We start from the raw sequence: 57671 nt of genomic DNA, 5'->3' as shown, positions 1-57671 counted from the left end.
AGAAATTGTAGGTGGTCAGGTAAAGAATGTCGCCATAGATGGTTGGTGAACTACAGCAGTTGTAAAGTATCTTGCTCTGGTTCCATACCAGTTCTCCGGTATTTGCATCAACACAGTAGACGTTACCACCATCGGCCTGGCCATATACCCAGGACGTAAAGTAAACCCTTCCATTATCGTATGCCGGAGTTGCCTGTGCATTTCCTTCTGCACTGAAGTTCCATACAAGTTCTCCAGTAGTTTCATCGAAACAGTAATAATTACCATCCCACTCTCCTTCGAATCTCTTTCCGTCTGCCACTGTTGTACCGCTATTGACCGACTCTGGTAGCCCACACCACACATTTCCATCGTTGTATGCAGGAGATGCTATGGAGTTATATTTTGTACTTCCGTTGCTGTGGTTTGCCAGGAACTCACCTGTATACTGGTCCAGTGATCTCACATACTTTCCACAATTCACGTAGATCTTATTGTCGGCGATCACCGGAGATGATCCTTTAACGGCTCCGATATCCTCACTTGCCCACAGGATATTGTTCGTGTCCGGAGCATCTGATGGAGAATATCCGGTATTCCTGGTGTCCTTGTGGAAATGCTCCCATCCCGGGGGGATCGTTTCCTGAATGCAGTAGAGGTATCCAGCATCTGTACCGAAGTAGATCTTCCCATCGGAGATAGCTGCACCCTGCAGGATGTATCCGTCATCTTCAGGGGGATTATATTCCCATGCGAGGGTCCCGTCCTCTTCAAGGCAATAAAGGGATCCATCACTTTCTGCACCTGTGAAGTAAATGTACTCGTTGTCATTCTCAACGGCAAGGACCGGTGATGACTTAACTCCTGCATCTACGAAATAGGACCAGAGTATGTCTCCATTCGATTCGTCCATGCATGTGAGGTGTCCCGTGTACCCATGCTCTCCCTGTCCAACGTAGATTTTTCCATCATGGACCACAGGAGTTGATGTGCTGAACCCGTTTTGTGTGCACCATCCGCCGTCGAGGAATTTCCCTTCCTTAAAGCCGATCTTCCACACATATCCCTGTTCCTGTCCCCTCTCTGAGGTAGTATATATGTAAGCGTCCTGATATGTGACGGATGAGCGGAACATTCCCGGATCTTCCTTTGGGAATGCTATCTCTTCGGAACTGAGGTCGATCTCATCTGCAGGGGTTCCTGTTTCCCTGTTGAGGCTCAAAAGTTTTCCTTCGTGTGTGGAATATACTATATGTTCTCCTATGACGGAAGCACCATTCCAGATGAACCCTGCTGAGTTTTCATTAGGATATTTCCACATTAGCTGTCCGCTGTCATCGAAGCAGTAGTAGTATTTAGTACCCGGTCCACCTTTCAATCCCTCTCCGATGTATATCCTGTGATCGAAGTATGTTATGGGACATTCAAAATTGCTTTCTGTAACATGTTCACTCCACAGTTCTTCCCCGCTTGCAGCATCGAATGCAAAGATGTCACCGCTGTTGCTGGCAACAAAGAGCTTTCCGTCACCATATGCAGGTGTAGATGACTGGAGAGCCTTTCCTCCCGGTGTTTTATTTCTCCAGACAAGTTCACCGTTATGCTTGTTAAATGCCCAGACCGAACCATTCGTTGTGTAGGTGTACACAAGGTCGCCTGCGATCACTGGTGGGACATTGATACCATTGGTTCCCTGTGCAGAGGTGTGTTGATACCAGAGCATTTCAGGTTCAGCTTTCAACGCAGGTCCTGGTTGCAATGCTGTATTCTTCCAGTCTGACTGGAATTGTTCCCAGTTGGATGCTGTTGCAACTGTGGCCATTGAAGTTAATAATATGAGACCTAATAAGACAATAAAAATGCGTGATTTTTTGATTTTGTACATTTGACATTCATCCTTCTTATTTTCGAAAGACTTGATCCTCCAGTTACTATGCCTGAGTTCAAGATGAATTTAGTTTGCAGCTCAATTCAGATAATGAATAATTCCGATAAAAACGGATCATCTAATAATTTAAAAATAAAAAGCAGATGGCATTATGCCATCTGATGGAATGATGGGTCCTATCATTGACCATTTTTCCTTATGCAAAATACCGATAGCAACAATCCGACAACCATGAAGATAGCTCCAAATCCGGGACTGTCTTTGGATCTGTCTGCTTCTTCATCAGCTGCTGTATCATCTGCAGTATTTGCTTCTTCCTGTATCTCTTCCGTGCTAACTTCATTTTCAACTGCGTTCTCTGCAACCTGGACCTTTTCACCGATAATTGCAAATGGTGAGAATCCAGGGGTTTCTGCACTGAAGTAGAAGTGATCCTGATCTTCCTTTCCTGCGATCTCCACTGTGTTCAGGGAATTCCATTTGTCATCGTGGTACCTGTTCAGAGCGATGGAAGACCTGTCAATGTTGTTCTCATTGACCCAGGATTTGTCTACCTTGAACTCAACATTCACATTCTCTATGTTCTCAGCTGTTGCAAAACCGGCCTTTCCGACCCATATGTTCATGTTCTGGTAAACTTCACCCTGGGCAGGGGTTGCATAAGAAGATGTAGACTTAAGCATCTCGACAATGGCAGTCTTATATCCTGCATTTATCTTAGGATCAAATGATATTGTAGTGATGCAGTTCTCCGGGTCATTGAACTCATAATTGACCCTGTTACCAGCGGTCACGATCTTCTGCATAGTATTTTCCAGCACGATGTTTTCAGGTGCTTCTCCGGTGGATCCGGCGGAAGCTCCGGTTCCTCCGGATGAGGATCCATCCGTACCTTCAGCGGTTTTCTCCTTATTTGTCATTCCGAAAAGGTAATTTGAATCGGTTCCGTAGTACACCCAACCGTCGGATATCGCGACACCTGCAAGGGACCAAGCCGTTTTATCTGAATCTCCATAAGACCACTGTTTCTCAGGATTGGTATTGTCTGCATAGTCCTTTACGCAGTAGACCTTACCTTTTTCAGCATTCGTAGTGAAATATATATATATCTCACCGTCTCCTGCATCATAATGGTCTGATATGGATGGAGATGATTTCACTTCACCGTTTGCTGAATAGTCCCAGACCTTTGAAAGATCAGATGCTTTCAGACAGGCTAAACCATTGATATTTCCTACGTATATTCTTCCTTTATATATAGCAGGAGTTGATGTGGTATAACCTATGCTTGTACTTTCTTTGTCAGATGTGTCAAACATACCGGTATTCGTATCAAATCCAATTGCGTAGCAATGTCCACTTTTAGAAGTAAAATATACTCTGTTGTCATTATAGAGGATAGATGATCTTATCTCATTCACATCAAATCCAAATACTGAGGAAATGTCGATCTCATCGATAGTATCTCCTGTATTTTTGTTAACGGAGACCAGATTCGAGCCGTCATCTCCATAAATCAGATAATCTTCTTTTATTGCAGCGCCTGCCCAGTAATATCCGGTATTGGTGGTAGATGGACGGCTCCATATAAGATTTCCATCGTCATCATAGCAATAGTAAGTTCCATCACTTGAAGTTGAACCAGCACCACTTACAGAACAGTCTCCAAAATAAATTTTCTTGTTGTAGTACTTAACAGGTGTATTTAATTGCTTATCTGAAACCTTTACGTTCCATTCTTCATCACCATCGTCAGCATCGAATGCGTAGATGTATCCATTCATTGTAGGTACAAATATCATGCCATTTCCATATGCCAGGTTTGAAACCAGAAAACCGCTGCCACTGGATGTGCTTTCCCATTCAGTTTCGCCGGTTTCTTTATCGATTGCGAATACCGTGTTATCTGCAGTAGCTACATACACAAGTTCATCCACAACAATTGGTGTGCAATCTATGCCTGAAGGTAACTGTTTTTCCCATGACATATAGTCTTCATCCCATGGGGCAGAGATAGGTGATTGGTCTCCTGTAACTCCTGAATTGACCTCGTCCATCTGGAACTGGTACCAGTTGGATGCTGCACATGCCATCGATGGAAGAATCAGTATGAAAATCAGTATGCTTGAAAGAATTCTGATCTTTCTTTTATTACTTTTATCCATTTAATTTCCCTCTTTTCATTTTTCAAGAAATTTCAATAATCCTGAACAGGATTTGTCGGAAGAAATCTCTCCCGACTCCCTGATCATCGATTTATGCCGGATCACATCCTCCTTCTCATAATGAAAACTGCGGATAGCAATAGTCCAGATACTGCAAATGCTGCTTCAAATCCCGGGGTGGAATTTTGATCTTCGGTCTCAACATTTGATTCAGTGACCGGCTCTGCTGGCTGTGGCTCAGCTTTGGTTTCTTCTTCAACAGCCGGAGTGTCATCTACAACTGGTGTTTCTTCAGGAGTGGCCGGTTCTTCTTTATCGGCAAGGGTCACAATAGTAGCATGACCTATTCCGCCACTGCTACTTTTACTATTACTGATGGTTTCAATTGCTACAGTTATATTCAGAACTCTGGTTGCTTCTCCAAGAAGCGGTTCAAATGTGTTTGCATCATTTGGACAGTACCAGAATGTTATTTTGTCCCCATTACTCACTGAGTTCTGACCTATTCCGTTTGGAGCTTTCACACCGTTGATAAATATGGCCCATCCTTTGGATTTACCTGCATCCCATGGTTCATTATCGATTCCATTGATACCATCAATCCAGAAACCAGATGATGAATACCATCTATCTGATATATTGTAGCTGATGCCTTCCGTTTCGTTTACAAATAAGAGTGCACCTAGATCTGTGAAGTTATATGTTGAATAATTTGCAGACTGGTTGTCAGTAGGTGTGAAGTTTGTGTATCCTGATGGCAGTTCAATTTCACCATCCCATTCAACTATTGGTGCCTTCAAGGTTATATTCAGAACTCTGGTTGCTTCTCCAAGAAGCGGTTCAAATGTGTTTGCATCATTTGGACAGTACCAGAATGTTATTTTGTCCCCATTACTCACTGAGTTTTGACCTATTCCGTTTGGAGCTTTCACACCGTTGATAAATATGCCCCATCCTTTGGATTTACCTGCATCCCATGGTTCATTATCGATTCCATTGATACCATCAATCCAGAAACCAGATGATGAATACCATCTATCTGATATATTGTAGCTGATGCCTTCCGTTTCGTTTATAAATAAGAGTGCACCTAGATCTGTGAAGTTATATGTTGAATAATTTGCAGACTGGTTGTCAGTAGGTGTGAAGTTCACATATCCCGATGGTAGCTCTATCTCTCCTGCCCATTCCACGACTGCTGATTTCAATGTTATGTTCATGACATAGGTGGCTTTTGTAATATCATGCTCAAATGTAGTAGTGTTTGTTGGAGCGTACCAGAATGTAATTTTATCCCCGTTACTTACTGAGTTCCCACCTATTCCCTTGGATGCTGCTACATCATTGATATAAATATACCATGTACTGGAGTTTTCTGTTCCCCATATTTCGTTGCTTGTTCCATTGAGTGCATTAATCCAGTAAGTACCCGGTGAACCTGTTATGTCGTAGTTGATTCCTTCCGTTTCATTTACAAATAAGAGTGCACCTAGATCTGTAAAGTTATATGTTGAATAATTTGCAGATTGGTTATCAGTAGGTGTGAAGTTCACATATCCTGATGGTAGCTCAATTTCCTCATCCCAGATGACTGTAGCCTCCGCTCCAGCCATCGATGGCATCAAAAATACTGCACTCAAAAGTGCGATCATTCCTATTATCCAAAATCTCTTTATCATACCATATTTTCCCAATTTCTCTTTTTACAGTTAGGAATTCATAATTCCAACTTCGATTGGAAATTGTGAGCGTGGTGTATGCTTTTATGGTATATAATATTCAGTATTTAGCACACATTTATTATCTATAAAAATAACAAAAAGGACAATTTACACAACATAGTTTAAAATACTATAAGACATTAATACATTTTTATATAATGTAGTTGATCGTATGGTCAACGAGTTGAATAGAAACATAAACAACAAAGGTTCCACTGATCATGCAAATAATCCTCATCCTCGGCCTTGCCTTCTTTGCAATAATGACACTTTACAATCTGAGAAAAGCAATCAGAGAGAAGACAAGCTACCTTCCGGCGATCTTCGGTTTCCTCATGTTCACCTCAACCCTGCTGATTCTGCTTGGGCAGGCCCTGATCGGTGGTTTTGGATTTCTCATTATTTTGCTTCTGGCACTGTTCTATTCTAAAACGATCTCAGAAATGAGGATGAGACAATTCATGAAGGGGATGGAGGGCATAGATCCTACCTCTTCTCCTGCACTAAAGGATATCTTGAATCTACGGTTCTGGGGCATTTACTCACTGAAAAAGGGTCCGCGAAAGGCAGCCATCGGTTTTTCCCTGCTACAGACCTGCTTTGTCATCTTCATGCTTGTAGCTATGAGTTTGTTCCTGGATAATTTTATGAAAATAACATTTCTGGCGCCTTTTGCTATTGTCATGTTCCTGGCCGGATGGCGTGAGTATGAATCGGTATTCATGAAGTATTCTGAACAGCAGGCAACGAAAAGTTTAACAGGGCAGCAAGAATCCTGATCCGGACTTTCCGGTCACTTTGGCCACTTAGCCCACTTTGCTCACTTTTTCCATTCTCATTTTGTTCTTGTTTTCCGTTTTTTACTTGTTCACTGCTGTCTTAACTGTCCCTGGCATTCCAGCTGGTACAAATATTCATATATAAGATAGATAACATCAGGAATACAATATTTACAAAAACGTACCTTTAACCGGTATTACTAAAGAGGATTCATATGAGCGAATTACTGATCTATTACAACGGTGAGTTTGTCACAAAGGAAAATGCAACGGTTTCTATCTATGACCACGGTTTCCTGTATGGTGACGGTGTCTTTGAGGGAATCAGGGCATACAATGGTCGTGTCTTCAAGCTTCAGGAGCATGTTGACAGGTTGTATGATTCTGCAAAGGCAATTGCTCTTGAGGTCCCTATCTCTAAGGAAGAGATGAGCGAGGCTATCCTTGAGACACTGAGGAAGAACAACCTCAGGGATGCATACATCCGTCCTATCGTTTCACGTGGTGTTGGTGACCTTGGTCTTGATCCACGCAAGTGCCCAAAGCCAAGCATCTACATCGTTTCACAGGAATGGGGTGCAATGTATGGCGATCTCTATGAGGTCGGTCTCAAAGCAATCACAGTCGGTATCAGGCGTAATGCACCGGATGCACTGTCCCCTAACATCAAGTCACTGAACTACCTCAACAACATCCTCGCAAAGATCGAGGCAAACGAGAAGGGCGGCGATGAGGCTATCTTCCTTGACCAGAACGGTTTCATTTCTGAGGGTTCCGGAGACAACATCTTCGTTATCAAGAACGGCAAGGTCTACACTCCGCCAACCATCAACAACCTTAAGGGTATCACAAGGGCTACTGCCATTGAGCTTCTCGAGGAGCGTGGCTATGAGGTCATTGTCGGAAACCTCGGTCTTTTCGACATGTACACCGCAGATGAGATCTTCGTCACAGGTACCGCAGCAGAGGCTGCACCTATCACAAAGCTTGACGGAAGGCCTATTGGAGATGGTTCAGTCGGTCCTATAACCAAGGCAGCAGTCGCTGCATTCGAGGAAGTCACCGGCAGCACAGGTACTCCGATCTACGAATGATCTTTTCGATCATTCTTTTTTCTTTCCTAATCTAACCGATCTGTCCGATCGGATCAATCTAATAAATCTGATCAATCTGACCAACAATGCCACGGAAAATATTGCATGACCTGTTGTCCATTGAGGATGCCAGGAAACTTTTTGAAGGGATCGATGTCCGAACCCATGTAAGGCCGATAGAAATTGAGAGATCAACTGGCCGTGTTCTTGCAGAGGATATCGTTTCAGCTACCGCTGTCCCGAATTTTCCTAAAGCCCTGAAAGACGGGTATGCTGTGCGTTCAGAGGACGTGCTTTCAGCAATTGAAAAGCCGGTGTCCCTGAAGTTGTTGGGATTCTCGCCGGTGGGTCAGCTTCCTAAATATCGCGTAGGTGAGATGGAGGCTGTGGAGGTAGCAACAGGTGGTCCTATCCCGGAAGGTGCGGATGCCGTTGTCATGGTGGAGGACACCGAACTTCAGGAAGGCAATGTTCTCATCAAGGTGGCAGTAAGTGCAGATGAGAATCTGATCCATGCAGGTTTCGATATCCATGAGGACGAACTTGTGCTACGCAAAGGTTCCAGGATCTGGGTACGTGAGGTCGGTGTGCTTGCGGCGATCGGTATGAGAAATGTGGATGTCAGGTCTATGAAGGTGGGAATAATTTCCACCGGGAACGAGCTGACGGTTCCGGGAGAACCACTTGGTCCCGGCAAGATCTACGATTGTAATTCATATTCACTCTATGCAAGTATTACGGACTGCGGTGCGGATGCTGTTCCCTATGGCATCGTGAGGGATGATCGGGAAGCTTTCAGCGGGGCCGTGGACAGGGCAATTGCTGAGTGTGACCTGGTGCTGACATCAGGCAGTACGTCTGCTGGACCGGACGATTTCATGTTCAACATCATTGAGGAGAAGGGTAAGGTTCTGGCTCATGGTCTCAGTTTCAAGCCGGGGAAGCCTGTGGTTGCGGGTATTATCAATGAGATCCCCATCGTGGCACTTCCGGGTAATCCTACGTCCTCGCTCATGGTATTCTACGAGTTCCTGCTGCCGCTTATCAGGAGATGCCTGGGAGCCCCGGCGCCTGTGAGACAGGTGGTACCTGGAGTCCTTGAGGAAGATGTCAATTCCGGAAGCCGGCATGAGCTCCATGCTGTCCGGCTGGAAGGGAATAAGGTGTTCTCTGCCAGCAAGACCTCGGCCTCCATCACAACTCTTGCAGCTGCGGACGGCTTCATTGAGATCCCTGCGGAGGTGCCGATGGTGAGCAAAGGGGCAGGTGTTGAAGTTGTCCTTTTTGAGGATGTGTGCAGGTAATTTCCAGCCCTGCAAGGAAAATCTTTTTTATATTGAAGTTATGGTAGGGTGCAGATGAGTTTACACGAAGATATCCAGGCAGTCGAGGACGAGATCCGTAAGACTCCCTATAACAAGGCAACATCCCATCATATTGGTAAGTTGAAGGCCAAACTTGCACGCCTGAGGGAAGACGTGCAGAAGAGAGCTTCTGCCAAATCCGGTGGTGAGGGCTATTCTGTAAGGAAGTCAGGCGATGCTACTGTTGCACTTGTGGGATTCCCTTCCGTGGGTAAGTCCACGCTCCTGAACAAGCTGACCGGTGCTAATTCCGAGGTCGGTGCGTATGAGTTCACGACTCTTGATGTGATACCTGGTGTTCTGGAGTATAAGGGTGCGACCATCCAGATTCTGGATGTGCCGGGCCTGGTCAGAGGTGCAGCCAGCGGTCGTGGCCGTGGTAAGGAGGTCATCTCTGTTGTGAGGAACTCCAATCTTGTGCTTTTCCTGCTGGATGTGTTCCAGACCGAGCATCATAAGGTGCTGATGCAGGAGCTTTACGATGCCGGTATCCGCATCAATATGTCAGAACCTGATGTTACCATCAAGAGGATGGATAGGGGTGGCGTGATCATCAGTGCGACCATGGAGCTTGAGATGTCCGACGACCTTATCAAGGCGATATTGGGCGAGTACAAGATACACAATGCACATGTGCTTCTCAGGGATAATATCAACATGGACCAGCTTATCGATGGCGTGATGGCCAACAGGGTGTACATACCTGCTGTGATTGTCATCAACAAGGTGGACATGGCCGATGAAGAGATCCTTGAGTTCTGCAAGGCAAAGTTCCCTGATGCGACATTCATTTCCGCCAATGAGGAGAAGAACCTTGAAGCCGTCAAGGAACTGATCTACGAAACCCTGGATTTCATCAGGGTATACCTGAAACCACAGGGTGGCCCCGCAGACATGGACGAGCCGATGATCGTGACCAACGGTGTGACCGTGGGTGATATATGTGACCGCCTGCACCGTGATTTCCGTGATAAGTTCAGGTATTCCCAGATATGGGGCCCTTCAGCCAAACACCCCGGCCAGCGAGCCGGTCTTGATCACAGGCTGCAGGATGGCGATGTGCTGACCCTCATTATTCAGAAATAATTAAAATTTTGCACAACAAATAAGTATTATTGTGCAATATGCAGCATGTGAAGTCCCGTAGGGTAGTGGTCAATCCTTCAGGCCTTTGGAGCCTGGGACTCCGGTTCGAATCCGGGCGGGACTATCTGCTTATTTTTAACATTCCTATTGTTTTACTATTTTCTTTTCTAGCAAATCTATATATTTAACCCGGGAGACTTTAATTGAAGAGAGATCTCGATCTGGTGTGCTGGTGGTAAATTATGGAACAATATTTTGAAACGATATTCAATTCCGTTAATGATGGAATTCTTATCCATACTTTTGATGGCCGTTTTCTGGAAGTGAACCGCATCATGTGCAATGATCTGGGATATCAGAAAGATGAATTACTGCAGATGACGGCAATGGATATCACTCCCCCGGAACTCAGAAAGATCACAGGCAAGCAAATTGCTGAAAAAATGGAGCAGGGTGGCGGATTTGTCGAGACCGTGACCATCTGTAAGGATGGTACCCCTGTACCAGTTGAACTGAATGTCCGCCCCATCGAATACAAAGGAACTCCTGCAGTCCTGGCCGTTGCCAGGAATATAACCGAGCGCAAGATCGCAGAAAGGAAACTGAGAGAAAGTGAGGAAAAGTTCAAAACCGTTTTTGAGAGTGCCAATGATGGGATCTATGTAACTGCTCTTGATGGTCGTTTACTGGAAGTTAACAAAATTGCATGCAAGCAACTGGGGTATACCCGGAGTGAACTTCTTCAGATGAGGCCACAAGATATAGATTTTTTTGCTGATGCAAAAGAGGTAGGGAACATTATCGATCAGCTTCTTCAGGATGGACACAACCTTTTTGAGTCAATTCTTGTCCGAAAGGACGGGTCGACATTCCCTGTAGAGGTTAGTATCCAGCTGATCGATTATATGGGAGAAAAGGCAATACTGGGTGTTTCAAGGGACATGACCGAACACAAGCAGGCAAATGAGGCAATGCTCAATGCCAAAATTGCTGCTGAAGATGCCAGCCGGGCCAAATCGAAGTTCCTCACAAATGTAAGTCACGAGCTGAGAGCTCCTCTTAATTCTATCATCGGATTCTCGGAAGTGCTTTGCAGCGAAGATGCCGGGAGCCTGAACGATCTCCAGAAACGCTATGTTTCCAATGTTCATAAAAGCGGCAAGCATCTTCTGGAACTGATCAACGAAATTCTTGACCTGTCAAAGGTCGAAGCTGGAAAGATGGAATTGAATCCGGAAAAGGTTGGTGTTTATAGTATCATCAATGAGATTAAGGAATCAATGATGCCTCTTGCAACAGAGAAGGGCATTGAACTGGAGTATGACATAGGTCCTGAAAATACCTTCATAGTAGCAGATGCCTTGAAATTAAGACAGATCATCTACAACCTTGTGAGCAATGCGATCAAGTTCACTGAAAGGGGCGGATCAGTGACAATAGAAACACTATCTTCTGATGATCAAATCTCCGTTCTTGTGAAAGATACCGGTATCGGGATATCATCCGGAGACCAGACGAAAATTTTCCAGCCGTTCGTCCAGATCGATCCTTCGAATGAAAAGAAATATAGTGGGACCGGTCTCGGTCTAAGCCTTGTCAGGAGCTTTGTGGAAATGCATGGCGGCGAGGTATGGGTTGAAAGTGAGGTTGGGAATGGAAGTACATTTGGTTTCAGTATACCAACAGATCAGTAAACATGCTGAATTTCAATCCTGAAACCCATGTGCATCGTTCTCTACTTTTTTTGGATTCCCCTCTCTTAAGTGGTGGCCACGAAATCAATAATACGTCTTATATATTTTTAATTCCAATTATCTTTTTATGAAATGGGGATCTTGGGGAGAAGGGGACCTTTGGAAACTATTCATGATAGTTTGCTATACCATTGTCGTCTTTTCAATCGTAATTATTGTTGCACTGGTATATGTTGCGACAGATCTACCTCTGTCGTATCTGCTGATAATGATCACAGCGCTTTGTGTTTATTTGCCCATTTTCTCTATCCTGGGGTACCAGTCGGTGAAGCATAAGACAAAGCAGTTGTCAGAGAAACTCCTGATAAAGGAAAATGCTGTCGAGACATCCATCAATGCAATCAGTTTTGCAGATCTCAATGCCAATCTGACCTATGTAAATCCTGCATTTCTGAAGTTGTGGGGATATGATGATGAAACCCAGGTTCAGGGAAGATCGATTTTAAAATTCTGGAAGAGGAATGGCCGGGCCGAAAAGATCCTGGGCAAGTTGCTCTCTGAAAAAAGATGGGAGGGGGAAGTGGTAGGTGTAAAGAAGGATGGGACGGAATTCCCGTTACTCCTGTCGGCAAACATGGTACTGAACAAAAATGGTGAACCTCTCGGTATAATGGGCTCGGCTGTGGACATCACAGAGTTCAAAAAAGCGGAAAAAGCTATGATAGACGGAAAATTCGCTGCTGAAGCTGCCAACAAGGCAAAAACCGAGTTGTTGAGAAATGTAAGCCATGAGCTCAGGACACCTTTGAATTCGATCATAGGTTTTTCGAACGTTCTGGTTGATGAGGATCTGACTGAGAAACAGATGAAATATGCAAATACCGTTTTGAAGAACGGCAAGCAATTGCTGGGTATCTTCAACAATGTATTGAGCATTTCCAATGTTGAGCTTATGAAAATGAACCTTGAGATCCAGTCATTCAGTGTGCCGGATGTTGTTAAAGACGTTGAGACATCACTGATTCCCTTCTCTGCATCCAAGGACATCGATCTGACATTTGATATCGATGCAAATCTGGGAATTGTAAATGCAGACAAGGAGAAGATCAGGCAGACTTTGTATAACCTTACTGAGAATGCCATTAAGTTCACACCGGCAAAGGGTTCTGTGTCAGTAACAGCAAAAAGGGCCGATGAGTTCATGGAAATATCCATCAGAGATACAGGCATTGGTATTTCTCTGGAAGAACAAAAGAGGCTTTTCATACCCTTTATGCAACTTGATGGCTCGATCACCCGAAAATACGGTGGTGTGGGCCTCGGGCTTGCTATCGCAAAGAACTTCGTGGAAACGCATGGCGGTGAGATCTGGGTTGAGAGTGAGGTTGGGAATGGAAGCACATTCGGGTTTACTATTCCAACAGATTCCATGGATCCGGACTTATAATATATCATTATATTACTTGCCGGGTTAATTTTCTTTTTTATTTCCCATACTTCACCCTGTTTTCTTTTTTAAATAAAAAAATTAGGAAAATGAATTAATAGTTGTACACAGTTATTATTTTCACATCATTCATCAATGATCTGTTAATTCAGTGTACATGATTGGTGGACAGTTATTGACTTAATATTTGAGGTCTGGATCAACATGAAATTTACCATATCTGTTACGATCATCCTTTTTGTTTTACTGGTTATGTTCTCCGGATGCACAGAAAATAACAATGTCGATTCTCTCATTGAGGATCTTGGTAATGAGAATGAGAGTATCAGCTCCGGTGCAATGGATGAGCTTGTGGATATGGGGGATGAAAAGACAATCGGATCACTTGTGCAGGTAGTGCTAAATGAAAGCATGTCCATCGAAATGCGAAAGAATGCTATCCTAGCCCTTGGCAAGATCGGCGATGAAAGTGCAACCGACCTGCTTCTGGAGATCTCTATAAATGAATCCGAAAATAAACACCTTCGGATGGCTTCGATCCTTGCTCTCGGGGATACCGGGGACGAAGAGGCACTCGAGTCTCTCAGGGGATTGAGGTATGGTGATGACGGACTTATCCTGTATCATGCGGCATACGTTCTCGCGCCGTTGAATGGGACCTACGAAGTATACGGGACCTATGGTGAGCTTCCGTACCCGCTGACAGAGGAACAGAGGTCTTACCGGAACAACGTTGGTGAGATCGTTTCCGGTGTAAATTACAGTAAATTCCCGGCGATAGATGATAATTCGTCCAGGGGTGTCGGATATGTTCCAAAGACCGGTTACATAGAGGTAATGACCGATGTCGATCCTGGAACTTCGTCCATGGATGAGATGTATCGGATAATCAGTATTGAGGCGGAGAAAAGAGGTGTTTACCAGGTGCCTGTGAGGTTTGTCTATGGCACATTTTCTTTTGCATGAGCATTGTTTCGATTATAAACTTATTTTTGAAAAGACCTGTAGATGGTCGTAACTCTCTTTAATATTTAAAAATAACAATATACTATGACCTCTGCTTCAAATCCTCTCAATCCTGTCCTTTCATACAAGCAATTTCTGCAAACGAATATCTTCTCAACGATCCTCATATTCTTTATTTTCATATGCATGATCCCAACAGCTATTGCTGCGGATTCGCCGGAAGCTTTGTACGGGTTTGAACTCGCTTCCGAAACAGCCTATCCCCTCCACGATGCTAATGGTGAACTGATAGGCGAAGAGGTTGTATTTGCTTATGGGGAACAATCAGGATATGGATATGAAATAGCCATGTCAAATCTATTTACAGAGGCGCAGGCAGGCAGCTATTTCCAGTTGCGTCAGGCGGAGCTGATCGAGGGAGTTGAATCAGGGTTTTATGGGCCGGATGTGATGGCTGCAGAGAGCGGAATGCAGTTTGACAGGATCGCTTATGATGCTGAAATTAATAACATCAAGTTCCAGTTGATCGTTTTCAAATACCAGGACTTTGTCATATCAATTGTTGATCATTCGAATTACGGAATTGCATCCATTCTTGAGCAGCATTCAAAGGTTTATGTTGATGAAACCTATATCTCGGCTCCGAAGGTCAGTATAACAGAGGTTGTCGGGATCGTTGAATCCCTGGAGGGACGGGTGGAAGTACTGCATCCCTGGTCTGATCAGTGGCAGAAGATCAATGAAAAGAACGGTATTCATGAAGGGGATCAAGTAAGGACATTAAGGGGAGCGAAGGCAACTCTGAAATTCGATGATGGCAGGTCCCGTGTCAGGCTGGAAGAAAGGTCTTTTATCGAGATCTCCACTCAGGTTGAAGAAGAGACTGATGAAAACATCAGGGTTATCAAACTATTTTTCGGCGGGGTCTGGACGAGAGTTCAGAAACTGGCCGGGATTTACCTGTTCGTCACGACTCCTACAGCTGTGACAGGAGTAAAGGGGACTGAGTATGCGGTTTTCCATGATCCTGACCTGTCAACCGATAGAATCTATGTTCAGGATGGGATCGTTGAGGTGACAACAGTTAATGAGATAATTGATCTCTATGAGGGTGAGAAGATCACTGTTCAGGAAGGGTATGCCGGATCTGTTCTGACGCTTGGGGATGAAGAATGGGATGATCTGATGGAGGACTTTGGCGGTGAATACCCGGAAGATGATTCTGCTATGGAAAGTGAGAGTTATCCATTTGCCGAAAGTGAGGAAAGCAGTAATTCGGTGAATGGGTTGACCGCATTGGCATGTCTTGCAATGATTGTGATTGCTGCAGTGGCTTTTCGCCCGAAGGCAAAATGACCTTCATTGAACAGAAATAATCAGAAAAATGCAATATGTAAAAATAGAATTTGAAAGAAAGAAATCTTCTTCCTTTCTTTTTTTTATGAATTGTTACAGGAAGTTCCTCTTCTGCAACAGTTCCGTTCTCATTCCTGGCTTTCCGGCCTGATCCTCCTTGCTTCCAGCAGGTAGATAACTCCGATCATTGTAAATCCTACTGTTGTCAAAAGCAAGGCTACTCCCTTATGAGAACTTATACTCCTCCCGAAAAGAGAGTTCAAATTGTATATCAGCAACAAAGAAATTGCCGCTAACGAAATTATTAACATTTTCACTTTTTTATTGTGTTTCAGGACCACCACTTCCTAACTTTGGATATTCTTTTCCATTGTTGTTTCGTATAAATCAACTAGGTTTTATTTAAACCTGTTGCCATGTATGTCACATGAATTTATTAGAAAACAGCATATGGAGAGATTTTTGCATTAATACAAAAATAGATTCATCAATGGATTTGTTTGTTCATTGGGTGGTGGTGGTTGATTAGAAAATGTGAGGTCGTGTTCTTAAGTCTCCTCTGGAGAGGCACTCCGATATTTTTAAAAAGGTTTATAAATTATTTCAGTTATCATATTTTCTGGGATGTACAAAACAAATGAAACACTATGAAGTAGTTGCAGCGATAATTATTGATGATGATAAAGTTCTATGTGTTCAAAGAGATCATGGAAAATACGATTATATTTCTTTAAAATATGAGTTCCCAGGCGGGAAAATAGAATCTGGTGAATCTAAAGAACAAGCTTTAGAACGCGAGTTATTAGAAGAACTCGATCTTGGCATAAAGATTGAGAGGGAGTTTCTCACTGTAAGTCATCACTATCCCGATTTCAGTGTCACAATGCACAGTTTCATTTGTAGTGCTTTAAATCCAGAATTCAATTTGAAAGAACACATTGCCTTCAAGTGGTTAAATCCAGAAAATTTATCAACTTTGGATTGGGCTGAAGCAGATCTTCCTATTGTTTCAAAATTAATGAAGGAATGTTAATATGGATAATTTTCCCGTTCATTTGTTAGATAGTTTGAAAACTGGCTTTATTGATCAGTCCTTAACTTCAAAAAAGGAGTATCTACCAGAGTTACTAGTAAATGATACTGATAATGGGAAGAAAGTCCTAGCGACCATATGTAGGGAACTAAAGAATTGTGATGAATTTTGGTTTTCAGTAGCATTTGCAACAAAAAGCGGTGTAGCTAGTTTAATTAATTCATTCGAAGAACTAGCAAATTCTGAAAAATATGGGAAAATATTGGTTTCCCAATATCAATATTTCACTCAGCCAGAAGCACTGAGGTCTCTATCAAAGCTTAATAACATTGAATTAAAAATTGCAGTAGGTTGTGATTTCCACGCGAAAGGATATCTATTCAAAAAAAACAATCGATTCAACTTGATTATTGGGAGTAGCAATCTTACAGCTAATGCATTATGTTCAAACAAAGAATGGAACTTAAAAATTTCAGCGACCTGTGATTCAAAACTGATCGCTGATTCAATTAATGAATTCAAAAGTGAGTTTGAAAATGCTATCTCTGTGGATGATGATTTTATCGATTCTTATGCATTAGATTACAATTTGAAAAAGAAGCTCATTTCAAGATCAAGAATGGATATTGAATCTCATCACTCTGATTCAATAACTCCCAATGCAATGCAAAAAGAAGCATTAGCAAACCTGAAAGATTTAAGGTCAAATAATAAAGACAAAGCTCTGCTAATTTCTGCAACTGGTACGGGGAAAACGTATCTTTCTGCGTTTGATGTGAAAGAATACAATCCTGAGAAGTTTTTATTTGTTGTACATCGTAGAAACATTGCAGAAAATGCTATGAAAAGTTTCAAAAAGATTTTTGGTGACAGCCGGAGCATGGGTATTTATTCTGGAAACGAAAGAGAAATCGATGCTGATTTTATATTCTCAACAATTCAAACCATCTCCAGAGATGAACATTTAAACCAATTTGCTGAAAACCATTTTGATTATATTGTAATAGATGAAACCCATCGAGCAGGGGCTGAAACTTACCAAAAGATCCTCAATCATTTTAAGCCAAAATTTTTGTTGGGTATGACTGCTACGCCTGAAAGGACTGACGGGTTTGACATCTTTTCTCAATTTGAACACAATATTGCATACGAAATACGTTTGCATAGAGCTTTAGAAGAAAAGATGTTATCAACATTCCATTATTTTGGCGTGACTGATATTATGGTGGATGGGCAACTTTTGGACGAAAATGCATCTTTCTCTTTATTAACAGCAAAAGAACGTGTGGATCGGATAATCGAAAAAGCTGAATTTTATGGGTGTGACAATGGTTGTGTGAGGGGGCTTGTCTTTTGTAGCAGTGTAAATGAGAGTCAGGGGCTGTCTGATGCATTTAATGAATGGGGATACAAAACGGTTTCATTATCTGGCAAAAACACTGAGGACGAAAGAATTGATGCAATAAACAGATTAGAAAGCTATGATCTTTCTGAAAAACTGGATTACATCTTTACTGTTGATATCTTCAATGAGGGTGTGGATATTCCAAAAGTAAATCAAATAATCATGTTAAGACCCACTGTATCAGCCATAATCTTTGTACAGCAATTGGGAAGGGGGTTGCGTAAAGCTAACGACAAAGAATTCCTCACTGTGATTGATTTCATAGGCAATTACAGTAATAATTACTTAGTTCCAATTGCATTGTATGGTGATACCTCCTACAACAAGGACACATTGCGTAAATTGATGTTAAGCGGAAGCAGTTTAATTCCAGGTGCTTCAACTATTAATTTTGACAAAATTACACATGAAAGGATTTTTGAAGCAATCGATAAAGCGAATTTACATCTCAAAAAAGACCTTGTAAAAGATTATGAGCTCTTAAAATTCAAGGTTGGCAGAATTCCTATGATGATGGACTTTGTAGAACATGGTTCTAGAGATCCTCAATTATATGTAAACTACTCAAAATCCTATTTTAACTTCGTTTCAGGTCAAGAAGAATCTTTACAGAACAATCTATCCGAAAAGGAAATCAAGCTCCTCGAATTATTCTCCAATGAAATTGCAAATACAAAAAGGGTCGAGGAAGTGCTTATTCTTAAGAAACTGATTGCTGGAGATATTTTGCTAAAGGAAGAATTAAAGAAAACCGTTTCTGATAAATATGGTATTTCACTTCCCGATGAAACAATAGAATCATGTATCAAAAATATTAATTTTGAATTTGTAACTGAAAATTATAAAAGAAAGCTGGTGAGTGTAAGTGAAATCTATGATTTAAGCATCGTTTCTTATGTAAATGAAATTATCTCATTTACCGAGGATTTTGCAAAACAACTAAAAAATGAGACTTTCCTACAGTTCCTAAATGATATGCTGGACTATTCCGAAGCGATTTATGATCGGAATTTTGACAAAGATAAGTATGTTGATGGCTTCATTTTGTATCAGAAATATTCTAGAAAAGATGTTTTTAGAATTCTGAATTGGGAGCAAAATCCATTAGCACAGAATGTTGGAGGTTATCTTATCAGTCTTCAAAAGACAAATTGTCCAATATTCGTAAACTATCACAAGGAAGAGCATATTTCGAGCACTACTAAATATGAAGAAGGTTTTGTCAATAATTCTGAATTTGAATGGATGTCTAAATCCAGAAGAAAATTGGATAGCAAAGATGTTGCTACCATCAGAAATTACAGAAATGGTCTTCGTCTACCTTTATTCATCAAAAAAAGCAATGGGGAAAGTAATGATTTCTACTATATGGGTGATGTGAAACCCATTGATGATAGCTTTGAAGAAGCTACTTTGGTTGATGACAACAACAAAAATGTTTCAGTTGTGAAAGTAAGGTATCGGATGAATCATCCTGTTGAAGACTCTATTTATGAATATATTACAGCACCAAGCAGTTAATGGGGATTCTAAATTATTTTTGCATTCCTGACTCCCATTACCAATAGCTACCTGCTCACTTTCCCTCCCCGCTACCACTTCTTCACTTCACTCACTTAGGCCCAGTATAATACTCCTGCTCCTTCGCCAACTTGTGATATGTCTTCGTGGTGCGAATGAATACGCACAGGTTCCTGTCGCTGTTCTGCTTGCATGTTTCCATTGGCTTTTCGGTTTCTTCTATCATTTCGTTATCTCCTGCAGTTTTCTGGTGATTGGGTACCGGGCAGTTTTCAGTTAGCTCCGATCCTGTGTGGGTGGATCTTAGGAGGATCTGCCCGGTGACCTGAGCGTAAGTTAAACTGTAGGATTATTTAACGCTATCCTTTTGGATATTATATATTATTTTTATGAATAACAATATGGGTTATTCAGTACTTTTAAAATTGTGGACGAAAAGCTGAAAGCACATGTGCATAAAGGAAAATAATCAGAAGAACACTGGAAGAAAATAATTTCCTGAATAGGCCATGCCTTCAAAAAATAGCGTACTTTCAGGGATGGCGGAGCAATGTAGTTAAATGATCAAAATGGGGGAGCACAAAAATGAGGATTAGCTCCTCACTCCATCACAAGAAGTTCTGCCATCTCTTCCAGGTCATCGCCGGCTCCCGGAACGTGCACTATTGAATGCATGGATCCTCCGTTGTCTCCTTCAAAGCGGGGGATGATGTGGACGTGGACATGTGGAACTGCCTGCCCGGCGGCGGGCTTGTTGTTCAGGCCGATGTTCGAGCCGTCCGCGGATACGGCATCTTCAACCAGTCTTGCGATCATCCTTACGGTGGCAAAAAGTGCAGCTGCTTCCTCGGCAGGCATCTCGGTGAAGTTCTCGTAGTGTGTCTTGGGGACAACCACCGTGTGTCCTTTTGAGCAGGGGTTTATGTCAAGAAAAGCATAGGCCGTTTCATCTTCGTAGACCTTGTATGACGGGATATCTCCCTTTATTATGTTACAGAACAGGCATTCCATATTTTGACTCCTCAACCTTATTTCACTCTTCAATTATATATAGGATTCTACGGAAGCCAAATTGTTAGAATGTCTTCCCAGTCCTCAAAAATGAGGATTAACACCTCTTGCGCAGGGCAACAAGTGCTATTGCCAGCAGGGCAGCCGGGAGGGTAAATGCGGGGGTCTGTTTGGTGTCGCTCTCCGGGTGGTCTGTTGGTGTAGGTTCGGGGGCTTCGTAGTATTCGGTGGAGATGTAGGGGAGGACTGCTGTGAATGTACTACTCACAATTGGTTCTGGAGTACTTGGGTCTAATATCTCATAATGCAGGTCAATGGGCATTGTTCCATCTGCCCACTTTTCAGTAGGTGCAATTTTCCACTCATAAATTTGAGTTGAATCTGCTTCAAGGGTTGTTAGACCTGTATATTCTCCCATTTTGCTAGTCGGTCCCTCCAAAATAACAAAATCATCATCTCCTAATTCTGTTAATACAACGTTAACAAAACTTTTTTGATAAACCGTTAATTCAAATTTGAGTGTAAAAGGCTCACCAATTTTTAGAACTGGCTTTGCAGCATCTAAGTCTAATTTGTCTCCATTGTAGTACACTTCATATGTGTATACTTCTCCATAAGGGTTGTATGCCAATGCACTTGTTGAAAATGAGAGTATTAGCAATAGTATCATTAGGATGGTTTTTATCATCTTTAGTTCTCCAATTCGCTAATTAATTGAGAATATCCTGTTGAGGTCTCAGTTCTACCATCGATTTTGTCACCGACACCCTTTGGGCTGGATCCAACTATGGTGGCAGCATATCCTTTAAAGTTGAATATAATAGGGGTATTTCGGCCCATTTGAATAAACTGTTCATTTGAGTTTCTTTTGAATGGGTGATACACACTTTCTTCCTTTCTCACATACACCTGCCCCTCATGCCCCACATAAGTATTCAGAATAACCTCATTGTCGTTATCACTCACCCTGAAATACTCATACTTCCCGATCACATCGTACGTCCAGACATTCACAGTGAACATCCAGTGCGGGGGGAGCACCGGCAATCCCATTGGGACATGCTTCATCGTCCTTTCCAGGCGTTTGTTGACCTTTTCTGCGACGTCCTCGCTGAGCTGGCTGGTGGCATCGTCTGTCAGCTTCTGAAGTTCGCTGTTGACAGCCTCAAAGGAGGCGTCGATCATGGCGCTGTTGTCAATGATCACGACGCTGATACCGTTGGCGATGCCTATTCTGACATCGGTGTCCAGACGGTTGAGGACTGCATCCATCTCATCGCCGGTGAGGTTGGGATTGTTCATTATGACCTCGGCTCTCAGTTTTTGGGAGATCCCGGCTGAGAGGGTGCCGTCGGCGGACTGGTTGATTATCCGGGAGTCGGAAAGGCTGTAGAGGTGGGTTTGTGAGATGGAGGTCACTTCGGTCTCAGTGATCCATAGGGAGACCACCGGGTCGGCTTGGATCTCTTCTGCGATCATTGTGGGGATGTCCTCTCTCATCTGGTTGCTGTAGGTGGTGGTCAGGCCGGTGACCTGCTGGTCCAGTGCGGTGGTGTCAAGGGGGAGTGCCTGCTGGTCCAGTGCGGTGGTGTCAAGGGGGAGTGCCTGCTGGCTCAGGTTCTGCTCCAGTAATTTGACTTCTTTGCTGAGGTCCTCGATGCTACTGCTCACCATCTGTGCGGTAGCTTCCTTTACCGGGGAGCTGGTCTGGTCCAGCAGGCCTGCGATGTCATCTGCGATCCCGGTGGAGAATACGCAGGTGTTCTTCACTCCCAGGGGGTAGATGGTCATGCCCTTGGGGTCCTTCAGTTCGTATTGTCCCTGCAGGTCGAAATCCGGGTCATGGTAGAGGTAATAGGGGTACTGGTCCACCACCAGCGTCATGCTTTCGGTCCAGTTGTATTTGCTCTCCGGCATGCCTGTGATGGTCATGGTATCGATGATTCCCATCTCGGTTCCCAGTGCGGTGCCGGCCATGCTCAAAGCAGGGTTGTTGAAAAGTGAGAGTGAGCCGGATGTCACGCTGTCCAGTGCTCCGGTGTCAAGTCCCAAGATGTCCACGTTCGCCTCGGTGAGCTTCTCCAGCAGGTAATCATTGAGGTCACTGTTCAGCTTCCGGTTCTGCGATTCGATCTCCTCCGTCAGCTTCAGGTAAGCCTCATTTTTAGCAATATAGTGGGCTGCATCGCTGTTGGTGTACATCTCGCCGTTCGTCAGGTACTGCTGTCTGTTCACGTAATAATCCATGTCCTCGTAAAGGTCGTCTGTCAGCTCCTTTGCAGCCTCGTACCTGAGCATAGTGGGATCTGCACCCGGGTTGTTCATCAGGGACACGTTCACAGCCGGGTCATAAGCTTCGATGGAACCGACCATCTCCAGCAGTTCATTAGCCATCATCTTGTGGAGCCACCCGGGGATATCACATTCCACCTTCCGTTCCTGGAGGTAGAAGTCATTTGGGAACAGCATGTAACGGGTCTCGATCTCGTGGATATCGACGTAAAGTTCTCTGTATTTGTCAGCGGCATCACTGCAGGCAGGATCCTGACGATAAATCCCGTCGATCTCAATGGTGGTGTCGTGGTATTCCTTGGTCACCGGGTCGGCGTAGGAGGTGAGTCCTTCGTAGGTGCCTGTGGGCGGGCGCTGGTGGTAGAGTATGCTAAGGTTTTCGGTCTCGGTCTCAAGATGGGATGTCGAACGGGTCTCAGTGGTAGTATAATATTCTGTCTTCGATCCTGTGCCGCTTGATGAGTAATGTGTGTATTGCGGAATCCTTCCACCGCTCTCAGTTGTCTGATATCCCGTAATTACCTTCCACTTGTAGGTATAGTAATATTTGTAGTAGATCTTCCATCTGGAAGTGACCTTATAGTTGATATTGTATGTCACGTCCCAATCGAAAACATGGTCTTCACGCTCAAGGTATCCGTCGGTGCGGACAATTCCGGTCATATTGTCGTTCTCCCTGTGGCGGAACACCGGCGTGATCGTTACCTGTGCATCCACCGATTGAAGGGATACAGTGGCACCAGTTACCTTCCACCCGGTGAGACTTCCTCTGGGCGGGTCGATCTTCGGTTTGACCGTCCTGTCGTATGACCGGCTCCATGCTTCATCCCACAGATATGATGGTTCGATGGCCCCGGTGTGCTCTCCGTCGAGATCATACGATGCCTTCCAGGAAACGGTGTGATAACTATAGGACGTTGAATCCACACTTCCGGTGGTATCGGTGGACAGCGGAACAGTATCATTGAAACCATCCCTTACGACCTGCGCCTGCACTCCGGCAGAATATACCTCCCGGGCAACATCATGCACAAGGTCATGCTCCCCCGTCCAGATGTGGTCATTGAATACCCAGCCGTCCACCAGGCTCGGGATATAATCCGATGCTGCTACCCGTATCGTTGAATGTTCATCCACCTGCTCGAAGGTCGTACCTGTGGCTGCCATGGACTCGCCAATCCCTTCCCTGATCTCCACGCTGAAGGAACCGTTCTGAGCAAGATCATCATAGACGGATGTAAGGTTTACAGAGCTGTTGGAGCCATTAGATCCATTAATCTCATACTCGTCAGCTGTCCCGTGAACGTCCTCGTAGAACACTTTGCCATTGTAGTATGTGGTATACATCAGAGCCCACGGGTCCACAGAGTCGAACGTGCGCTTCTGGGAATAGGCGGTTCCTGCATTCACAGCAGATGCCAGTGCCGGGTTGGTGATAATGTTCAGCGGACCGTTGGCATAATGTTGCCAGGGTCCGTAGGTGAACGACCGTATGTTCATGGCACCGAGGACGATATTCGATGTCTCGGCACTGTTCAGTGATCGCTCATATTCCGTGGTAAGCTCTTCCAGCAACGGTTCCCTTGATGTCACAAGCGTGGAGATGTCCATGCTGCGATCGAAGGACTCACCGGTCTCAAGGTCAACGAGGGTGTAGTTCAGGTTCCGGATGGTGAATGTGTAGTAGATGGGATATGTCCGGTTGTCATCGTTTATCTGCCTTTCAAGTGTCCCGTTGATCTCTTCGATGAGTATCCGGTATGGCTCGATGTCCGGCTCCACGTTGATTGCATACCTGTCATAGACATAATTGTTGTACTGGTAGTTCCCTGTGATCAGCTCGTTGAAATGGTTTGCCGATATATCCTTCACAGGGTTCATGGCTACGCTGAACCAGTCAGTGGCCTTCACACTGCCTCCGCAGTCAAGTTCGATGGTACCGTAGCCAGGTTCCATTTCTTGGGGCAGCAGGAAGTTCTCCTCGAACGACACCGTTTTCCAGAAGCTCACTGCTTCCCCGTAGTCCACGGAATCAATTGTCTGACCGTTGCTGTCCTTTATCCTCAGTATGATGCTCTGGTTCTTCCAGATCGAAGAGATGCTGTACCATACATCCGATGGCAGGTCGATCCTGATGTACAATGCATCTCCGGGCTCAAGGTCATGCGTTCGGGCATTGACCATGAAATCATCTTCCGAGGTCGTGCCTCCGGAAGAGTTCACAGGCTGGATGATGGGGTGCTCACCTTTCCATTTCAGAGCTTCCATCCCTGCATAATTGAGACACCTTGACAGGTCCGCAGAAGCAAAACCGATGGCAACCTTTTCAGGGTCCGTCTTCTCGGTGGTATATATCGTCTGTGCGATCTCATAGTCCATCTGCAAAAAGTAGGCTGAGGTAAGCACGGCTCCAAGTATCACAAAGATGCCGATGACCGAGAAAGGGATGTAGGCATCGTTGCTGCTGACGAGTGCTCTCACTTTTACCAGTGGGTTGCTATAATTATGTGCGGATAGCTTCGTTTTTCTTTCCTGTGGAGTTCGCGGGACTCTCACAGATTCGTTTTTCATGGTTCCACCTGCCAGCTGTCTCCCTTTCGTTAGGGAGGACAGGTTGTTCTGGCAAGTCTTCCGGCTAATGGTTTATATAAATATTTAATAGCAGCAACCTTATTATTTCAGAAGTTAAAAATTACAAAAAGAAGCATTAAGGTATCTCATTCAATGCCCATCTCTTTCCTGATATCAGAGGATGAGATGCCGTTGTCCTCATACTCTTCCAGTGACACCACTTCACAGAGGTCGGAGATCTCCGGCTCGATATTCAGCTGCACAGCCTTTCTCCTGAACACCAGGAAATGGATGTTCTTTTCCCTAAACTCTGCCAGCATGTTCCTCATGTCGTCCTCGTTGCGGTAGTATCTCACCTTGAACAGGCGGATGGCGGTATCAGCACCAATGATGAACGTGGCGTTCTCAAAGACCTTCGCTTTCTGGATGAAAAGCGGGGCTACAGTGAGGTAAATATTTCCCAGAAAATCCCTGTCCCTGTATTCCTTAAGTGAGTCCAGCCTTTCCTGAAGCGATATGAAATCTATTGGTGGCTTGTCCACATTTGTGATGGATATCTCAAAATGGACATTTTTCCCCAGTTTACGGGATGCCTGCTCGGCCATTAAGATGTGATTACGGTGGCAGGGATTAAAAGACCCTGAAAAGATAATCTCAGGTTTCTCGTCAGATGCCTTCTCATTGAGGTTCAGCATGACAACATCCGGCTTGAGATCCGGGCGTTTCATGATGCTGTCCGGGCGGGCAAGCATATGGGCGATATCTCTGGAAACACTTGCTTCCCTTTCTTCAATACCTTCATCCCCGGACAATAGTCGGTCAAGAAGCATTTCTCCGTCCCAGCCGCATTCCTTAGCTATGGAATCGATTATCATGCAGGCTGCGATGTGCTCTTCTTCCTGTCTGGAGCGCCCTTTTGTGATTTTGAGAGTCTTTTCCACTGTCCTGTCAAAGGACTGGATGCCAACATATATCTCATGTTCACGGCCTTCACGCTCCCCACTTCCGGTTGTCAGTTTGCAGGAAGCTGCCACTCCTATTAAGTCTCTGTTATTGGCCGTTTCATCATTCTCGGTAAGTGATAATGCACGTCGGTATGTTGCCATTGCCATAGCCCTGACGGTAGCTGGTGATGCGTATTTCTTGGGCTTCCTTCCAATAAGGTCGTCAAGAGCTCCAGAATTGTACGGAACGATGGCTTCAAGGACCGTCGAGGAACCTCCACCGTATCTCAGGAGCTGTCCGATAGCTTCAGCTCCTCCTCCTGTAATTGCAAGGACGAGTTTGCAGGGATGTTCATGGATACGCATGACTATCTCATACAGAAGTTCTTCATTTTCATTACCTGAAAAACGTTCCTCTCTTTTCTTCATCAGGCAGGAATCTGTATCGAAAACCACATAAAGTTTTTGATGAGCAAAGTGCGATTCCGATCACTTCATCAGGAAAATGTCATTCAAAAAAGGTTATTTTCGATGTTCCCAAGTATCTAAAAATGCTTGATAGTGCCCTTTTTATTGTTAGGGCTCATGAGGAATATCATGGAGAAATATAATATTTTTAACCAGATTCCTGCCGATCTGAGCAGTGAAGTGTTCGAACCTTTGGTGGATAAACAAGGGCTATTGATCGAGCGTATCATATCTAAGAAACATGTTACTCCGGAGGGGCAATGGTATGATCAGGAACGAAGCGAATGGGTCATGGTGTTGCAGGGGGAGGCGAAGTTGATGTTCGAAGATTCAGAGGTTGTACACCTCGCTCCCGGCGATCATATCAATATCTACGCCCACTGCAAACACAGGGTCATCTGGACCAGCGAGACTACCGAAACCATCTGGCTGGCAGTACATTATTGAGCTGGATCAGCTCTCAGTCCCTTCTTATCCTCACATATATGCTGTCGGCAATTTCCCTGTCAACTGCATATCTTGTATGGTTCAGGTCGAAGACATAGGAAGGGTATGACTGCACAAGTTTTACCGGAATTCCTGGCAGAACTCCCATTGCCAGCATCTTCTGCATCTTTTCTTCTTCGCGCATATTGAAATAAGCAATTTTCCCGCTCTGTCCGTTCTTCAGGGCTGAAAGTGAGGCAACCACATGCTCCAGTTCCTCCTTTGCCTTTATACAGCACTCACCTTCAGGTATTGGTCTTCCGTGAGGGCATGTGCGTGGGTGTCCAAGCAGGATACATACGTTCTCATCGATACCGTGGTACAGGATATGCTCGAAATCACACGCAGAGCTGTGGATATACTTTTCTTTGGTGTTCAGGACATCCGCAAGAAGTCTCTCTGCAAGACGATGCCTTCTGACAACGGTCCTTCCGTTTGCAGCTCCTTCCTCTGTAAGACTGACATCTGAACCGGAGAGTGTGATGTTCTCGATCTCAAGCAGTTCCTGTATCTCGGGTGAATTCTCTTCCACCTCGAGGGATTCCAGGCTCACTGGATCTGTCCCCTTCTCGTTCGTGCAGACCCACATCCTTTCCAGGATCTCTTCCGCATTCTCACTTATCTTCATTTGAATATCCCTCTGATGATCTTTTCAAGTTTTGTTTCCCGTGGTATCTCATACCCGCAGTTTGGGCACCGCTGCATATTGCATGAACTGAAATTCCCGCAGCCTGTACACTTTGATTTGTCAGGCTGATCGAACTCATGGCTGCAAAGGGGGCACTTCATAGTACCACTCCGAATGTTGTAAGGACATAGTTAACGATATATCCCACAGCGAATGCACTCGGGAAAATGAATGCAGCCATGACAAAGGCTATCTTTAATCCTCTTTCCTTCACGGTTACCATGAACTGTGCTATACATGGCATGAACAGTGTCAGTGTGATGGCAGCGACAACGAGGTTGATGTCGGTGAGCATCCCTGCATTGTACATATCGAACAGTCCGGCAGCACCGAAGTCCCTTCTGAAGAACCCGTAGAGGAACATAACTCCGCCCTCAGCCGGGAGTCCTATCCACTGTGAAGGGTATGAGAACAGCCTGACAGCCATCTCGAACAGTCCGGTAAGCCTTCCGATCCAGATCAGAACACTTGCTGCTACGAAGAGGGGCAGTACCTCAAGGAAGTACCACTGCATCCTTGAATAGGTCTTGATAAGCACGTTCGAAGCTTTCGGGAGCCTCAGTGGTGGCATCTCCATGAAGAAACTGGGGCTTTCTCCGGGCAGGACCTTTGATGAAAGGAATCCTATGAACAAAAGCTCTATTCCGATGACAAAAGCCCATATCAGCAGTGCCTTTGAGCTGAACGAAAGTATACCCAGTATAACTCCAAGTTGTGCAGAACACGGGATTGCCAGTGAAAGCAACATGCTTGCGATGATCTTCTCCCTCTTTGTCTCAAGGGTACGCGTGACCATGGTTGCCATTGTGGCACAACCGAAACCAAGTACCATCGGGATGACAGCCCTGCCGCTCATTCCCATCTTCTTGAAAGCACGGTCAATGAGCATTGCAAGACGTGGGAGGTATCCTGTGTCCTCTATTATGGAGAACACGATGAAGAACGCACCTACAAGCGGCATGACCAGTGCAATTGCATATGTCACAGCCTGCGTCAGTATGCCGTATTCACCCACGAAGAGGTCCTGTATGACCGGATAAGGGACCAGGGCATTGAAGCTCTCGATGATCCATGGGTTGATCATCTCTCCGAACAGTGTCCCTTCAAGATAGTCTACAACGGTTCCTGCTGCAAACCCGCCTACGAACTTGTACAATCCGAAATAGAGGACCAGGAAAAGTATCGGTATTCCTGTAACAGGTTTTATGAGAAGTTTGTCTATCTTCTCTCTAAGTGGGGTTCCTGTCTTTCTATCCTCTGAATTTGTTATTGTTGTTGCTTTCTTCGGAGCTTTATTTGTTCTCATGACCTGTCCGACGATTTCGTTGACGAATTCCTGTCTCTCTATGGTAATGACATAGTTAAGCGGATCAGCATAGTTCTTCTCGGTCTCAGCGACCAGATTCCTGATCGATCCGACATCTTCGTTGTTCTCGGTTATTTTATCAAATGCAACCTTATCATTCTGGAGGAGCAGTTGTACAAGTGTCCTTTTTGAGACGCCGTACTCAGATCTTATCAATTCACTTATTTCTTCGATGGCTGTCTCGATACCTCTGCTGTATCTGACCTTGTTTTCAACAGGCTGGAACTCATAACTGGAGATTACATCCTCCAGCTTATCCAGTCCCTCTCCTTTGATGGATGTGGTACAGACCACAGGGATCCCCAGTTCTTTGCTGAGCTTATCCTCATTGATCTCAACTCCCCTGTCTGCAGCTTCGTCCATCATGTTCAGGACGAGTATGAGGGGCACTTCTGCTTCGATCAGCTGCAAGGTCAGGGGAAGCATACGCTGGAGGTTCTTTGCATCAACCACATGTACGTAAACAAAAGGTTTGGTGTTAAAGAGATAGCTCTGTGATACACGTTCCTCCTCAGTTATGGGAAGCAACGAGTACATGCCGGGTGTATCGATGATCTCATATTCCTTTCCCGCGATCCTGCCGTTTCCTTTGCTTATTGAAACCGTGGTTCCGGGGTAGTTTGAGACGATAGCATAACTATCAGAGAAGTGGTTGAAGATAACGCTCTTTCCCACATTTGGATTTCCTACAAGGATTATATTTTCAAGTTCTCTCCGGATATCCTCATCCTCTGCGCAGCATTTTTTCTTTTTGAATTTGGTGAACATTTGTTTACAAGCCTCCAATATTTAGGCTATCCTAATTTATCGGACTATTGTTAACTCGTGTATATAAGTTTTGGCATACCTAACAATATGTGCCAGTTATAAAACAATTGGCAACATAAAATTTCAGAATGTGGCAAGAACAGAAAACAGCAATGGTTCTGCAATAAAAAGAGTTAAATCAGGATTGATCGGCTATTTCAAAGTAGCCGGTATATCTACAAAAAAGTAGTAATTACTAAAAAATGAGTTTTATCACTTCATCATGGCTGTGATAATTTATTTCATTCCTTGCAGGCTTTTCTTGTCTTCTTGTTCAAAGAAACATTTTGCTTCTTCTTTTTACACTCTGAGATCTCACCCTTTTCACAGAACTCTTTGAAATGGAGGAAGAACTTTGGCATCTCCTCTTTGGAGTTCACGAACTCACTGAACTTCGTGAGCTTCTCAAGTGTCTGGAGTGTCACAGCATGCTCCATTTTGCATGCATCATCATCGGCTGTGACCTCATCGACTCCCAGCAGGATCAGGAACTCATGCAGGACGCTGTATTTCTCCTTGGTACTTCTTGCAAGTTTCTTTCCTTCAGGAGTAAGGGTGACTCCGCCATATTTCTCGTAATTGATATATCCTTCTTTGGTGAGCTTCTTGAACATACCTGTCACACTGGAGGGGCTTACATTAAGGAATCTCGCGATGTCCTTTACCTGTGAGTATCCCTTTTTCTCAATAACTGTATCAATAGCTTTCAGGTAATCTTCAGTTCTCTCAGTGGTCAAGTGCATCCAACCTTTTTCGGTATATCTAATAGTATCAGGATATAATGTTACATCTTATATATGTTGTGTAAGGAAAACATTTAGTGGTAGTGCGAAATGCCTGTTGATCAGTCCACTTTTCGCATAACGATGGAACCATCCCTCATTTTTACCTTGATGTACTGTTCTTTTTCCTCACCGACCTCGTACTTGTTGTAGAGCATGGACTCCACACGTCCGGCACCGGTAAGTTTTCGCACGGTAGAACTGTCACCGCCTCCCATTCTCTTCTTCTCAGCAGGAGGTGCAGGGGGTATCTTCTTCCTTGAATATATGGTGCCGGCAAGCATGCCTGCACCTGCATAGCCTTTTGCATCATTGAACAGCAGGACTCCAGCTTTCATGTAGGCACCTGCAAATTCGCCTACCGTGCCTTCCACAACGACATTTCCGCCGTTAAGGTGTGCACCGGTATTGAGCCCGGCATCACCTCTGATGGTGATGGTACCGCTCTCCATTAGCAAGCCTGTGCCGTTGTAAACATTTCCTTCGACCACGATCTCTGCATCGCAGTTACATCTTGAGGCAAGTGTTCCGCGAAGGATACCGTCATTGAGGGTCAGCTTCCTTTCGACTTTATCGAATGTATTCTCAAGTGGGGTTTCGGAGGTGTTGCCACAGAGCAGTTGCGTGATTGATATGAACTTCCTGTACCCTTTTTCATCAGAAATGACCTCGATGATGTTCCCCAGCGGCTCTTCGATATTTCCTGTGAGGTAAAGAGCACCTGCTGACATCGCCATCCCTGCCTCCGGGCCGACATTGCCTTCAACGAAGATGCGGCCTGCAGTTGCAGTCTTTCCTGTTCCGCCAAAGTGTGCAAGGTCAACGCCCATGCTGTATGCGAACCTTGAACCGACACTCCCCTTTATGCGGATGTCCTCTCCTTTCTTCAGCTCTTCCACAAGCTGGCGGTAGGTATATTCCGTACCTTTCTGGGAAGGAACTACTGCATCAGGGTCCAGCTCCTTCTCATGCCAGTAAAAATTGAAAGTGTGATCACAGAGGTGATCCACTTTAGATGTGAGTTCAAGTTCTATCAATCTGCTTCACCCGTGGATAAGCTGGGGAAGGCAGCGTGTACAGACCCAGAGGCTCTCCATCTTATGCCTCATCGGGAGGAGATATCTCTCATCTTCCCCGGCACCGCAACTGAAGCACCTGATGGATACATCTGTGCTCTTTGGCTGAGCCTCTGCCTTTTCAGCATTGAACTCAACGGTTTGCCTCTCCTCGATGGATATAGCACCCTCGGGACAGACCCCGATACAGAATCCCATTCCATCACAGAGGTCCTCGGAAACGACCTTTGCCTTGCCGTCAATTATTTGTATTGCTCCCTCGGCACAGGGGGAGACACACTGTCCACAGCCTGTACACTTATCTTCATCGATCTTTACTATCATTCGTTTGACCATTGTGATCCTCTCCTTTCTTTAGTTAATTTGATCAGTGATGTGTTCCTTCGACAATTCTGATGCCTGCATTCTCTATCGTTTTTCTGATGGTATCAATGTGAGGGCATTCGGGGTAGTTCTTCATCTGCATGCATGAGCTCAGGTGTATCACATCCACTCCACTCTTCTGCAGGGAACGCACCAGGCGGAATACACGCCTGCCTGAGCAGCCTCCGCATGTGAAGAATGCGATCATCTGTGCATTATCATCATATTCGGCGAACTTTACTCTCCGATCATTGAAAGCCTTAAAACACCCTGTCCCCGGACAGGCCTCGGATACGATATCACACCTGAGGATGGCAATCTTCACAGCTTTATCTTCAGTAATGTTCTCACCTCATTTTTCATCTTCAGGCGAAGCTCCTTCTCCCTTTATACGGGCGGCTTCCTCAACACTTTTCCTGATTATGTATCCGGCCTCATGCAGGATGGTGTCCTGCAGTTGTGGGTCCTTGTCCATGCTTGCAGTACACGGGTACGCGTGGTGTGCTCCGGATATGGTTTCCTTGTAGACATTGATGTCCGACCATCCAAGCTTTTTTGCGACATACCATGTGGATCCGCATGGTGCATCCCTGAGGACCTTTGCATGTGTGAATATGTTTCTCTCTTTGTCCACCCCTATGGTCAGCAGGGGTCTGCCAAAACCCATGTCAACGAATTCATCGATCAGTGGCTTTCCTGTCTTAGCGAGTGAGCAGAACGGCTTGGGGAACTCACAGTCTATTCCTTCTGCTTCAAGTGTTTCCCTGATCTGCTGGACAAGCCCTGCTGGGGCAAGTTTCGGGATCTCGATAGGTGCTATCACAGCCTTTGCGCCAGACATCTCCGCCATCTTCGGAAGTTCCGAAAGGATGTCGGGGTGGAGGTCCATGGCGATCAGCAGGTCGCATTCTCCCATATGTTCAGGGAGGTATTCTTCCGGCTCCTCTATGAACTCCGGCAGGTCGGCGGGGAACTCGTAGATATCAACTACGCTGTCTGCGTATGACCTCTTCTTCTCCCTGCAATGGTCACAAAGCTCTCCGCATGATGTGCAGAACGTGCTTGAGTTGACCACATTGCCGATAACTTTCCTTCCAAACTCTCCGGTATAGTAAAAACTGATACGCATAGCTTCCTCTCATCGATCAGGAAAATAAGCAGGGTTCTTTGTCGATCACCCTGTAGATTGTGTGTTCGTAAGCGGTACGTTGGGATGAACAGGGTCCCTGGGAAAGGACCCTGGTCGTATTAATTTTGTTTAGCTCAGAGGCCGACTTCTGCCTTGAAGGTGTCAAGTCCGACTTCGTCAATGACCCTTCCAAGCCTGTGCTTCTTTGTGTGTGTCTTGTAGTATGTGATGATCTTGTCAACAAGGTCGAGGACCTCTTCCTCATCAAGTTCTTCTGCAATGACATCTGCAAGGCGTGGTCTGAGTCCGGCACTTCCACCTACCATGACGGTGAAGCCCTTTGGTGTACCCATGATTCCAATATCCCTGACAGCGCTCTCGGCACAGGAGTTCATACAGCCTGATACAGCCATCTTGAGCTTTGATGGGAGTTCCATTCCGTGGTACTTCTCATCGAGCTTGAGACCAAGTCCGACAGCGTCCTGCTGTCCGCGCTTACAGAATGTTGTTCCCGGACAGATTCTTACGCTTCTTACGCAGAGGCCTATTGCAGCTGCTGGTTTCATTCCAAGCTCTTCCCATACATTGTCAAGGTCTTCTTCTTTGAGGCCTACGATAGCAAGTCTCTGGGATGATGTTACCTTAATTGCAGCTGCACCGTATTTTTCGGATACGTCTGCGATCTTTCTGAGGAGATCCGGTGATGTGATACCTCCGGCGATGTGAGGCGCGATGGCATATGTCTCCTTGTCTCTCTGAATGATTGCTCCCTTTTCAAGTAGATCTTTTGTCATTTATTACTCTCCTCTAAAATTTGTTGTATTTCGGTACTAAGTATATTTGGGATACTTCTATATATAATGGCAGTTTCTTCCTTGATACCATGAAAGATTGCACCATCTACAAAACGATCGATATTATAGGCAAGAGATGGACTTTATGCATACTGCTTGAGCTTTACAAGGGTAACAACGAGGAAAAAAGGTTCAATGAACTTAAGAAAAAGTTACAGACCATCACTCCGAAAACCCTTTCAATAAGGCTCAAGGAGCTGGAACAGGAAGGCCTTGTGAAGAAGACGCTTGATGATTCGAAGGACCCTGTTATATACACGTATTCACTTACCAGAAGTGGTGAGGAGTTCATGGAGATTATCCAGTCCATCAAAAGATGGGGTCTCGAATGGAAATTCGAGAATAAGATATGTGGCCTTTCCAATTGCAAGAACTGCAAGCTATAATCTATAAAAAAAGCTTATGCGGGCTTTAAAGGGCTCCGCATCCACAACCTCTGCTTAGCAGTATCTCGATACGTGAGGCTATGTCTTCAATGTCCTCATCGGACATCTCTTTCTCAGGCAGGTGCTTTTCTATAATATGATCCATCATTTTCTGTTTAACGCCATCAGCTTCTACTGCAGATCCTGTTGCCATGAAGTCACAATTGAATCCCAGGTCCCTGCATTTTATTATCTTCACCTGCCTTCCTCCTCCTCTTTAAAATGATATCTGTTATTAAAGCAGGTCTTACAGCCTGCTTATTATGTTGAACAATGGTTCCAGTTGCTTCATGTTCTCTTTACAGGAAGCATCATCCCTGCATATCTGCTGGAGACGTTCACATCCGGACCTTACTTTTTTAATATCTGATCCATTGCAGGCCAGTATCTCTTCGGTAATGTCTGCAACTCTGGTGGATATGGTTCCATCCTGTGCCAGTTTTTTCATTTCCCCATCAAGAACCGGTTTGATAGCCTGTTCGAATATCGCCCCCCTCATTTCCGCTGGAACGTCCACTTGGGTGCTTTCAACACCAACCGCCTCATTTTCTTCCGGTTTGCTTTCTGTGATCTCCATGGCGGACATCTTTGCGAACAGGTGAGAGAGTATTGTCTTCTGTGCTGTCAGGTACTTGGAGAATTCGAACTGCATTTTACAGCTGTTTGCAAGCTTTGGTTTGTGGTCAAGAGTAACATACGGCAGGGCATTCTCATATGCTGCTGTGAACTCCTCAACTTTTTCAGGGTAATATTCCTGCAGCATCTCCAGGACGCAGGCATACCATTTCAGGTATTTCCTCTCCATTATCTCATGTATTTCCAGTCCCTCTCCGGTAAGCTCTGCTATCCTGTACTTGCCTTCACTTTCGTCTTCATTTTTTATGAATTCGACATAAGGATACATTTTTGGCGCGAGCTCTTCGATCCAGTTGAGGACAATTCCTGCAACCCTGATCTTGTTGAGTGTTTTTTGATCCATGTTACATCACAGACTTTATTATTAAAAGTAGGATGAGGGTAAGGGCCAATAGCAGGGCTAGCTTTTTCATGATCGGGTACACGTACCCGCATGCTGCAAACAGCCCCGTTATTGCTCCCATGTTTCCCTCTGTTGTTCATAAAGATGGGAAATGGAGTATGGTCTTACTCCTCTTCCACTTTCAATTTTGTCATTACGTCGTCTTCTTTGATCTTGTTGACGACATCCATGCCCTCGATGACCTTTCCGAAAACGGTGTGTACTCCGTCAAGGTGAGGTTGTGGGGAATGTGTGATGAAGAATTGACTTCCACCGGTGTTCTTTCCTGCATGCGCCATGGAAAGTGCACCTTTTGTGTGCTTTCTTGGATTTATTTCGCACTTGATGGTGTATCCGGGTCCACCGGTTCCATTTCCTTTAGGGCATCCTCCCTGGATGACAAAGTTTGGTATTACCCTGTGGAAGGTAAGGCCATTGTAAAATCCCTGTTTAATGAGCTTCTCGAAGTTTGCAACTGTCTTTGGCGCATCCTTTTCGAAAAGTTCCAGAACGATCTTACCTTTGTTTGTCTCAATAATTGCTTTTTTCATTAATGTGTCTCCCAACGGGATTATGGCTAATTTGAATTTAAGGGTTTCTGTCAGGCCTGGAAAATACGGATGAAGTGGGTCAATAATCGATAGCTTTATATGATTGCCCCGGGAATTATCTAATAGTGCTTTCAGATATTGGGGTCAGCACCTTTGTGCTGTTTTTAGGAAAGCAGATTCTCAAAAAAGTTAAACCCGATGTCGTATTCGAAATGATTTTACCAAAATCATTTTATACGTTCAGGTTTTGTTAAAATGGGTGTTACTAAAATGATTAATTCAATTCTTGAAATGATTAAAAACGTGCCTGAGGGGCACGAGCTGTCAGGTTATATCTATTTGCTTGACGGTGCATCATCATCTATCATATGGTATGATAACATCACTAATTGTCGTGAAGTGGAAGAGGATAAGATCACCTGGCTGATCTTCGATTATATGAACCCTGACTATGGGAAGTCCATTCTCCTTGTCCAGAAAGCCAACGTTTCAAAGGTCGACCTTTCATACGTAACCAAGACCCCTTACTGAACCTGCCTTCAGGCAATCGCTTCAGTTCGGTTTTAGCACCATTCTGGTATGGAATGGTGACTCGCTTATTTTGTTCTATGCTTTATTGAAGTCCTTTCAATAGCACAGCTTTTGTTTGTCTCACTTTTTGTCGTGATCCTGTTAACAAATATTTTTAGGACAGCTGAAGCTGTGAAGTAACTATGAAACTGTTACCCGTTAAAAATGAAAGTAATGGGGAAAACAAAAAGAAGTAAAAAAAGAAGTTAAAGTAATGCCAGTGGCATTACTTTGCAAGATCGTAGCTCTGGTTAACGATCTTAAGAGCGCAGAAGTCACCGCACATTGTGCATGCGTCTTCATCAGCTGATGATCTTTCTGTCCTGATCTTTCTTGCGAGTTCTGGATCGAGTGAATACTCGAATACCTTCTCCCAGTCAAGGTCTCTGCGTGCTCTGCCCATTGCAAGGTCTTCGTCTCTCTTTCCGAGTTTGACCATGTCACCGACGTGTGCTGCTATCCTGGATGTCTTGACACCCTCAACAACATCTTCAAGGTTTGGAAGTGCAAGGTGTTCTGCAGGGGTTACGTAGCAGAGGAAGTCACAGCCGTTTGCTGCGGATGTTGCTGCACCGATTGCGGTAACGATGTGGTCGCGACCTGCACCGATATCTGTGACGAGTGGACCGAGCATGTAGAATGGCTTGCGACCGCTCATTGACTTCATGAGCTTGACGTTCATCTCTACTTCATCGAGTGGTACGTGACCTGGACCTTCGACGATTACCTGAAGACCGTATTCGTCGTGTGCTTTCTGTGCGCACTCGGAGTTGATGATGAGCTCCTGGATCTGTGCCCTGTCGGTAGCATCGTGGATTGCACCTGCGCGCATTCCGTTACCTGTGGAGAGGACAACTTCGTGCTCCTTGAGGATCTCACAAAGGTAGTCGAAGTCAGAGTAAAGTGGGTTTTCCTTCTCATTGTGGAGCATCCATGTTGTCATGAAAGCACCGCCACGGGAACAGAGACCACCGTAACGACCGTGTGCTTTGAGCCTGTCGAGAACGATGTTGTTGATACCTGTGTGGATAGCCATGAAGTTTGTACCGAGCTTTGCCTGTTCTTCTGTTGCATTCCAGAGGTCATCTTCTGTCATGTGGATGATTGAACCGTCTCTCTTTGCAGCAGTGATGAATGCCTGGTATAAAGGAACTGATCCAACAGAAAGTGAGATTGAGTCACAGACAGCTTTTCTGATGCCGAGGAAATCTCCACCGGTTCCAAGCTCCATGAGTGTGTCTGCACCAGCAGCTTCTGCAGCCTGTGCCTTTTTAACTTCCATGTCAAGGTCGACGATATCTGAGGAAGCACCGATTGATGCGTTGACCTTTGTTACAAGACCTTCACCGATACCACAGAGCTTTACATCCCTGTATGGGGAAGTTGGGATTACGATCCTACCTGCAGCAATTCCACGCCTGATGAATTCAGGTTCTAAACCTTCCTTCTGGGCGACAACTTTCATTTCTTCTGTAATTTGGCCAGCTTTGGCGTCTTCTACGATTGTCATGATTATTACCTCGTTATAAGTTGGTTAAAAAAAGGAGGTATTTTATTTAAGTATTGTCAAAAAATCAACTTTAGAGCAGGTAAAGTAAAGTTGCATATTTTCAGAGGCGACATAATGATTAAAGAGTTTACATGGATTGACATCAATTATTCTGGTGACATAATCAACATCATGTGCATGTTTATTTCCAAAATATTACAATGTATGAGGGGAATGTTCGGACATCCCTCCATATAACGCCCATTTATTTGTTAAAAAATCAAGAAAAGTTTACTTGTATTTATAAATTAGACTGTTCTTGTAGTGAAGTCATAATGGTCCTTATCATGGATCAATAAAAAAAGTTGTTACGAAAAAAGGGTTAACGTTCATTGTTCTTACGCATCATGCGCATGGTTTCCCTGTGCAGTGATACTACAAGATCGCTAAGCATGCCGAAAATGAACATCTGGATCCCCGTCATTATTAACAAGGCGGTCAGTATTGTCATTGGTATGCGGGTAACTCCGCTTAACCACTCATTGACCACATAAACGCCGACCACAATGCCTGATAGTGTCAGTAGTGAGCCGAATATCCCGAAATAGAACATCGGGTTGTGAAGCCTTGCCATCCGGAAAATGGTCTTCCCTATCTTGAAACCGTCCCTCATAGGGTTGAGCTTGGTATCTGCCGATGAATGCCTTGCAACGTATGTGATAGGCACCACTTCGACCTTCATCTCGTGCTTCACGCTTTCAACGGTGATCTCTGTCTCGATCTCAAACCCCATCTCATTAAGGTTGAGTCCCTTGATCGATCTTTTGTTGAAACCGCGGTATCCTGTAAGGATATCCTCCAGCCAGACACCGTATGCCAGGCCGAAGAGCTTGTTAAGCACTTTGTTACCTGTAAGGTTCAGTTTAGTGAACGCTTCAGGCTCGAAATTCGCAAACCTGTTTCCGATGGTCTGGTCAGCATGACCTTCAATAAGTGGATTAAGGACAGTATAGATGTCACTTGCGAGGTATGTCCCGTCACCGTCGATCATGACGGTGTAGGGGTCCTCTATAAGCTGGAATGCTTCCTGGACTGCCTGGCCCTTGCCTTTTCCTTCCTGGACCACGACCCTTGCTCCGCTTTCCTCAGCAAGCTGGCGGGTGCGATCGCGACTATGGCCATCAATGACGAGGATGTTCTCAAAACCTTCCGCCTGGAAATCCTCGATAAGCTGTTTTATGGTTGCTTCCTCATTCAGTGTCGGGATGAGGATGCAAACATCGTTTTTGTCCAGGGGGACCTGAATTTCCATTTACAAAAGTCCCATGTTGTCAAGCTGCTGCCTTACGACCTCGACACCTTCCTCGCAGTTCTCCGGTGACTTTCCACCTGTGACCACAAGTTTTCCGGAGCTGAAGATAAGTACGACAACCTTTGGTTCATCGATCCTGTAAACAAGTCCCGGGAACTGCTCCGGCTCGTATTCGATGTTCTCAAGACCAAGTCCGATAGCGATCGCATTGAGGTTGAGCACAGCTTTAAGGTCAGCTGAAGCTACAATGTTCTGTACGGTGATCTCCGGTTCAGCAATGGTCTCGATACCAATTCCATTGAGCTTCTTTGCCATGTCGCCGATAACGGTGTGTACGTCCTCAACGTTCTTTGCACCTGTACAAACCACTTTTCCTGATGTGAACACAAGGAATGCGGCCTTTGGATCGGAAACGCGATATACAAGTCCCGGGAACTTTTGCTTGTTATATTCTGCGCCTTCGAATTCCGCTTCTATCTTTGTAAGGTCGAATTCTTCAGCAAGTTTGGTGGACGCAACCACGTTTTCTATCTTGATGTTATATTCCGTCATGATCTTTGACTCTCGGTATTTAAGGATGGCTATATTTAGCAATACAGTATATATACTTATACCCTTCTATTTATATATCTATTTAAATGGCCTTTAAAAACACTCATTTTTCAAGATTTTTGAGGCCATCGATGATAGCATCGTATTTTTTGCATACCCTGTCCACAAGATCGCCCTCGACCTTTGAGTGTGTGGGTACAAGGATATCGGCCCCCTCTGATATGTCCACCCCTTCACTGGATGTTCCATAGTCCGGCGCGACTATGCAACCTTCGGCGGAGACTCCCAGCCTCAGGTCACTGACTATACGTGCGATCATATCAGTAGCAGGTTTTACCTTCCTGCTGATGACCAGTGCCTTTGATACATATCTGTCCCTGAGATCCTCGATAAGCTCGATGCTCTCCTTTGCCCTGTCAGGATCGGCAACGCCTTCGAGTGCATTGATGGCATCAATAATATCCCCGAATGTGGTGGAGCTGACCTCAATTATCTCCCCGTCATAATACCTGCTGACCTTCTCCTCGTAACCTTTTGAGATGACCATCTTGAAGACGTCTGCAAGGCTCTCCAGTTCTTCTTCGGTGGGATCGTAGGCATTGATGATCCTGTAATCCTTGATGCCGCAAAGGTCGGCAAGTGAACTGTACATGGGAGTTAGTCCTACGAACTTCCTTCCAAGCCACCTGTCAAGGCCTTCGCTTCCTCCCTGCTGTCGGGAAAGCTCGACTATCTTCTTTTTAATGGATTCGGGGTCGTTGGATGTAAGTCCGAAATAATCTGCAAAAAGGGATGTTGTCTGGAGCAGTTTTGTCCTGCCGTGAGGTACTGCTTCGATCAGTCCTCTTTCTTTAAGTTCCCGTATGTGGTCGTATGCGGAATTCCCTCTCATGTCCACAAGCTCTGCCTGGACCACAGGCTGGTGATAGGCTATCATGGAAAGGGTTCGGAGGATCGGGGATCTCAGTTCCTTTGGAGCTACCGGGCTCACAAGATCGGTATATTCGGCTTTGACCTGCATTACATAGCGGGCGCCAAGGTCAATGATCTCCATCCCTGTCTCTCTTGTGGAATATTCTTCCATAAGTTCCTGGACTACAGGCTTGACGGTCTTTGCCGTCTTATTGACGACCTTTGCAAGTGTCTGGGCGTCAACAGCCCCGCCTGCCGCAAAAAGAACGGCTTCAATGATCTCCTTATCTTTCATATCCTTCCTCTTTGAAAATATCATTCGGTCTCGCAGACCGGGTGAACATACAGCTCACCAAAAAGCTCTTCCTGTGATAGCCATACCCTTTTTTCAGATGCAAGGAACAGAAGCGAGATGTATGTCATCACTTTTTCAGAGCGACTGTTGGAGTTTTCGATCAGGTCCGAGAACATTACCTCTTCCCTGTCCTGGAACAGCTCCTCAAGGTATTCGTAAAGTTTGTCAACCCTTCCCCTGATGTCTTCCTCGTGCGCTATGCCCAGTACATCATCAGTTGTTGCCCTGTCCATGACCTCGATGCGGTGGCGTATCCTCCTGTCCTTCCTGCGGGTCTCGACCTTTTCTGCCTTTTTAAGTTCGGTAATAAGCTCCTGAAGGGTCACAGGCCGGGTCGCAGTACGTCGGATCGGGAGTTTCGGAACAGGATATTCCTCCACCTCGTAGAAGTCCATTTCATCGTCAAGGAAATCGTCATCCTCTTCTTCCTCTTCCTGAACGATACCTGTGGACTTCATCCTGAGAAGGATGGCTGCGTACAAAAGTGTCCTGCCGGATATCCTCAGGTCCATCATCTTCATATCTTCGATATATGCAAGGAACTTGTCAGTAGCCTGCACTATATCGATATCCCATGGATTGATGTCCCCGTTCTTTGCAAGATTGACAAAGATCTCCACAGGCTCGCAGAGCACGTCATCCGAGAACTCTACCAGTGACTCATCTACGCCGAGGCTGCGGAGTGTCTCCAGGAACTCCGGGTCAACAGAGTTGCCGGGTTTACTTGTAATTGCCTGAATGTTGCTTTCGCTTTCCTCTATCACTTCAGAAAGGTCACTCACCGTAATTTCACACCCGTGATGTTTGTGATATTGTTCTCCTGCATTGTGACACCAATGGTACGCTCAGCTGCTTCTATCATTGGTTTACGCAGGGATACTACAATGAACTGTGCCTTTGTACCGGCTTTTTTCACGCGCTGGGCGACCCTGTCCGCATTTGAACCGTCAAGGAACATATCGATCTCATCAAATGCATAGAAAGGTGCCGGGCGGAATTGCTGGATGGCAAAGACGAAGGCCAGGGCAGTGAGACTCTTTTCTCCTCCGGACATGGCTTCAAGGCGCTGGAGTGTTTTCTCCTTTGGCTGTGCCCTGAGTGTAAGTCCGCCATTGAACGGATCCTCGAAATCATCAAGTACAAGCTCCCCGGTACCATCGGACAGCTCGTTGAATATCTCCTTGAACGGCTCGTTGATGCCGTTGAAGGTTTCCATGAACGCATCCTTTTTCAGTGTTTCATACTGGTCGATGCGGTCCAGGATCTGCTCCCTCTCATTGAACAGGATCGCCCTTCTGGTCTTAAGGTCCACGACCCTTGCGTCCACTTCGTCGTATTCGTCAATGGCCCTCATGTTCACAGGTTCAAGCTTTTCCATTGCCTTTTCTATGGATGCTATCCTTGTGCTGACCGTTTCATAGTTCGGCACATCCTCTACTTCTTCGATACCGCGCCTTTCCAGCTCTTCCTTGAGCTCCTCTGTCTGGTCGGCAAGGGCCTTTTGTGTGGCTTCCAGTGCCATCATGGACTTGTCAGCATCGTCAAGTCTTGATCTGGTGGCCATAAGGTCCTTTTCTGCAGCGTTGTATTCCGTCTGCTTGAGGGCACGCTTTTGCTGCATTTCCCTGAGCTCTTCGGCAAGTTCCTGCTCACGCTGCTCCTTGTTCCTGAGCGTCACTTCCAGCTCGGTTATCTTTGCCTTGAACCCGTCCACACGTTCGCGGTGGGTGGACCTCTTCTCCTCCATCTCCTTGATGAGCTGGCGACTGTCCTCGATCTTAGTGGATGCATATTCGCGGTCAAGGTTCAGGGCATTGATATCAGCTTCAATGTCACGGATACGTCCGTCAAGCCTGCGCATTTCCTCGTCGATGCGCTCAGCCTGCTTGTTGAGTTCAGGGATCTCTGATTCGGAAAGCTTCTCCTCAATGGAAGTGATCTTCTCCTCAAGTTCTCCTGTCCTCTCTTCCTTTTCGTTCTTCTGTGAAACGACCTCTTCCATTTCCTCACGGAGCTTTGTGCGCTGCTCCTCAATCTCTGCCAGTTCGATGTTCTTTGTCTCGATAAGCTGGCTGAGGCGCTCTGACCTGCTTCCGATCTCCTCGAAGATCATTTCCTTCTTTGAGATCTCCTTCTCCAGTTCGTGGATCTCGCGGTTGATATCGGCAATATGTCCTTCCACAGCGTCCAGTTTCTTGATGGCGGTATTACGCCTTGATTCGAATTCAGTGATATTCTCGGCGATCTTTATGAGCTTGTCCTTCTCGGAGGCTGCAAATGAGAGCCCGGTCTTCCTTTGCATGGATCCGCCGGTCATTGCACCGCTCTTTTCGATCACCTCTCCCTCAAGTGTGACCATACGGAGGCCGCCAATGAGGCGGCGTGCGTTCTCAAGAGTATCAACAATAAGTGTATCCCTGAAGACATACCAGTATGCGGCCTCGAACTTTGGATCAAAGTCGATCAGGTCAATGGCATATCCGATGACTCCTTTGCGGTCAGAAAGGTCCTTGTAGGGTCTTCTTGCCTCCATCTTGTTAAGCGGCAGGAAGGTTGCACGCCCTCCTCGCTGTTGTTTCAGGAACTGTATCCCGCGTGAAGCGTCCTGGTCGGTCTCCACAACGATAGCCTGCATACGTCCGCCTGCTGCCACGCCAAGGGCAGTGGAATACTTCTGGTCCACACTTCCCAGTTCGGCGATAGTTCCATAGATGCCGGGAAGGCCATGGTGCTTCTTCTCGGCGATGATCATGTCAACTGCTTTTGAATAATTGCTGGTGTCCTCTGCCGCACGGACACGTGCTTCCAGCATTGCGTAATCCTGTTGCTGTTTCCTGAGTGTGGTCTCAAGGTCAGTTACCACTGTCTTGATCTGGAAACGGTTGCTTTCAAGGTCATCGAGGTCCTTTGTCAGGGAGTTTATCTGCTCTGTATTTTTCTCGATCTCATACTGTGCGGACTTCGTATCGCTGTCAGAGGATTGTGCCTTTGCCTTTGCATCATCGATCTCGTTCTCGATATCCCTAACCTCTGCCGATCTTCTCCTAAGGGAGTCCAGCAGGCGGTCCTCCTGTCGCATCAGTTCGCTCTTGTCGTTCCTGACTGTTTCCAGCTCGTTCTTGAACGATGTAAGCTCATCCCTGGTCTGGGCAAACTTCTCATCCACATCCGCTATCCTGCTTTGCAGGATCATCCTCTCGGTCTTTCTTTCTGATATCTCGGAAAAGATGCTGTCCTTGCGGAGGGATTCCTCTGAGAGCTTCTCGTCGATCTCATTGACCCTGTTCTTCGTCTGCTCGATATCGAGGAACGCCTTCTTACGCCTGGAATCAATATCCTCGATCTCGTTGTCCGCAAGTTCAATGCTGTTGACACATCTTGAGACCTCTCCCTTTATCTCTTCGATGTCCTTCTTGATCTGTATCTGCTCGTTCTCTCCCATTCTCTGGATCTCGGACGTAAGGTCTTTGAGTTCATCCTCAAGTCCCTCAAGTTTTTCCTGCTTCAGGTCAAGGTCCTGTTTCAGCTTCTCACGGATCTCGTCCTTGGCGACGATATCCTGGCTGACGTTCTCAAGCTCAACTCTCGCGTCCTTGAGCTTTGCAAGCAGTACGAAGCCCTCAAACTTCATCTTCTCCTGCTTGAGGCCCTGGTATTTCACAGCCTGGTCGCGCTCCACCTTGAGCTTCTCCAGCTGCTTCTCAACTTCTTCTATAAGTATGTCAGCCCTTTCGATACGCTCCCTTACGATCTCCAGCTCGTTCAGGGCCCTGTCTCTCTTATTATCGAATTCAGCAACACCGGCAATCTCATCGATGATCTTGCGGCGCTCTCCTGCTGTCATGGTAATGATTCGTGTAACGTCACCCTGCATAACAACGTTATAGCCTTCAGGGGTCACACGCGCCTTTGCAAGATGGTTATGGACATCCGTCAGGCTGACCGCCTTTCCGTTAAAATAGAAATAGCTGTAGTAACCACTCTCTGTTTCCCTGATCTTCCTGCTGATGACAACCTCGTCCTCGTCCACAGGCATCTCGCGGTCGGTGTTATCGAACCTTATCGTGACCTGTGCAAAATCAGGCTTCTTTGCCTTATCACCGTTGTAGATGAGGTCTGTCAGCTTTTCTGCCCTGAGGGTACGTGAGCTGGAAAGTCCCAGCACAAAAAGTATCCCGTCGATGATATTTGATTTCCCGCTACCGTTAGGTCCTGATATGGTGGTAAAATCATCAAAGAATGGTATTTTGACTTTTTTCCCAAAAGACTTGAAGTTTACAAATTCGATCTCTTTGATGTACACTTGATTCCTCTTTCATCGACTTAAAGGGGTTTTCTGCGGGTCGTCGTGACCACCGTATCTTCATCATCCCGGTCTTCCACGGTCTCATACTCTGTTTCTGAGAGGGTGCGTGATGGTGTTCCTTCTTCCGCAACGATATACTCACATTCGTCTTCAGGGGATGTCGAATGGCTCCTGTTGCCGGGAACATCCCCGCCATCTGCCACGATATATTCTGTAGGGATATTTGCTGTTGTTTCCTGTACAGGTTCCCTGGAACCTATATCCCTTATCTCCATATTGACCTCATTCGGATCTACCAGTTTGCTCCACTGTGATCCGGAAGATGTTCCTGGTGCCGCAGTTTTCATTTCCGATATTGCAGGTTCTGTGAATTTCTTCTCCGGTATTGCAGCCGTCTCCGGTCTTTTATTGCCGAAAAGGGTATCGGCAAGTTTTCCTTTGTTAGCCGGTGTACTGCCTTCTGTGGCTTTTGGTGCCGGTGGCTTGAAGGGGTCCTGAGTTGCTGTTACTTTGAATGGTTCAGGTGCTTGTTTCGAAGATCCCGTGCCCAGGTTCCTGAGCTGGGATTTCTGGTCAAGCAGTTCGTCCATGATGCCACTCATGTTGCTTGCAAGTTCCTGTACCTTCTGTTCGATCTTGACAAGACGATTATTGATGTCGAGATCGTTCTTCAGGTCCTCGCGAAGCTCCTTCATGATGGAATCATGCAGCTTGTTGCTGATCGTTTCTATTTCGTCTTCTTTCTCAGCCAGTTTTCGCTCAAGCCTTTCTATAACAAAGTCCCTGTTCTCGGAGCCCATGCAATACCTCACAAACCTCTCTATCCCTTAATAATCTCAAACCCTTAGCCTGTCCAATAATAATGATAAAAACTATAATATATCTTATGGTCGCAATTTCCCTCCAGATGCTCATTTTGCAGCGATGGACGAACTATTTGTGATTGGGTCCTTCTCCACCACGAACACATGGTCTGCAGAATCGATCAGTGACTCGTCATGAGATACGATCAGGATCTGGCCTACACCGATGTCCCTCATCATATCAATGAGCTTTATCAACTGGTGGACATGTCCCCTGTCAAGGAAAACAGTAGGCTCGTCCAGTATCAGCGGAGGAAGCTCCACACTGCCGGTGGTCCCGGGTGAATGGGACAGCAGGCGATAGATGGCACACCTTAATACAAGATTGAAGATCGCTCTCTCGCCTCCGCTCAGCAGTTTTGGCTCCAGGGGCGTACCGTCTTTCTCATAGATCGTGAGATTGTAGTCCTGGTCGAGGCTGATGTGCGAATATGCATTGTTGGTGTACATGAACGAGAAGATCTCATTGAGCAGCCTGTCCAGTGCATCAATGTTCTTTGCGCGCAGTTCGGCACGGAGGCGGATATACATGGTCTCAAGCTCTTCAGCATCCCTGTAAACGGCTTCCAGGAACTCCTTCTTATTGGAAAGCATCCTGTGCTTCTCCTTTAGTTCATTAAGCCTTCTGATCTCTCCCTCAATGAGCCCGACCTGTTTATGAAGCTCATTTTTCCTCAGGTTCAGCTCCTCAAGCCTGGAAATAATCCCTCTGTGAGCACTTTCGTATTGTACCTTATCGCTCTCCAGCCCTGTAATATCAACATCTCCGAGTTCCTTCTCAAGGGCTTCAAGACGTTTCTTTCTCTCCTTGATCTGCTCTTCAAAAAGATTTACCTTCTCAAGTCCGTTGCTGATCCCGTCCTGTGACCGTTGGATGTCGTTCTGCATCTTTCCGATCTCAAGATAGTTCCTCCGTATCCTTCTTGCAACGTCGAGCCTGCCCTTTATCACCTTATAGGAACCGGTTGCATCGTTCTCATCTTCTTTCAGGGCAACAATGTCCTCTTTGATCTTCCCGATGACCTTTCCTACCTCGCCGATCTGTTCTTTGAGGGCGTTTTCCTTTCCTTTCTCTTCTTTGATATCCCGCAGGTTCTCTTCGATCAGCTTCTCATTGCTGGCGATTTCCTTTGTTTTGATCTGTATCTGTTGCCCTTTCTCTGCAATTATTTTTGCTATATCCTTCGCGTTCCTTACACGTTCTGTTTTTGTTTCAAGTTCGGCCTGTTCGGAACGGATGCTCTGTAGCTCAGCCAGCAGGCTTGCCTTTTGCTCCTCATCCTCTGTTGTTTCTTCACAGATCTTCGAGCCTTTAAGGTCCTGCCCGCAGGTGGGGCACAATCCTTTGTCGAGTAGCTCTTTGGCTTTCTTTATCCTTTTATCAAGTTCTGCAAGGGTAGCAGCCTTTTCCCTTTCCTTTCCGTGGAGCTGCTTTTGCTTCATACCCAGGAGTTCGGCAATATCCTCTATGTTCTCAAGTTTATCAGCAGGGAACCCTATCTTTGAAGCTTCCTCTGTTCTTTCCCTGCTCGCATCTTCCAGTCCTTTGATGCTGTTTTTGAGTCTTTCGATCTCCTCTGTGATGCTTTTGGCCTTAGCTTCCCTGTTCTGTATTGAAACTTCCGTTCTTTTCAATTGCTCGTTAAGGTTGAGCAGGAATTCGTTCTGGGACCTCTCATTACCCTGTGCGAGCTCTCTCTTTTTGATAATAGTGCTTACTGCATCCCGGGCAGCTGACTCTTCTTTTTCCAGGGATGTGACATATGTCTCAATCTCAGTGTCATTTGGGACCTTTATCTGTGCAAAAAGGTCTGTGTTCACACTCTGGAGCTTCTGTACTTCCTGCCTGCCGGAGTTCACGATCCCTCTCGCCTTTTCAATATCATTGTATGTGGCAGTGATCTTTGACTTGAAGTCACGTACTTCCGTATCAATGGTCTTTTTTTGCTCTAGTGTTCCCGTATATTTGTTTATTTTCTCTTCGATCGACGAGACGATCTCCTTTGCACGCTCTTTTTTATCTTCAAGTTCAGAGATCTCATTCCCGACCCCGTTCATCTCCGTTCTGACCGTATTGAGCATCTGGTACGGGTTCGAGCCTTCTATCTGTTCAATATCCGCAACGTTGTCCTTTAGACGTGCATCTGTTTCCCTCTGATGTCGTCCAACCCCTTTTCTTGCACTGCCTGCCCGCTCCCTGTATTCTTCCAGCTTACCTATCTGGAGCAGGTCATCGATCATGCGCTGCCTGTCCTTTGTCTTTGCGTTGATCAGGACATCTATCTCTCCCTGGCGGATGTAAACGCAGTTCTTGTAGGCTTCTTCATCCATCTTCATAAGTGCCTTAACGGCCTCATAGGTCTGGCTTGCCTGGTCCACCATGATCTTATCGTCCACCATGAAGACCGACTTGTTATTGGATGCACTCCCGGTTTTCGGGTTTACCCTGTATCCCTGCTCGATGTTGTATTCATGGCCACTGCTCTCAAAGTCAACGATGATGGATGCCTTTGTTGCACCCTTGCGTATAAGGTCGGAGAGCACGAATTCCTTTGAAAGTGTGCGGCTTCCGAAAAGTCCTGTAAAGCAGGCTTCCAGGAGGCTGGACTTACCGCTTCCGTTAACTCCGGATACCACTGTTACACCGTCGTCGAACCGGATGTCGAGGTCCTCGTAGCTCCTGATATTCTCAACCCGCAGTCTTTTCAGTTTCACAGGTAGTCCCCCAGGTTGTATTGTTTTGGTTTCGGGGTTTCCACATTCTTTTTCTCCGGAGCACCTGTTTCAGGAGGTCTGGATATTTCCCGATCTTCAGTTTCCACAGGTATTGTTCCTTTCCGGGTTGGAATATCCTCCTGAGGTTCACTTCTTCCAGTGTCTCTGTCTGTGCTATATTCATCAGCAGATTCTGCGATATGTGGCTCGTCCGTGGAATCTCTTTTTTCCTCTTCACCGGCAGCATCTGCATTTTCATCCCGAATATTTCCCTCATTGTCCTTTTTGACCATGTATGACTCGGGATTCATGAAATCGACGTCGTTGAGCAGTTCCCCTATTCGCGTTTCAGCCTCAAGGTCGACCTTTGTCTTCGGGACTGCCGGATCTCTCACAATCTCATCGATCATGATGCCGCCACTTGTCAGTGTCATTTTCGTAATCTCTCTTTTGACCGCTTCATCAGGATCTGAGAATGAGACTTCCAGTGGCTTTTCTTCCTTTACCTCTCCTCCGTGTCTCATGTCCCTTATTCGGGTGACAAGGGCATTTCTTCCTGCGAGGAACTCCTCGATCTCATTGTAGGATATGGTAACTTCCGGGTTACCGGAGATGTCAACGAAAACAACCCTGTCAGCAACATCGTGTTCCTTGATGGTATTGATGATCAGCTCATAGGCTCCTTCCCTGTCCCTGAGCTCCACCGGTATAAAGAGGAAATCCCGGGTGGAGATGTTCCTTTTGCCGATATCGATCCCGTTATCATTTATCGTAACAATGTTGTATGTGCGGACGTCGCGTTCGGCTGCACTATTTCGCTCTGTGCTACCACAATAGGTGACCCAGGTCTGGTCTACTCTTGTTTTCTCGTTCTTATGATAATCTCCCAGCAGGATGGCATGAACATCGAAGGGCAGTTCCCTGATGACCTCCTCGCATTTCCACTCCCCGAATGGGAAAGGTGACATCAGCTGGTGCATCACGAGTATATTGTATTGCCCTGAGCTTTCCCCTGTGAACTTCGAATAATCAAAAAGCGGTATCTTCGATCTGGGGACGTTGTCTATCCCGTAGATGGCAACATCTTCGATCCTGTAAGGTTTGTTTCCGAGCCGGGTGGCAATTCCCATGCTCTCGAACAGGTCGAGCCATTGAGTGTGCTGCTTGCTCTCATGGTTTCCAACTATCGACAGGAACGGGATGTTTTGTAATTTTAATTTTGAGAGTATGTTGATGGTGTCAAGGATATCCTCAAGTGTCGGGTTCCTTGAATCAAAAAGGTCGCCTGCATGGACGATTGCATCCATGTTCATCTCAATTGCATCATCAATAACGCTGGAAAAGGCATCGATGAAGTCCTGCCTGCGAACCTCGCTATGGTACTGGCGGTATCCGATATGCGTATCAGCAGTATGCAGTATTCTGATATCCCTCTCCATGTCCTTCTGTATAGTCCCTCATTCACTTTTAAGCTTGTTGTTTTGGGAATGTGCGGAAGTGCTCAAAGTAATTGTTTTCCAAGTGTTGCAACATAGATCGTGAACTCTTCTTTACCATCAATCCCGAGAATATCGTTCATTTCATCATCCATGAATGCAGCTATAGCACACACACCGCAATCTATGGACAGTGCACTCAGGTAAAGGTTCTGGCACACATGGCCTGCATCCAGGTGCAGGTATCTGTAACCTCTCTGGCCATACCTGTAGGTCATTCGGTATGCAAGAGCTGTCCAGATGAATGTGACTGCATTTTCTTTAACGAATTCCTGGTCAAGGCAGGCTGCTGTGATACTTCTCCCTATGTCGCTATCTATTTTTATTGCTAGCAACTTATGCTCAATCGGAAGGAATCTGTATACTCCCTTTTCCAGACCTTCAACATTATTTGCAAGAATATAAGTTTCAAGGGCATGTCTGGCTCCAGCGGATGGTACTGTCCTGAAAGTAGCGGCATTGTGGATGACCTTTTTAACTCCCTGTGTGCACCAGAGTAGGTACGATAGCTCTTCAATGGATAAAGGCTCTCTGGAATATTTACGAATACTGGAACGTTTTTCGATCGCCTCTTTCAGACTGACGTCATTGACATTGGTCTGGGCTGGATCAGGTAGGTCGATCAAAATATTTTCTTCATCATATCCTTTTTCCAGTGGAGGGTAAGGGTATCCTAGTGATTGGTCTGATCTGCCAAGACATTGAAATCTTGTATTTTCCATGAACTCTCTGCCTGTTTCTTCCATTTGACCACTCCATATGAATTCCGTGTATCCTTATCTATGTCGTTCCTGTCTGAAAAGTTTTTATGGATGGTGAGGTATGAAGCTCTCTAACTGCTTTTTGTATTCTGATGTTCTTTCAGCAGATCCTTTCAACTCAATTGCTGAAAATATGTATGATATGTAGCATCTATTTTAATTATATGAGTTAGATTTAATACTTAGTAGACTTATTGTAGGGTTGTACGTCTACAATTGCCATTAATGGTTTTACCGGTGGGGTCCGGTCTGACGTCCATTTTAAGAGAGGGTATTAAATATGGTTTATAATATTGAATTTGGGGGAGTAGAGAGGGAACCTGACATAAGAATGCTTCATGATATGAAAGAGGTCGTCTATGATCGGGACTGGTTCGATTCTGTGGATGACTTTGAACTGTATTACATGTTCAGGCATCTTTCCACATCTGAGGCTGAACTTAAGACCATTAACAAACAGCACCTGCGCTATGACATCACTGTCATACCTCCCGGGATGCTTGGCTGTGAGTTCATCAAAACTGCGGGACACTACCATCCGAATGTGCCGGGACAGGATCTATCCTATCCGGAGGTTTACCAGGTACTTGAAGGGGAGGCGACCTACCTTTTGCAGAAACATGTGGGTGATGACGTCGTTGATGTTGTCGTGATCAAGGCAAAGGCAGGAGATATTGCGCTTATTCCTCCGGATTACGGGCATGTGACCATCAATGCATCCGATGAACAACTGAAGATGGCCAACTGGGTATGTTGTGATTTCCAATCCAGCTATGCACCGTTCAGGGACATGGAGGGGGGAGCTTATTACCTGCTTGATGGCGGTTTTATTAAGAACCACCGCTATGAGGATCTTCCTGAGCTCAGGTACATAACACCACTGGATATTCCGGAATTCGGGCTTGAATGTGGAAGGGATATGTATGAGCTCGTTAATGATTCCGAAAAGTTGCGTTTCCTGAAAGAGCCTCAGGAATTTGTGGGTGTGTTCGAGAGTATTCTCACCATCTGATATCGGTGCATAAAAATTTATAGAAGTGCCTTTCACACACAAAACTATAATAAGGGAATTTCCTTATTTTATGGAAATGATAAGGTGCTCCTATGATCAAAGAACCACATCCTGTTCAGTTCACTTCTTCGCGCATTGAAGACCTCATGTTCAGGACCACATTCGATCCTGTTGCTATGGAGGGTGAGGTTATAGTCAATCTTTCTCTGATCAGGGAGGAAGACCTTGACCCCGTTCTGGAAATATACTCACTGGCCATGAGAAGCGGATTGTCTGTCAGTCCATTCCTCAGGATCGTCGAAGGCGGGGATACTATCGGTGATTTCAGGGTAGCAAAGGGCGACGTTGGTCTGGCAACGGTTTGCAGCATTACCATTGACGGTGTCCTGCTAAAAGGCGGTGTGATGATCAACCCCAAACTTGGTGGGGTTGTCCAGATCAAGAACGGCCATCCGGTGAGGTTCACGGACGTTGTGACCTATGTAAGTACAACCATTGACCCTCTCGAGGTCCTGATGTCTCAGGATATCACTTCTGTTACACAGATGCTTAGGACAGGTTCAGGCAAGGTCCTTGCCAACCTTCGTGAAGCGCCACTGATCGCAAGGGATGATATCGACCACATCCTTTCGGACATGCTGGATGCAGGCATCAGCGGCATAATGGAAGTGGGAGAGCCCAATTCCCGTGTGCTTGATGTCCCGGTGGAGAGAGATCACCTGGGCGTTGTTGTCATTGGTGGTACCAACCCCATGGCAATGGCAAAAGAGCAGGGGTTTGAGGTGCGCACAAGTGCAATGTCAACGTTGATAGATATCAATGCGATGAAACATGTTGATGATTTCATCTGATCATTTTTTCCGCAATTGCTCTCCTAGAACAGAATCCAGCTTTTGAAGGAACTTTTCTTTTGCGTCGAATGGGATAGTGGCACCTGCTGCAATATCATGGCCTCCTCCTGCGCCACCGACCTCTGCAGTAGTGACTGCCATGGCCTCGGAGAGGTTAAGCCCTTTCCTGATAAGGTCCTGTGTGCCGCGCGCCGAGACCTTTACCCCGTCCTTTGCATCTGCAAAGGCTATTATCGGGAGGGACCTGTTCCCAACTACCGATGTGCTCATTCCTGCAATGATCCCGACAATGGTTTCCATTATACTTGAGCCCGCATCGAAGTACTGAAGGTTCTTCATCTCGGTTATACCGTTCTCCTTGACGAACATGAGCCCGTTAACAAGGTTCTGCCGGTGCTCACTTAACAATTGGCGGGCTGACTCGTAAGCTTCACCACGATCTCCCATACAGACTGCCAGTCCGATGTCGGCGTGGCCGTAGCGTGCTGTGGCGTTGAGCAGGGTGGAATATTCCGATGCATCCCTCATTTCCGTGCCTTCTTTTTCGTTCACGAGGATGTAGACCTCTCCGATAAGTCTCTCGATCTTATAAGGCGGCAGGCCTGAGCGCAGGGAATACTGTATCAGTGCCGAGACGATCTTTTGCTTGTCATTCTGCTCAAGGTCTATCCATCTCCTCCAGCGCTCGTCCCTGCTGAAGCGTATTCCCAGGTCATGGAGGAATCCTATGCATGCATCCTCATTTCCGGTAAGTCCGGGAAGGTATGGGTCGGATGCGAACTGGAGAAGCTTGAAGACGGGGCGTGTCTGTTTCCCAAAGAGCATTATGTCCTTCTCGTAATGCAGGTTGCCTTCCTTTGCACCTTCTTCGAGAATGTAGCGGTTGATACCTGTGAGGTGTCCCTTTTTCAAATGCTGGAGGTCACCTATGGCCCCGACGATGGCAAGATCGGCAAGGTCCCGGTTGTCTCCCAGGGCATTTGCAAGCATATAGGTCATTCCGGAGCCGCTGAGCTCGTATGAACCATTGAATCCGAAAAGGTGGGGGTTCAGGTGGTGTTCCAGCTCTCCCCGGGGCTGGTGGTGGTCTGATATCACTGAGTTGATCCCATGTGAGTTCAGGGATTCTATCATTCCGCTACCCAGGTCCGTGAAGATGGCAAGCTCCGGGTTCTCGTTGGCGATGTTCTCTATCTCTATCTCGTCAAGCTGCTTGACAAAATGTATGGTGTGCTCGATCCCTGCCCTCTCAAGGGCTTTGCCGATTATCCCTGCTGATGTGAGGCCGTCAGCATCTATGTGGGATACAACATATACAGATTCGTATTTCTGTATTTCAGATGCACAGTTCAAAGCTTTTGATCTTATTTGCTGTATTTTTTCGATCATTTGTGAACTCCGTCAAAATCATTATTCTATTATCCTTGCTCCGCCTCTCCATTTTACAGGTTCGATAAGGTAATGGCCACCTTTGCGTTCGATGAGCGGATATGTCTGTATCTCCTCTATCGTGTATTTGCGGGATGTTTCGTCATGGAACCTGTTGTAGAGTTCATCCCATGGGATGATGTGGGCCTTTCTTGCGCAACCTGTGCCCATTCTCAGTTCGACTGCCAGGAATCCGGTCCTGCCGGACCTTCTCAGGAAATCGGATATGCGGTCTATCTGGTGTGCCCCGTTCTTGTCCACTGTGAAATGCTGGGTGAAATAAAGGGCATTGGCACCCTTTTCAACTGATATGCTCTTACATTCTATTCCGATATAGTAATCCGGGTTCAGGGAATCTACCAGGACGTCCAGGAATTGTGGTGTGAATCGGTGCTGTTTGAGTCGATGTGCTATCCCCCTGACGTTGTTCTCTTCAAAAAAAGTATTGAATGAGTGTACAAGTTCCCTTTCGAAATCTGTCATATCATAACCTATTACGTCTTTTCATTTAGATACTATTGTCATCTTTAAAATGTTGTTCTCTCAGCCGGTACATTGATGTATCACTGATGTAATTTAAGATATCATGGAAAAGAAAACAATGGAGATCGTTCTGGGCATAAGTTCTGTGCTCATGTTCATTGTACTGCTCATACTGGTACATCGCACCGGGATCGAACCGCAGGGCTATGGTTTTACAGGGGCACTTGTGCTATTCGTACTGGCTGTCTCATTTGCCGGCATCCAGATAACACGTATGGACTAAACATTAACTAATCCACTCACCTATTCACCCATTAATCTAAAAAGGTGCCTCGGGTAAGTTATCATTTAAGTGATGGTTATCATGTCGGTTCACACCGGATACCTGGAATACGAAACAAAAGGCGATTCACATATCATCGATGTAACTGACGATGTTATGGGTGTGGTGAATGAGTCCGACATTGAAAATGGGATTGTTGCCGTTTTTGCTGCAGGTTCCACTGTTGCAGTGACGACCCTTGAATATGAACCCGGGCTTATCCATGACCTGCAGCATGCACTTGAACGCGTTGCACCCCGGGATATTGAATATAAGCACAACGAACGATGGCATGATGGGAATGGCCATTCACATGTACGTGCGTCCCTCCTGGGTCAGAGTGAATCTTTCCCGTTGATCGATGGCAGGCTACTTCTTGGTACCTGGCAGCAGATCATTTTTATCGATCTGGATAACAGGGCACGTTCCCGTAAACTGGTCGTTCAGGTCGTTGGGGACTAAACCGGATAAAAAAGGTAGGAGTGTATTAAAAAAAGTGTGGTGAGGCTGTCTTTTGCCAGCCAGCCTCTTTCGTTTTTCAGCTTTTTCTCGTTTTTCAAGTTTAGCAGTATTACTGTTTCATAAGGAAATCGATGAAATCAGGACTGAGTCTTGTTTCCCTGACCATTTTCTCATTGATCTCGTCTTCAGAGAGTCCCTCGTTCCTGTAATCCTTTATGCGGTCGTAGACGCTCTGTGAAACTTCAGAGTATTCGTTGATGTCTTTTCTGTGGCCCCATACATCGCCTTCGAGAAGGTCGATTCCCTGCATCTCAAGGTACATCTTTGCAGACTTTGATATTGTCTTCTTGTATGAGCTTGGGATGTGAAGTGCTTTAACACTGGGACATTTTACAACTAATGAGAAGATGTCTGTGTTTGATGGTCTGAATGCAAGGTGCACTATCTCTTCGTTTTCGCTTAGAGACTGGATCTCCTCTTTTGAACTTACAACTCTGATCTTCATTTTTGTCACTTCCTTTTTTAGAGTATGTAAATATTCTAAAACCCATTTTCAAATATATTTACACACAACTCCTTGTTGTATATACAATACCCCTTTCTATATAAAGATTATCTAGCATCTCTATAAAAAATTACGCGGTTACCTCATCTGGTGTATAATTCCTATAAAAGAATTCGGCAGTTTTAAAACACATCGGGTTGTTCTCATATTCAGGCTAGGATAAAATCGCACAGATGCGATGGAATTTAAGGAGATTATGTTATGAGAAGTACACAGGTTGGTAATGTCCTCATAGAGTGGCTTGGTCATGCCGGATTTTTATTGAAAGGGCAGGGGAAGGTTGTATTCATAGACCCTTATGTGCTACCCGATGGTCTGGGTTATAATGGTGATGCGGACATTATTCTGCTGACGCATGAGCATTTTGATCATTGCAACCCTGAATCCATAAGGACGGTTCGAGGGGGCACTACTACGACCCTCCTCCCTGAGAATGTGAGCTTACAGTTCAAGGGAGATGCCAGGAGGGTCCTCGAAGGCGATCTGCTTACCGGTGACCTTTCGATAAAAGGTGTCAATATTGAGGTGGTACCTGCGTATAATCTTGACAGGCCGAACCATCCCCGCGGGGAGGGCGTGGGCTATATTGTGGAGCTTGATGGCATAAGGATATATCATGCAGGGGATACGGATCTCATTCCTGAGATGAAGGATCTGAAAGCTGATGTTGTACTTCTTCCTATAAGTGAGCCCTATACTATGAATGAAGAAGAAGCAGCCGATGCTGCTGTGCTTATTTGTCCTAAGATCGCAATACCAATGCATTATGGTTGCGTGGAGGGTACTGAAGCTGACCCGCAAAGGTTTAAGGAGCTTGTGAACGAAAAGGCCCCTGATATAGAAGTGATCATTCTGCAGGATTGTTAAGTAGAGTGATTTGTAATACTC

52 protein-coding genes and 1 tRNA gene (1 of these 53 only partly in view) are annotated in these 57671 nt (G+C 45.6%); 19 read left to right on the top strand and 34 right to left on the bottom strand.

Translation table 11 applies throughout. The features are described 5' to 3' along the window. The 3 genes from WOA13_RS10510 to WOA13_RS10500 all read right to left on the bottom strand — a co-directional run. Positions 1-1801, bottom strand: partial view of an outer membrane protein assembly factor BamB family protein gene (locus WOA13_RS10510; RefSeq protein ID WP_342127857.1) — the 5' portion only. The gene continues 542 nt to the left of window position 1, outside the view; the window shows 1801 of its 2343 coding nt (coding positions 1-1801); the start codon lies at positions 1799-1801; the stop codon falls past the left edge of the window. 245 nt (positions 1802-2046) lie between these two features. Beyond that, the gene (locus WOA13_RS10505; RefSeq protein ID WP_342127856.1) at positions 2047-4032 is read right to left on the bottom strand and encodes a PGF-pre-PGF domain-containing protein; all 1986 of its coding nucleotides are present in this window, start codon (positions 4030-4032) and stop codon (positions 2047-2049) included. A gap of 101 nt (positions 4033-4133) precedes the next feature. After that, positions 4134-5726 (bottom strand): DUF4430 domain-containing protein, encoded by a 1593-nt coding sequence (locus tag WOA13_RS10500; RefSeq protein ID WP_342127855.1) that lies wholly within the window; start codon positions 5724-5726, stop codon positions 4134-4136. Between the two features lie 248 nt (positions 5727-5974). Here WOA13_RS10500 and WOA13_RS10495 point away from each other — a divergent pair, with 248 nt between their 5' ends. From WOA13_RS10495 to WOA13_RS10455, 9 genes are all read left to right on the top strand, one after another. Next, positions 5975-6532, top strand: coding sequence for a hypothetical protein (locus tag WOA13_RS10495; RefSeq protein WP_342127854.1), 558 nt, complete (start codon positions 5975-5977; stop codon positions 6530-6532). Positions 6533-6747: 215 nt separating this feature from the next. Further along, positions 6748-7626: a branched-chain-amino-acid transaminase gene (gene ilvE / locus WOA13_RS10490; RefSeq protein WP_342127853.1), complete on the top strand. Its 879-nt coding sequence runs from the start codon at positions 6748-6750 to the stop codon at positions 7624-7626. Between the two features lie 86 nt (positions 7627-7712). After that, the gene (locus tag WOA13_RS10485) at positions 7713-8930 is read left to right on the top strand and encodes a molybdenum cofactor synthesis domain-containing protein (protein WP_342127852.1); all 1218 of its coding nucleotides are present in this window, start codon (positions 7713-7715) and stop codon (positions 8928-8930) included. Positions 8931-8984: 54 nt separating this feature from the next. After that, a complete protein-coding gene (locus WOA13_RS10480) occupies positions 8985-10076 on the top strand; it encodes an OBG GTPase family GTP-binding protein (RefSeq protein WP_342127851.1) in 1092 nt (363 codons plus the stop codon). A gap of 51 nt (positions 10077-10127) precedes the next feature. Then, positions 10128-10200, top strand: a tRNA-Gln gene (locus tag WOA13_RS10475). A gap of 118 nt (positions 10201-10318) precedes the next feature. After that, on the top strand, positions 10319-11770 hold the full coding sequence (locus WOA13_RS10470) for a PAS domain-containing sensor histidine kinase (protein WP_342127850.1): 1452 nt from the start codon (positions 10319-10321) through the stop codon (positions 11768-11770). Positions 11771-12095: 325 nt separating this feature from the next. Beyond that, complete coding sequence (locus tag WOA13_RS10465; protein WP_342127849.1) at positions 12096-13217, top strand: PAS domain-containing sensor histidine kinase; 1122 nt, start codon at positions 12096-12098, stop codon at positions 13215-13217. 204 nt (positions 13218-13421) lie between these two features. Then, positions 13422-14183 carry a HEAT repeat domain-containing protein gene (locus tag WOA13_RS10460; protein ID WP_342127848.1) on the top strand — a complete coding sequence of 254 codons (762 nt, stop codon included), beginning with the start codon at positions 13422-13424 and terminating at the stop codon, positions 14181-14183. An 84-nt stretch (positions 14184-14267) separates the two neighbouring features. Beyond that, positions 14268-15539 carry a FecR family protein gene (locus tag WOA13_RS10455; protein ID WP_342127847.1) on the top strand — a complete coding sequence of 424 codons (1272 nt, stop codon included), beginning with the start codon at positions 14268-14270 and terminating at the stop codon, positions 15537-15539. A 128-nt stretch (positions 15540-15667) separates the two neighbouring features. Here WOA13_RS10455 and WOA13_RS10450 read toward each other — a convergent pair whose 3' ends face one another. Next, the gene (locus WOA13_RS10450; RefSeq protein WP_342127846.1) at positions 15668-15817 is read right to left on the bottom strand and encodes a hypothetical protein; all 150 of its coding nucleotides are present in this window, start codon (positions 15815-15817) and stop codon (positions 15668-15670) included. 359 nt (positions 15818-16176) lie between these two features. Between WOA13_RS10450 and WOA13_RS10445 the strand changes: the two genes are divergently transcribed. Then, positions 16177-16572 (top strand): (deoxy)nucleoside triphosphate pyrophosphohydrolase, encoded by a 396-nt coding sequence (locus WOA13_RS10445; RefSeq protein ID WP_342127845.1) that lies wholly within the window; start codon positions 16177-16179, stop codon positions 16570-16572. Position 16573: 1 nt separating this feature from the next. Beyond that, positions 16574-19498: a DEAD/DEAH box helicase gene (locus WOA13_RS10440; protein WP_342127844.1), complete on the top strand. Its 2925-nt coding sequence runs from the start codon at positions 16574-16576 to the stop codon at positions 19496-19498. Positions 19499-19589: 91 nt separating this feature from the next. Here WOA13_RS10440 and WOA13_RS10435 read toward each other — a convergent pair whose 3' ends face one another. The 5 genes from WOA13_RS10435 to WOA13_RS10415 form a co-directional block, all read right to left on the bottom strand. After that, a complete protein-coding gene (locus WOA13_RS10435) occupies positions 19590-19724 on the bottom strand; it encodes a hypothetical protein (RefSeq protein WP_342127843.1) in 135 nt (44 codons plus the stop codon). 374 nt (positions 19725-20098) lie between these two features. Continuing rightward, positions 20099-20509, bottom strand: coding sequence for an HIT family protein (locus WOA13_RS10430; protein WP_342127842.1), 411 nt, complete (start codon positions 20507-20509; stop codon positions 20099-20101). Between the two features lie 97 nt (positions 20510-20606). After that, positions 20607-21197 carry a sarcinarray family MAST domain-containing protein gene (locus tag WOA13_RS10425; RefSeq protein WP_342127841.1) on the bottom strand — a complete coding sequence of 197 codons (591 nt, stop codon included), beginning with the start codon at positions 21195-21197 and terminating at the stop codon, positions 20607-20609. 2 nt (positions 21198-21199) lie between these two features. Next, on the bottom strand, positions 21200-25372 hold the full coding sequence (locus WOA13_RS10420) for a DUF7286 family protein (RefSeq protein WP_342127840.1): 4173 nt from the start codon (positions 25370-25372) through the stop codon (positions 21200-21202). 146 nt (positions 25373-25518) lie between these two features. Continuing rightward, entirely contained in the window at positions 25519-26745 is a 1227-nt protein-coding gene (locus WOA13_RS10415) for a nucleotidyl transferase family protein (RefSeq protein ID WP_342127839.1), read from the bottom strand. A gap of 156 nt (positions 26746-26901) precedes the next feature. On the opposite strand from WOA13_RS10415, the gene WOA13_RS10410 reads away from it, so the two are divergent. Further along, complete coding sequence (locus WOA13_RS10410) at positions 26902-27231, top strand: cupin domain-containing protein (protein ID WP_342127838.1); 330 nt, start codon at positions 26902-26904, stop codon at positions 27229-27231. 13 nt (positions 27232-27244) lie between these two features. On the opposite strand, the gene WOA13_RS10405 is transcribed toward WOA13_RS10410, so the two are convergent. The 9 genes from WOA13_RS10405 to WOA13_RS10365 all read right to left on the bottom strand — a co-directional run bounded on the left by WOA13_RS10405 (position 27245) and on the right by WOA13_RS10365 (position 34275). Beyond that, complete coding sequence (locus WOA13_RS10405; protein WP_342127837.1) at positions 27245-27898, bottom strand: metal-dependent transcriptional regulator; 654 nt, start codon at positions 27896-27898, stop codon at positions 27245-27247. Next, on the bottom strand, positions 27895-28059 hold the full coding sequence (locus WOA13_RS10400; RefSeq protein ID WP_197072200.1) for a hypothetical protein: 165 nt from the start codon (positions 28057-28059) through the stop codon (positions 27895-27897). Before WOA13_RS10400 ends, WOA13_RS10405 begins: the two co-directional genes overlap by 4 nt. Further along, positions 28056-30092 carry a ferrous iron transport protein B gene (gene feoB, locus WOA13_RS10395; RefSeq protein WP_342127836.1) on the bottom strand — a complete coding sequence of 679 codons (2037 nt, stop codon included), beginning with the start codon at positions 30090-30092 and terminating at the stop codon, positions 28056-28058. Before feoB ends, WOA13_RS10400 begins: the two co-directional genes overlap by 4 nt. Positions 30093-30373: 281 nt before the next feature. Further along, positions 30374-30868, bottom strand: a complete 495-nt coding sequence (locus tag WOA13_RS10390) for a metal-dependent transcriptional regulator (RefSeq protein ID WP_342127835.1) — start codon at positions 30866-30868, stop codon at positions 30374-30376. A gap of 107 nt (positions 30869-30975) precedes the next feature. Next, the gene (locus WOA13_RS10385; protein ID WP_342127834.1) at positions 30976-31950 is read right to left on the bottom strand and encodes a formylmethanofuran dehydrogenase; all 975 of its coding nucleotides are present in this window, start codon (positions 31948-31950) and stop codon (positions 30976-30978) included. 6 nt (positions 31951-31956) lie between these two features. Continuing rightward, complete coding sequence (locus WOA13_RS10380; RefSeq protein ID WP_342127833.1) at positions 31957-32325, bottom strand: ATP-binding protein; 369 nt, start codon at positions 32323-32325, stop codon at positions 31957-31959. Between the two features lie 31 nt (positions 32326-32356). Then, positions 32357-32677: a CGGC domain-containing protein gene (locus WOA13_RS10375; protein ID WP_419095421.1), complete on the bottom strand. Its 321-nt coding sequence runs from the start codon at positions 32675-32677 to the stop codon at positions 32357-32359. A 27-nt stretch (positions 32678-32704) separates the two neighbouring features. Beyond that, positions 32705-33481, bottom strand: a complete 777-nt coding sequence (locus WOA13_RS10370; RefSeq protein WP_342127832.1) for a DUF166 domain-containing protein — start codon at positions 33479-33481, stop codon at positions 32705-32707. A 134-nt stretch (positions 33482-33615) separates the two neighbouring features. After that, positions 33616-34275 (bottom strand): nitrite/sulfite reductase domain-containing protein, encoded by a 660-nt coding sequence (locus WOA13_RS10365; RefSeq protein ID WP_342127831.1) that lies wholly within the window; start codon positions 34273-34275, stop codon positions 33616-33618. An 89-nt stretch (positions 34276-34364) separates the two neighbouring features. Here WOA13_RS10365 and WOA13_RS10360 point away from each other — a divergent pair, with 89 nt between their 5' ends. Continuing rightward, complete coding sequence (locus WOA13_RS10360; RefSeq protein ID WP_342127830.1) at positions 34365-34721, top strand: winged helix-turn-helix transcriptional regulator; 357 nt, start codon at positions 34365-34367, stop codon at positions 34719-34721. 25 nt (positions 34722-34746) lie between these two features. Here WOA13_RS10360 and WOA13_RS10355 read toward each other — a convergent pair whose 3' ends face one another. The 3 genes from WOA13_RS10355 to WOA13_RS10345 all read right to left on the bottom strand — a co-directional run bounded on the left by WOA13_RS10355 (position 34747) and on the right by WOA13_RS10345 (position 36329). Next, on the bottom strand, positions 34747-34959 hold the full coding sequence (locus WOA13_RS10355; RefSeq protein ID WP_342127829.1) for a DUF1059 domain-containing protein: 213 nt from the start codon (positions 34957-34959) through the stop codon (positions 34747-34749). Positions 34960-35007: 48 nt separating this feature from the next. Beyond that, complete coding sequence (locus tag WOA13_RS10350; RefSeq protein WP_342127828.1) at positions 35008-35739, bottom strand: hypothetical protein; 732 nt, start codon at positions 35737-35739, stop codon at positions 35008-35010. Between the two features lie 164 nt (positions 35740-35903). Beyond that, a complete protein-coding gene (locus WOA13_RS10345) occupies positions 35904-36329 on the bottom strand; it encodes a peptidylprolyl isomerase (protein ID WP_048206095.1) in 426 nt (141 codons plus the stop codon). A 270-nt stretch (positions 36330-36599) separates the two neighbouring features. Here WOA13_RS10345 and WOA13_RS10340 point away from each other — a divergent pair, with 270 nt between their 5' ends. Beyond that, on the top strand, positions 36600-36860 hold the full coding sequence (locus WOA13_RS10340) for a hypothetical protein (protein ID WP_342127827.1): 261 nt from the start codon (positions 36600-36602) through the stop codon (positions 36858-36860). Between the two features lie 265 nt (positions 36861-37125). Here WOA13_RS10340 and thiC read toward each other — a convergent pair whose 3' ends face one another. The 10 genes from thiC to WOA13_RS10290 form a co-directional block, all read right to left on the bottom strand. After that, positions 37126-38409, bottom strand: a complete 1284-nt coding sequence (gene thiC, locus WOA13_RS10335; RefSeq protein WP_342127826.1) for a phosphomethylpyrimidine synthase ThiC — start codon at positions 38407-38409, stop codon at positions 37126-37128. Positions 38410-38770: 361 nt separating this feature from the next. Then, the gene (aglJ, locus tag WOA13_RS10330) at positions 38771-39700 is read right to left on the bottom strand and encodes an S-layer glycoprotein N-glycosyltransferase AglJ (RefSeq protein WP_342127825.1); all 930 of its coding nucleotides are present in this window, start codon (positions 39698-39700) and stop codon (positions 38771-38773) included. Further along, positions 39701-40252 (bottom strand): TATA-box-binding protein, encoded by a 552-nt coding sequence (locus WOA13_RS10325; protein ID WP_048206091.1) that lies wholly within the window; start codon positions 40250-40252, stop codon positions 39701-39703. It lies immediately after the preceding gene. A gap of 103 nt (positions 40253-40355) precedes the next feature. Then, positions 40356-41459, bottom strand: coding sequence for an SMC-Scp complex subunit ScpB (scpB, locus tag WOA13_RS10320; protein WP_342127824.1), 1104 nt, complete (start codon positions 41457-41459; stop codon positions 40356-40358). 20 nt (positions 41460-41479) lie between these two features. Beyond that, on the bottom strand, positions 41480-42301 hold the full coding sequence (locus tag WOA13_RS10315) for a ScpA family protein (protein ID WP_342127823.1): 822 nt from the start codon (positions 42299-42301) through the stop codon (positions 41480-41482). Next, entirely contained in the window at positions 42298-45822 is a 3525-nt protein-coding gene (gene smc, locus WOA13_RS10310) for a chromosome segregation protein SMC (RefSeq protein WP_342127822.1), read from the bottom strand. The genes WOA13_RS10315 and smc overlap by 4 nt, the downstream gene beginning before the upstream one ends. Before the next feature lie 20 nt (positions 45823-45842). Beyond that, complete coding sequence (locus tag WOA13_RS10305) at positions 45843-46625, bottom strand: magnesium transporter CorA family protein (protein ID WP_342127821.1); 783 nt, start codon at positions 46623-46625, stop codon at positions 45843-45845. Between the two features lie 111 nt (positions 46626-46736). Then, entirely contained in the window at positions 46737-49403 is a 2667-nt protein-coding gene (locus WOA13_RS10300; protein ID WP_342127820.1) for an AAA family ATPase, read from the bottom strand. Beyond that, the gene (locus WOA13_RS10295; protein ID WP_342127819.1) at positions 49400-50842 is read right to left on the bottom strand and encodes an exonuclease SbcCD subunit D; all 1443 of its coding nucleotides are present in this window, start codon (positions 50840-50842) and stop codon (positions 49400-49402) included. Before WOA13_RS10295 ends, WOA13_RS10300 begins: the two co-directional genes overlap by 4 nt. Before the next feature lie 62 nt (positions 50843-50904). Further along, positions 50905-51645: a SagB/ThcOx family dehydrogenase gene (locus WOA13_RS10290; protein WP_342127818.1), complete on the bottom strand. Its 741-nt coding sequence runs from the start codon at positions 51643-51645 to the stop codon at positions 50905-50907. A 295-nt stretch (positions 51646-51940) separates the two neighbouring features. Here WOA13_RS10290 and WOA13_RS10285 point away from each other — a divergent pair, with 295 nt between their 5' ends. Together WOA13_RS10285 and WOA13_RS10280 are read left to right on the top strand one after the other, a co-directional pair. Further along, positions 51941-52672, top strand: a complete 732-nt coding sequence (locus WOA13_RS10285; RefSeq protein ID WP_342127817.1) for a glucose-6-phosphate isomerase family protein — start codon at positions 51941-51943, stop codon at positions 52670-52672. 92 nt (positions 52673-52764) lie between these two features. Continuing rightward, complete coding sequence (locus tag WOA13_RS10280) at positions 52765-53523, top strand: DUF128 domain-containing protein (protein WP_342127816.1); 759 nt, start codon at positions 52765-52767, stop codon at positions 53521-53523. On the opposite strand, the gene WOA13_RS10275 is transcribed toward WOA13_RS10280, so the two are convergent. Then, positions 53524-54912 (bottom strand): RecJ family nuclease, encoded by a 1389-nt coding sequence (locus tag WOA13_RS10275; protein ID WP_342127815.1) that lies wholly within the window; start codon positions 54910-54912, stop codon positions 53524-53526. A gap of 21 nt (positions 54913-54933) precedes the next feature. Then, positions 54934-55434 (bottom strand): hypothetical protein, encoded by a 501-nt coding sequence (locus tag WOA13_RS10270; RefSeq protein WP_342127814.1) that lies wholly within the window; start codon positions 55432-55434, stop codon positions 54934-54936. A 103-nt stretch (positions 55435-55537) separates the two neighbouring features. Here WOA13_RS10270 and WOA13_RS10265 point away from each other — a divergent pair, with 103 nt between their 5' ends. Together WOA13_RS10265 and WOA13_RS10260 are read left to right on the top strand one after the other, a co-directional pair. Next, a complete protein-coding gene (locus tag WOA13_RS10265; RefSeq protein WP_048206081.1) occupies positions 55538-55717 on the top strand; it encodes a hypothetical protein in 180 nt (59 codons plus the stop codon). Between the two features lie 81 nt (positions 55718-55798). Then, positions 55799-56218, top strand: a complete 420-nt coding sequence (locus WOA13_RS10260; protein WP_342127813.1) for a secondary thiamine-phosphate synthase enzyme YjbQ — start codon at positions 55799-55801, stop codon at positions 56216-56218. A 109-nt stretch (positions 56219-56327) separates the two neighbouring features. Here WOA13_RS10260 and WOA13_RS10255 read toward each other — a convergent pair whose 3' ends face one another. After that, complete coding sequence (locus tag WOA13_RS10255) at positions 56328-56723, bottom strand: DUF1699 family protein (RefSeq protein WP_048206080.1); 396 nt, start codon at positions 56721-56723, stop codon at positions 56328-56330. A 261-nt stretch (positions 56724-56984) separates the two neighbouring features. Here WOA13_RS10255 and WOA13_RS10250 point away from each other — a divergent pair, with 261 nt between their 5' ends. Further along, positions 56985-57650, top strand: a complete 666-nt coding sequence (locus WOA13_RS10250) for an MBL fold metallo-hydrolase (RefSeq protein ID WP_342127812.1) — start codon at positions 56985-56987, stop codon at positions 57648-57650. Positions 57651-57671: the final 21 nt, after the last annotated feature.

The sequence above is a fragment of the Methanococcoides sp. LMO-2 genome (genome assembly GCF_038432375.1).
GTDB classification, from domain to species: domain Archaea; phylum Halobacteriota; class Methanosarcinia; order Methanosarcinales; family Methanosarcinaceae; genus Methanococcoides; species Methanococcoides cohabitans.
This window is presented reverse-complemented; position numbering and strand designations above follow the sequence as displayed.

What these genes read in the sequence shown, in the direction of transcription:
- WOA13_RS10505 (WP_342127856.1), bottom strand. Translation starts at nt 4,032, where the DNA reads ATGGATAAAAGTAATAAAAGAAAGATCAGAATTCTTTCAAGCATACTG.
- WOA13_RS10495 (WP_342127854.1), top strand. Translation starts at nt 5,975, where the DNA reads ATGCAAATAATCCTCATCCTCGGCCTTGCCTTCTTTGCAATAATGACA.
- ilvE (WP_342127853.1), top strand. Translation starts at nt 6,748, where the DNA reads ATGAGCGAATTACTGATCTATTACAACGGTGAGTTTGTCACAAAGGAA.
- WOA13_RS10485 (WP_342127852.1), top strand. Translation starts at nt 7,713, where the DNA reads ATGCCACGGAAAATATTGCATGACCTGTTGTCCATTGAGGATGCCAGG.
- WOA13_RS10480 (WP_342127851.1), top strand. Translation starts at nt 8,985, where the DNA reads ATGAGTTTACACGAAGATATCCAGGCAGTCGAGGACGAGATCCGTAAG.
- WOA13_RS10470 (WP_342127850.1), top strand. Translation starts at nt 10,319, where the DNA reads ATGGAACAATATTTTGAAACGATATTCAATTCCGTTAATGATGGAATT.
- WOA13_RS10460 (WP_342127848.1), top strand. Translation starts at nt 13,422, where the DNA reads ATGAAATTTACCATATCTGTTACGATCATCCTTTTTGTTTTACTGGTT.
- WOA13_RS10455 (WP_342127847.1), top strand. Translation starts at nt 14,268, where the DNA reads ATGACCTCTGCTTCAAATCCTCTCAATCCTGTCCTTTCATACAAGCAA.
- WOA13_RS10445 (WP_342127845.1), top strand. Translation starts at nt 16,177, where the DNA reads ATGAAACACTATGAAGTAGTTGCAGCGATAATTATTGATGATGATAAA.
- WOA13_RS10440 (WP_342127844.1), top strand. Translation starts at nt 16,574, where the DNA reads ATGGATAATTTTCCCGTTCATTTGTTAGATAGTTTGAAAACTGGCTTT.
- WOA13_RS10435 (WP_342127843.1), bottom strand. Translation starts at nt 19,724, where the DNA reads ATGATAGAAGAAACCGAAAAGCCAATGGAAACATGCAAGCAGAACAGC.
- WOA13_RS10430 (WP_342127842.1), bottom strand. Translation starts at nt 20,509, where the DNA reads ATGGAATGCCTGTTCTGTAACATAATAAAGGGAGATATCCCGTCATAC.
- WOA13_RS10425 (WP_342127841.1), bottom strand. Translation starts at nt 21,197, where the DNA reads ATGATAAAAACCATCCTAATGATACTATTGCTAATACTCTCATTTTCA.
- WOA13_RS10420 (WP_342127840.1), bottom strand. Translation starts at nt 25,372, where the DNA reads ATGAAAAACGAATCTGTGAGAGTCCCGCGAACTCCACAGGAAAGAAAA.
- WOA13_RS10415 (WP_342127839.1), bottom strand. Translation starts at nt 26,745, where the DNA reads ATGAAGAAAAGAGAGGAACGTTTTTCAGGTAATGAAAATGAAGAACTT.
- WOA13_RS10410 (WP_342127838.1), top strand. Translation starts at nt 26,902, where the DNA reads ATGAGGAATATCATGGAGAAATATAATATTTTTAACCAGATTCCTGCC.
- WOA13_RS10405 (WP_342127837.1), bottom strand. Translation starts at nt 27,898, where the DNA reads ATGAAGATAAGTGAGAATGCGGAAGAGATCCTGGAAAGGATGTGGGTC.
- WOA13_RS10400 (WP_197072200.1), bottom strand. Translation starts at nt 28,059, where the DNA reads ATGAAGTGCCCCCTTTGCAGCCATGAGTTCGATCAGCCTGACAAATCA.
- feoB (WP_342127836.1), bottom strand. Translation starts at nt 30,092, where the DNA reads ATGTTCACCAAATTCAAAAAGAAAAAATGCTGCGCAGAGGATGAGGAT.
- WOA13_RS10380 (WP_342127833.1), bottom strand. Translation starts at nt 32,325, where the DNA reads ATGGTCAAACGAATGATAGTAAAGATCGATGAAGATAAGTGTACAGGC.
- WOA13_RS10370 (WP_342127832.1), bottom strand. Translation starts at nt 33,481, where the DNA reads ATGCGTATCAGTTTTTACTATACCGGAGAGTTTGGAAGGAAAGTTATC.
- WOA13_RS10365 (WP_342127831.1), bottom strand. Translation starts at nt 34,275, where the DNA reads ATGACAAAAGATCTACTTGAAAAGGGAGCAATCATTCAGAGAGACAAG.
- WOA13_RS10360 (WP_342127830.1), top strand. Translation starts at nt 34,365, where the DNA reads ATGAAAGATTGCACCATCTACAAAACGATCGATATTATAGGCAAGAGA.
- WOA13_RS10350 (WP_342127828.1), bottom strand. Translation starts at nt 35,739, where the DNA reads ATGGATCAAAAAACACTCAACAAGATCAGGGTTGCAGGAATTGTCCTC.
- WOA13_RS10345 (WP_048206095.1), bottom strand. Translation starts at nt 36,329, where the DNA reads ATGAAAAAAGCAATTATTGAGACAAACAAAGGTAAGATCGTTCTGGAA.
- WOA13_RS10340 (WP_342127827.1), top strand. Translation starts at nt 36,600, where the DNA reads ATGATTAATTCAATTCTTGAAATGATTAAAAACGTGCCTGAGGGGCAC.
- thiC (WP_342127826.1), bottom strand. Translation starts at nt 38,409, where the DNA reads ATGACAATCGTAGAAGACGCCAAAGCTGGCCAAATTACAGAAGAAATG.
- aglJ (WP_342127825.1), bottom strand. Translation starts at nt 39,700, where the DNA reads ATGGAAATTCAGGTCCCCCTGGACAAAAACGATGTTTGCATCCTCATC.
- WOA13_RS10325 (WP_048206091.1), bottom strand. Translation starts at nt 40,252, where the DNA reads ATGACGGAATATAACATCAAGATAGAAAACGTGGTTGCGTCCACCAAA.
- scpB (WP_342127824.1), bottom strand. Translation starts at nt 41,459, where the DNA reads ATGAAAGATAAGGAGATCATTGAAGCCGTTCTTTTTGCGGCAGGCGGG.
- WOA13_RS10305 (WP_342127821.1), bottom strand. Translation starts at nt 46,625, where the DNA reads ATGGGCTCCGAGAACAGGGACTTTGTTATAGAAAGGCTTGAGCGAAAA.
- WOA13_RS10295 (WP_342127819.1), bottom strand. Translation starts at nt 50,842, where the DNA reads ATGGAGAGGGATATCAGAATACTGCATACTGCTGATACGCATATCGGA.
- WOA13_RS10290 (WP_342127818.1), bottom strand. Translation starts at nt 51,645, where the DNA reads ATGGAAGAAACAGGCAGAGAGTTCATGGAAAATACAAGATTTCAATGT.
- WOA13_RS10285 (WP_342127817.1), top strand. Translation starts at nt 51,941, where the DNA reads ATGGTTTATAATATTGAATTTGGGGGAGTAGAGAGGGAACCTGACATA.
- WOA13_RS10280 (WP_342127816.1), top strand. Translation starts at nt 52,765, where the DNA reads ATGATCAAAGAACCACATCCTGTTCAGTTCACTTCTTCGCGCATTGAA.
- WOA13_RS10275 (WP_342127815.1), bottom strand. Translation starts at nt 54,912, where the DNA reads ATGATCGAAAAAATACAGCAAATAAGATCAAAAGCTTTGAACTGTGCA.
- WOA13_RS10270 (WP_342127814.1), bottom strand. Translation starts at nt 55,434, where the DNA reads ATGACAGATTTCGAAAGGGAACTTGTACACTCATTCAATACTTTTTTT.
- WOA13_RS10265 (WP_048206081.1), top strand. Translation starts at nt 55,538, where the DNA reads ATGGAAAAGAAAACAATGGAGATCGTTCTGGGCATAAGTTCTGTGCTC.
- WOA13_RS10260 (WP_342127813.1), top strand. Translation starts at nt 55,799, where the DNA reads ATGTCGGTTCACACCGGATACCTGGAATACGAAACAAAAGGCGATTCA.
- WOA13_RS10255 (WP_048206080.1), bottom strand. Translation starts at nt 56,723, where the DNA reads ATGAAGATCAGAGTTGTAAGTTCAAAAGAGGAGATCCAGTCTCTAAGC.
- WOA13_RS10250 (WP_342127812.1), top strand. Translation starts at nt 56,985, where the DNA reads ATGAGAAGTACACAGGTTGGTAATGTCCTCATAGAGTGGCTTGGTCAT.